This is a genomic window from Rhizobium sp. BK399, from assembly GCF_014194695.1.
GTDB lineage: Bacteria > Pseudomonadota > Alphaproteobacteria > Rhizobiales > Rhizobiaceae > Rhizobium.
The window spans coordinates 1-57,671 of record NZ_JACIAH010000022.1; the positions used below are offsets into that span (position 1 = coordinate 1).

The window sequence follows — 57,671 nt, forward strand, 5'->3', positions numbered from 1 at the left end:
ACGATATCCCCACCACCACCGGCAAGGATCGTATCGGCACCAGCCGCGCCAATCAGAACATCCCCAGCAACAGTCCCGATCAACGTCCGTGCCGCAACAGGAAGCGGATCCGTGCCGCCGTCACCGGAGCCATCGTCATCGCCGCCGCCCTGGTTTTGGCCATCATCGTCACCGCCACCGTTGCCGCCACCGTCGCCACCACCGGTCTGGCCATCATCGCCACCACCGGTCTGGCCATCATCGCCCCCGCCGGTCTGGCCATCGTCGCCACCGCCGGTCTGGCCATCATCGCCACCACCGGTCTGGCCATCATCGCCACCACCGGTCTGGCCATCGTCGCCACCGCCGGTCTGGCCATCATCGCCACCACCGGTCTGGCCATCATCGCCACCACCAGTCTGGCCATCATCGCCCCCACCGGTTTGACCATCATCGCCACCACCCTGATTATCCTGCTGGTTGGTTCCGAAGATGTCTTCGGGCAGGCCAGTCAGCCCGGTGTTGCGTGCAATGATCGCGGCAAAGCCCTGTTCTTCAACGATGTCGTAGAAGTCGAGGTTTTCCACGCGGTCGAGGTAGTAGAGGCGATCGCCTTCCTGAATGCGGTCCAGTTGTTCGTGCAGGATGACCCAGAATGTCTGCCCGACGACACCGCCGTTGATGTGCTTCTCGGCAAGGCCGCCGACGAATAAGTCGACACGGTCTATGCCCTTGACGACGCCAGTGCCATCCGGCTGCATCGCGACGTCAATATTGGGATTGATCTGCTTGAATTTCGCAATGTCGCCCGCCTGCAGTACGAGGTCCGGATAGGCTTGGCGGAACTGGTTGATGACAGTGTCCGACAGGCCGTTGCGGGTCTGGAAGTCCTCCCAGGACGTATAAGGGTTGAGGTCGCCGGCGAAGCCGACAGCCTCGTGCACATAGGGATCGGTCGATGCCAGGAGATCCGCGCGGATCTGGTTCATCGAGCCGAGGCCCACATCCCATTCGCGGGCAACGTCGAAGGCGAACACGTCAGCGCTGCTGCGGACAAGATCGTTGCGCACAGCATCAACGAGGTTGACATCGACTTCTTCTGCCGGCTGCACGACGCCACCGGCAAGGATGCCGTTGATTCCGAGCTGTTCATAACCCGGTTGTGGCACGTAGCCGGGAGGCAACGGGGCAGTGAACGCGCTGACGTCATTCGTCGGATTGAGGAAGGCGTCGAACAGTGCAACCTGGGTCGGATGGCCTTGCGCATCCATAACGGTCAGGTTCTGGCCGATCAGCGAGTGGCCGAAGCGATAGGCCGCCGTCGCGAATTCGTGCGACACGCGGGCATCGACGTCGGGGTTGTACTCGTTGAAGCCATGCTCGCCGTCACCCTTCATCCCACCGAGCAGCTTGTCGGCAAACTCGGTATAGACGACACGCTGGTATTCGGCCTCGTTGATCACCTTGGCGGCCTGGAAGAGTTCCTCGGCCGTACCGGCGAAACCAGCCTCCAGCAACCCGGCCACATGGAAGTTATGGTTGCGTGCCCAGATGGTATGGATCGCCGTCAGGGCAACGTTCTCGTTGGCCCGTCCATCGCCGGCCACATAGTGATCGAGCAGGCTGATGAAGGGGTTTGTGTCGAGCAGCAGTGCAAAACCGCTGCCCATGAAGTTCTTCGTCATCTGCGGCAGCATCGTCTCATCGATGTGTCCGGTAGCATCCACCAGACCGGCGAAGTAGTCGCGGAAGGCAATATGGCCACCCGGCAACGAAGCTGCCGCAAAGACCGTGTTGTTGGCCCAGTGATGCATGATCAGTTCACGCAGGTTGGGCAGCAGGTTGAAGTCCGGGTTGGATGGATCGGGTGCACCGGCCAAGAGCCGACCGCTGAACCCACCATGACCGTCGCCTTCCCTGAGGAACTGACCGACGAGCTCATCGGAGCCGTAAGCCTGGTTCTGGTCGGCAAAGGGCGAGGTCTTGTTGAGGTTCTCCGGAATGCCGTTGGCATCGAAGCCGGAGACCGTTCCGCGGGTCAGATCCGCCGGATTGTCGGTACCAGGCGTATGTCCGGCACCTGCTGCACCGATCTGGATCGTGCCGTTGCCACCCTTCGGCAGGAAGTCGAGTCCATGGTCGAAATACTGGCCAAACGCCATGAACAGGCTGTTGGCGTGTTCGGCACTGGTCGGCAGGTTTGGTTCCTGGGTGCCGAGCGCATTGCTGATCGCACGCGGATCCAGCCCGTTGAAAAGCGGGTTGATATCCCGGTTGTGGATGGTGTCGTTGTAATCCCCGAAATGCGCACCCGTGAGACGGATGAAGGGCTGATCGGCAGATCCATAGTCGGCATGCGCGCGATTGTTGCCGGTGCCTTCGAGGTCACGAATGCCGACCGCGTCATTGTCTTCGCCGCCCGGAAGGCCGTTCACCAGGTTCTTCAGGGCCGTGAGATCGCTGGCCGTCAGATGGAAGGCGCCACTGCCTCCGGGATTGTCGTTGCCGCCGCCTCCACCATTGCCGCCGCCACCGTTTCCACCGGTGTCGCCGCCGCTGCCGGAGCCGGAACCGGAGCCGGCCTCAAAGGTCGGCGTGCCGGCGCTGGCAAAGGTGACCGAGTGCGTGCCGTTCGACATCGTGGTCATGCCATTGGCCGTCGTCGATGTGTAATCAGCCAGGGTCGAACCTGGTGCAAGCTTAATCACGTCCTGCGGACGCAGAGTGCCGACGATGGTGTCATGGCCGCCGTTCGAGGTGAACACGATCCGGTGTGCTGACGTCAGCGAACTGATGTCCACTGTATCGTCACCGGCCGAGCCGTCGATTGTGATGGTGCTGGTAAGCAATGTGGTCGGAGCGAAATTGCCGATGACCTGGAACGTATCGCCACCACCACCGCCGGTGATCTGGATCTCCTCGATATTCGCAAGTTCCGCGACGACCACATCATTGCGCGTGATCACGATCTGGGTCGCTGCCGCAATCGTGATGCCGGCCGCGATTGCATCGGCGCTGGCATAGACCTTGAAGTTCTCGGTAGTCGCGTCGCCCACGATCTGGACGGTATCGGTGTCGCGACCGCCGTCGATAATGTCACGTCCGTCGGTGGAGCCAACGATGATCAGGTCATTTCCGCGATCCCCAAGGATCGTGTCATTGCCCGGACCGCCATTGATGATGTCGTCACCACGGCCGCCGTCGATCGTGTCGTCCCCAGCACCGCCATTGAGAATGTCGTTGTCGCGATCGCCGAGGATGGTATCGTCGCCGTCGCCTCCGTCGACAGTATCGGCCCCGCGGCCTGCGTCGATCGTATCACTGCCGCCAAGGCCAAGGATGATATCATCGCCTCGGTCGCCGGTGATCGTGTCTGCAAACGCTGTGCCTGTGAGTGTGTCAGCAGCACGCGTGCCGACCAGGGTCACGCCAACACCAGGTATTGGCGGCAGCGCCGAATAGATCTGCTCCAACGTCCCATGGCCGTCCTGGTAGAGGGCACGCACACGCAGGTTAAGCCCTGCCTCCCCGTCAGTCACCGTGAAGCTCGTGCCATGGGCACGCTCCACCTCGCCGGCACCGAAGGTAAGGATGTCCTCGTAGACGCCGGATCCGGGAACCGTCTCGACCTGCCAGAAATAGTCGACTGGTCCGGTGATTGTCCCGGTCGGATTGGTGGCGCTCACATTGTCGGCATCCGTGATTCCAGCAAACGACACCGTCAATACCGTACCGGCAGCAGCCGTCTCGACAGGTGTTACACCGTCGAGGATCGACATCACGCCGGAAGGCGCAGCATTCGTAACGCCGGGAGCCGCATTCGGGAGCAAGACCGAGCCATCGGAGAACTGCAGCCGCTCGATGTTCGTCAACCGGTCGGTGCCGTCGGTGCCGACATTGTCCGTCACCGTCGTCAGACCACCGACCGTCGTGATCGTGTAGTTCGCCTGCCTGCCCGAGAAAACCGCCGTGTCAAAGGCGGCCGTGCCGGTCTTGATCTCACGCACGATGTTCAACTGGCCAGGGCTCCACGTGCCATCCAGCATCCTCGCCTGGAATTCCAGATCGGCCATGCTGTCGAAGGAGGCAATTTCCGGGCCGGTGTGGTTGGTGTCGCCTGCCGCGTAGACGGCGATGCGGACGTTCAGCCACTTGTCGCCGTCGATGACGTCGTCGCCGCCGCGACCCTCGATGATGTCACTTCCGTCACCGCCAAGGATGATATTGCCGCCGTCGTAGAAAGTCTTGTGTGCCCCGGGCGCGAGATCGGCCGCGTAGGCTGTATCGAGCAGCTCCTGCAAACCGTTGATCAGCGCGATGTTGGTCAGCACGCTGCCCGTTGCGCCTTCTGTGGGCAGGGCTGCAGCGTCGACGTCGTTGCCGTGCAGCACGTCGCCAAAATGCGAGCCGGAGATGCCTTCGACTATATCGAAACGGATCAGCGGCGTTTGCGAACCCGGCATCTGGGGCGAGTCGAAGAAGCGATCCGAGATGTCGATGTAGACGCCGCGTTCGTTGTCCTTGAAGTCGGCCCAGTCGTAGCCGGAGCCGCCGATGTAGCGGTCACCGAAGCCGGTCTTGCCGACCATGATGTCGTCGCCGCCTTCGGCATTGAACTTGTCGTTTTCACCGTCGCCGATGAAGACGTCGTTGCCGATGATCGGGTCGTTGCCAAGCGGGTCGAAATTGTCGCCAGGCGCTCCGTCCGACGTTCCTTTCTCGATCCAGTCATCACCCTCATTGCCCATATCCTGTTCGTTGGCCTTGCTGCCCAGGATGAAGTCGTTGCCCTGGCCGCCAATTGCTTCCGAGGCGTCCTCTCCGGTGATGATGAAGTCGCTGCCGAAGCCGCCGATGATCAGGTTGACGCCGTTGCCGCCCTGGATCACGTCGTCGCCGTCGCCACCCTGGATGTTGTCGTCGCCGCCGATGTCGGTGATGATGTCGTTCCCGTCACCGCCGCGAAGCTGGTCGTTGCCGTAGCCGCCTTCAATGCGGTCGTTACCTCCGTCGCCATAAACGGTGTCGTCGCCGGCACCCGAGATCAGTATGTCGTTGCCACTCGGATTGGCGAGGCTGCCAGGGTTGGTGCCGCCAAGCACGATGTGGTCTTCGCCGGTATACTTGATGTAGTTGCTGTCAGGCCCGGCAGTGTCGGGATTGTCGCGAACGACCAGCGGATTGAGATCCGTGCCTCCTTCTGTCGGGTCAGCGCGACCGTCCGCGCCAAGCCCGGTGAACTGTTTGGTCGGATCGACCTCGAGTGTCCAGGTCGGCGTCGAAAAGACAAGTGCCGACAGGTGCGTCGCGCTTGTGTTAGCCATGATGAGCTTGGCGAACGAATTCCCCTCCAGCTCGGCGTTGAAGGCCAGGCCCGCGGTGCGTTCCAGATAATAGAAGCGGTCGCCGTCCTGCAGCTTTTCGAGCTGGTTCTCGAAGATGAAGTTGAAGGTCGAACCGAGCATGCCCCCGAACGGGTTCTTCTCCTCGGCAAGGCCGCCGATCCACAGATCGATGGCGTCGAGACCTGTGGTGGTCACGCCGCTAGCGAGGCTCGCCCAGGTACCGGTGGAGTTGAGGAAGTCGAGCCGGTCGGCAGGTTCGCCAGCTCCGCCGAGCACGAGGAGTGTAGCTGCCGCGCGCTTGGCCGCCGTTGTCGTGGCAGTGGTGATCGAGTCGTGCGTGCCGTAGGCGGCAATGAAATTGATCACCGATTCCGCGTGCTTCAGGTGCTGCACCAGGTCGGCCCAGCTCGTGTACGGCTTAAGGTCGGAGTTTCCGGTCTGCCGGTAGATGTCGCGGCGAACGGCATTCAGCGAGGGAATGCCGACATCGCGGCCACGCGCGATGTTGATCGCCGGCAAGTCGAGGGGCAAACCAAGCAGATTGTTGCGAAGCGCTTCGGTCACGAACTCGTCGATCTCGTTGCCGACCTGGCGGGTGACGCCGCGTACGATAGCGCTGGTTGCATCCTCCGGAGTGGTCCCGCTCGCGGCGAAAGCCAGCGGGTTCAGGAAGGCTGCGATCAGGCCGGTCTGCTGATTGCCGGCTTCGGTCGGGTTTCCATCGCCCACAACGTTGAAATTCTCATCGTAGCGGTCGACCGTCTCGGTCAGCATCGAATGGCCGAAACGATAGACGGTATGGGCGAACTCGGCCACGATCGACGGGTCGAGGTCGGCGTCATAGACCTGCGTCGGGGCGAAGAACAGGTCGACATTCGGCTGAATGGTGCGCGCGAACTCCTCGAACACCAGATGCTGGTACTGCATCTCGGTGCCGAATTTGGCTGCCTGGAACAGGCGTTCGCCGTCCCACTGCAGGGCCGCTATCTCTGTAGGTGTCGTCGGGAAGGCAGCTGGTCCGGTACCTTCAACCAGCCATTCCTTGAGGAAGTCGAGGTTGTTGGCCGCGAGGACCGTTTCCTTGGTCTGGTCGACCAGCCGGTTGTGTTCGTGGTGGAAGATCGAGTGCACGGCGGTGAGGCCGATGTTCTCGTTCACGCGTCCGTCGCCGGCGATGTAATGGGCGTCGAGCAGTTCGTTGTCGTAAGCAAGGTTGTTGCCTCCCGGTCCGACGGGAACGGCATTTCCGGTATCCGTATCGGCATCGGGCGCGAGAACACCGGCATTGAACACCGGCACGGCGTTATGCGCGATATCGTTGAGGAAGGCGTGGCCGGTGCGCACGGCATTGGCAAGCGAGATCGGCGCAAGAGGATTACCCTCGACAAGGACGTCGTCACTCGTCCCGCCGATGCCGTCAGCCCCCTTCATCACGACCTGCGGGAAGCCATTCGGCCCGCGAATGAAATTGCCGTAGGCGTCGGTGGCCAGCAGAGGCACGTTGTCGAAGTCTGCATCGGTGAGATTGATGCCAAGGATGTCGTTCGCCTGTGCCTTGACAACCTTCCAGGTCGCCATGCCGCCGATCTCGCGATCATCACCGCCGCCGAAGTGACCATCCGCGCCGAGATCCCAGTTGGTGATCAGCTTGCCGGTGGCGTGCGCCCCGGTACCGTCCAGACTGTAGGCACGCAGGAATACCTGGTGCGATGGATGCGAGGAATAGGTCTGGTTCTGGTCGACAAATGGCGTCGTAGTGTTGGTGCCAGCGTGGGTATTGTCGGCGGATTCGTCAACGGCGGTCGCCGGGTTGTCGAGCAGGATGCCGTCTGGGCCTGCTTGCGTCGCCCGCGTCACCACCATGAAGTTCGAATTGCCGCCGGGGACATAAAGCGGATCGTCCGGCTGCAGGGGAATGTAGATGGTGCCGTTCCCCCCCTTGGTGACGAGGTCAAGTCCGTGGTCGAAGAACTGACCAAAGAACGTGAACCAGGAATTGAAAGGTGCCGAGAGGCCTACGTCAGGCGCGACCGCGTCGATCTTGAATACGTCTTTGTCATCAGCCGTGCCGAAGAGACCGTCGATTCCCGGGCTTTTGACGATCGAGACGCCGTCTTTCAGGACGTCGTCATTACCCGGTGCGCCGAAGTCAAGTTGGCCGTTGAGGCCCGGATCGAACGCGGCAGCGTAGGCCGCCGGGTTGTTGGCGGTCTGGTCAACGACGAGATTGCTGATCGTGCGCGGATCCGAATCGACGACACTGATCGATGAATTGTAGTTGGTGTTGGTGACGGGCGGCGGCCCGCCTGGTCCCAGGCTGAATGGACTTTCATCCTGCTCGTCCAGGAAGTTCGGTGGTACCACCCGCGGGAACGTGTTGTCGGCCGCCCCGAATTCGCTCTGGTCGATACCGTTGAGGTGCACGAGGTTGTTGTTTGAGCCGTCGACAGCACGCAGCCCAAGCGGCGAGCGAACGTTCGGGATCAGTGACAGGAGGCTCGCACCGTGCGCGTGGGCTTCGGCAATCTTGATCTGATCAAGAATGAACTGCAGGTCGGAGACCGCCATATGAATGCCGGCGCCGCCGGCGGTGACTTCGTTGAGCGGAGCTGCGACGGTCGGCGGGACGACAGGTGCAGCGGCGATCGCTGCAGTCGGTGCCGAGAAGACCGTTTCCGTCACACCATGGGCGTCCTGGTAGTAGGCCTTGACACGGATAGGCAAGCCAACAAGGTCTGGCGTCACGCGGAAGTTGACGCCATCCGCGCTCAGGAAAGCAAGGTCGCCCGCTGGCAGGAGGATGATGTCTTCAAAGACGCCATCGCCATTGCGATCGACTTGCCAGTAGTAGGAGACGGACTCGGTGATTGCCCCAGAATCGGGATTGTCTCCATCGGTCACGCCGGCAATCGACACCTCAAGCAACTGGCCGGCTGTCGGTGTGCCGTCTGCGGCATGCGTTGTAGCATCGCGAATCTCAAGCAATCCAACCGGTTCCGCGTTGAGGCCGGGCACGACGACCTGGGCCTCATCCGCGAATTGCAGCCGCTCGATATGGGTCAGCGTATCCGTGCCATCGCGGGCAACCACACTGTCGGCGACCGTTACGATGTCGTCGCTGAAGTCTGCCGTTCCCCTGTCGTCGATGGTGACGGTATAGTCGGCCCTGTTGCCCGAGAAGACGGCCGTGTCGAAGGCGTTTCCGCCGGTCGAGCTGCCATCCATGATCTCGCGGATCGCATGCAATTGGCCCGGATTGTAGGTGCCCGCCAGCATGAACGGCATCAACTGGACCATGTTGTCGAATGAGGCAATCGGCGTGCCGGTGTGATTTATGTCATCGGCCGCATAGACGCCGATACGCACGTTCAGCCACTTGTCGCCATCGATCAGATCGTCGCCGCCGCGGCCCTCGATGATGTCGCTGCCGTCACCACCGAGGATGATGTTGCCGGTCGCAAATCCCGTCGTCGACAGCCCGGCACCCCCGAGCAGCGCGTCGAGTTGGTCGATGAGTGCAACGTTGGTCAGTGCGCCTCCGGTGGCGCCTCCATGGTTGACGATCGTGACGGCGTCAACGTCGTCGCCGCGCAGTACGTCGGCATACCTCGAACCTGACAGGCCTTCCACCTCCGCGAAACGGTCGAGGATCGAAGCAGGCGAAGCGCCGATGGGCTGGAAAGCGCCGATGTTGGTCGCCGGTGCGCCGTGTGGTTGCGCCAACGCAGCCAGCGTCAGGTCAACGGTCACGCCGAAGCGGTCATTCAGATAGGTGACCCAGTCGAAGCCCGACATCCCGTCCATCTTGTCCTGGGCGTCGCTGCCGGTGAAGATATCGTCGCCGCCTTCGCCGATCATTTCGTCGAAGCCGCCGCCACCGATGAAGATGTCGTTGCCGATCACGTCGTCGGCCAGCACAGGCGAGAAGTTGTCGCCGGGCGCTCCGTCCTGAGTACCCATTTCGATCCAGTCGTCGCCTTCATTGCCGGTCGGCGGCAGATTGGTCTTGGCACCGAGGATGAAGTCGTCGCCGGTGCCGCCGAACGTCGTCGAGATGTCTTCCGTGGTGATGATGAAGTCCTGGCCGTCACCGCCGAGGATCAGGTTGCCAAGAACCGACATGCTGCCGACGACAATGACGTCGTTGCCGGCGCCGCCTTCAATGCGATTGTCGCCAAACGAGTCGGACAGGATGTCGTCGCCGTCGCCGCCGAGAATTGTGTCGTTACCCGCGCCCCCCTCGAGCCTGTCATTGCCGCCATCGCCATAAAGAGTGTCGTCGCCTTCGCTCGAGATGATGATGTCATCGCCAGCCGTACCACCGAGAACGACATGGTCCTCGCCCGTGTAGTGGAGATAGTTCGTGTCCACTCCACCCGTCGCCGGATTGTCGCGAATAACAAGAGGAACAACTTCGATGCCATTGATCTCGAGACCGCCGGTCGGATCCGCGCGGCCATCGGCACCGAGCCCGGTGTGCTGCCGTGTTTGGTCGACTTCGAGCGTGAAGGCAGGTGTTGTGAAGATCGCGTTCGGCAGATGCGTCGCGTCGCTATTCAGCATCACCAGCTTGGCAAAGGAGTTGTTTTCCAGCTCAGTGCCGAAATGCATGCCAGCCGTGCGCGACAGATAGTAGAAGCGGTCCCCGTTCTGCAGCGATTCAAGCTGGGTCTCGAAGACGAAGTTGAAGGTCGAGCCGAGCATGCCGCCAAACGGCATTTTTTCTTCCGCAAGGCCGCCGATCCAGAAATCGACGTCGTTGAGGCCGCCAAGCGAGCCACCGGCATAGGCGCCGGTGGCGTTCAGGAAATCTAAGCGGTCGCCCGGAGCTCCGGCTCCGCCAAGGACGATCGCGGTCGCAATCGCGCGCTTGTCGACCAATGTCGTCGCGCTGGTGATCAACGGATGCGTGCCATAGGCCGCGATGAAGTTGATCAGCGACTCCGCGTGCTTGAGATGATCGGCAAAGTCGGCCCAGCTGATATAAGGCTTGAGCTGGCTGTCGCCGGTCATGGCGAAGAATTCGGCCCGCGCGTTGTTGAACGAGGGAATGCCGGTGTCACGGCCGCGCGCGATATTCAGCGCCGGCAGGTCGAGCGGCAGGCCAAGCAGGTTGTTGCGCAATGCCTCGGTGACGAATTCGTCGATCTCGTTGCCAACCTGGCGGGTTACACCGCGAACGATCGCGCCGGTCGCCTGTTCGGGCGTCAGGCCACTATTGGCATAGGCAAGCGGATTGAGGAACGCCGCGATCAGGCCGAGTTGCGGGTCGCCACCGACGGTATTGAAGTTTGGATCCAGGCGATCGACCGTCTCGGTCAGCATAGAATGGCCAAAGCGGTAGACCGTATGTGCGAACTCGGCAAGAATCGCCGGGTTGATCGTGGTATCGTAGCCGTTCGGCGCTAGAAATTCATCGACCTGAGGCTGGACTGTGCGAGCGAACTCCTCGAACACAAGATGTTGATACTGCATCTCCGTGCCGAATCTCGCAGCCTGGAATAGGCGTTCGCCATTCCACTGCAGGGCGGCGATCTCTTCCGATGTAGTCGGGAAGGTGTCTGGCCCTGTATCGGGAATCAGCCATTGCTTGAGAAACGCAAGATCGCCGGATGTCAGCACCGTGTCCTTGGTCTGCTCGACCAGCCGGTTATGCTCGGAGTGGAACACAGCGTGCACGGCGGTAAGGCCAATGTTCTCGTTCACACGGCCGTCGCCGGCGATGTAGTGCGCGTCGAGAAGCTCATTGTCGTATTGGCCGGCAGCAAGCGGGCCGGTGTTGACGATGTTGTCCGCATCCGGGGTCTTGCCGGTGGGATCGGCATTGTGCGCGATGTCGTTCAGGAAGGCATGGCCGGTGCGGGCCGCGCCGGCGAGGCTGATCGGCGCGGCCAGGTTGCCCTCGGTGAAGGAACCGTCGGTCATCATGACCAGCGGCATCCCGTTCGGCCCCTTGATGAAATTCCCATAGGCATCGACAGCCAGAACCGGCACATTGCCGACATCAGCATCGGTGAGATTGATGCCGAGGATGTCGCGAGCCTGTGCCTTCACCACGGCCCAGGTTGCCATGCCACCGATCTCGACATCGTCGCCGGTCCCGAACAGGCCGTCCGCCCCGAGATTGCGGTTGGTAATAAGTTCGCCAGTCGCCACGGGATCGCCATTGGCATTCAGCTCATAGGCGCGCAGGAATACCTGGTGCGAGGGGTTCGAGGCGTAGGTCTGGCTCTGATCGACGAAGGGTGAAGTCGTGTTGGTCGCGTCCAGTCCGCCCGCAGCTCGTTGCAGGACCATGAAATTAAGAGCGCCAGGCGCCGTGCTGAAAAGAGGATCATCCGGTTTCAACGGGATGAAGACAACTTCGGTCTGGCTCTGGCTCTTGGTCACCAGATCGAGTCCATGGTCGAAGAACTGGCCGAAGAAGGTCATCCAGGCGTTGAACGGCGCCGACAGGCCTGCATCAGCGGTGACGTTCGGGATGAAGTTGACTGGAGTGTCGTCAGCTGTACCGAACAGACCGTCCAGCCCGGGGCTCATGACGACGCTTGATCCGGGCGTCTGGGCGGCTGCGGCCTGAGCTGCCGGGTTGTTGTCCGTCTGATCGACGATCAGGTTGCTGATCGTGCGCGGCTCGGAATCCACAACCGTCGTTCCCGGTGTCGCATAGCTCGTGCCGCTCTCCGCGGCCTGAAAGGATGGGTCGGTAAGGCGCGGGAAAGCCAGATCTGCGGCGCCGAATTCGGGATGAACCAGATTGTTGAAAGATCCGTCGACGGTCCGGAGGCCCAGGGGCACCTCGGCGTTTGGCAGGATGTCGGTGAGGCTCTCGCCGTTAGCATTGCGCTCCGCAATAATGATTTGCTGCAGGATGAAATCCAGATCTGAACGAATGAATTGTACCATAACACCCTCCCCAAAGTTGCCCTTAGCCCTGGACAAAGCTTCGCCCTTCGCACAAACGAAGTGCGCTGCGGGCTGCTTACGTCGCCGAAGCTATGGCCGAGACAGTTGGTCGGTCCTCAAGGACCACCCTTCGATGATTATGCAGTTCCAGGGGTCAGTGCACGAGGGGACTAGGTCGCATAATCATCTGGACAACCGTCCAGCCATCGACGGCACTATGGTCGCTCTTTGTCGAGACTTTGGTCTGAGACCAAGGCCGCTTTTTCGGCGATAGTGACTATCCGCCAGAAGCCGCACTCCTATTGAGAGGGAAGCGATTTGGCACTGAGGTCGGAGACCGTCCGGTTCAGATCAACGACACACACTGGCCTAGCGAACAGGGTTTGGGAGAGGGAGGCGGCTGTCGTGACCGCAATTCGGGCCCCTCTTGTTGCAGCTTTCGGGCCTACGCTTTGGCAACCCCGCGCCAGTGATTGCCTTCCCTCAACCAAGGCGAGCGGGGACTGCCAATGACATTGACGAGCTACATTCGAATGGGAGTGCCGTCGGAAGGTACAGTTAGCAAAATGGTGATCGAAACGCCGACGTCGTGGCCAATGAGGCAGAATCAATGCGGCAACGACACGGGACCGCGTCTCAACGTCCTCGAAAACAAGGCCACGGCTTCCCGCGCAGTCGCGCTATGGCCTGGCGGACGGTGCCGAAGACCGCGAACTGGCCCGAGGGTCGCTGCAAGGCTCGACACGCTCGCAGCAGCGAGGATGGATCCCCCTACACTGCACGCCTTTTTTGACCGAAGGTGTTTAACTTCTTCGTCGTCGACTTCGCCTCTATGGATTCCGCACCGGTCTAGTAGCCGTATTGTTCCTGGCTATAGGCACTCTTGTTTAACACAACACCGAGCACGTTTGTCTTTTCACGCAGGCTCTGCTCGCAGATATCGACTTCACTGACCGTGCTCTGTTCGGATGCGGCAACAAGAATGACCCCGTCCACGTTCGGAAGAAAGGCGAGCACATCGTCGGTAGAGAGCATCGGGGGCAAATCATACAGGATGACGTCTGGTTTCATTTCCTGACGCATCTCTTCGAGGGACTTTGCGGCCGCGGCGCTTTGAAGGAGCTCGGCCGAAAATTGCACTGGATGCCGGTTTGGTCCGATTGCCAGGTTGTCTCCGTAACGGAAGAATGTCTCTCGCAAACCCGCATCGCCCTTCAAGAAGCTCTCGATAGAGCCTGAACTTCTGATCGAGAGCGTTTTGCCGATCTGCGGGCGCCTGAGGTCAAGGTCAATCAGGACCGTCCGGCAATCCTTTTGATTGGCGAGGCTGAAGGCAAGATTCAGCCCAATGCAGGTCTTGCCACAGGCCGGCGTGGGAGATGTTATCGCAACCGAGGTCCAGTTGTTTTGTTTGAGGATACGCAACAGCTTCGTGCGCATCATGTCGAAAGCGGCGTGGGCCGAAGACGATCGATTCAAGGTGATGATGCGATTATTGGCGGCTGCCTCATGGTCAACGACCAGCGGAGAAAGCCCTTCCCATGCCCCCCTTACAATTCCGAGCGGCTCGGACATGACAAGACTGCGATCGTCCATCTCGGAAATTCCTCTACTACGCGACGATCTGCCAACAGATTCCATTACCTGTCCTCGATCCCTACGTCGAACCATGACGTTACTCGGTTTTTAATTTGACATTAACGCACGTCATCCGTGCCTCATTCTCTGTCAGCGGAACATTCGCGTGACGCTGTTGAGCTTTCGTTTCAAGGGCGGCGTTCGATTTTCGTAAGGTGTGGGGATGAATGGGATCACCGCTAACGGCTGTGCCTCAAGCATCTGGACGAGTTCACTTGGCCGGCGGATCGTCTTGTTCAAAAATTCAAGCAGCGCAATGATTGCAAAACTCAATGCGAGCCCCGCAGCAAAACCACCAAATACGATAAAGCGACGCTTCGATCGCATCGGTTCCAGCGGTGCCGTGGCTTCCTCTAGAAGCGAGAAGCGTCCACCATCCGACCGTGTCTCGATCTGCTTGCCGAGCGATGCCTCCGCCCGCTTGGCGATCGCCGTGTTGTACAGGGTTTGCGTGTTCGCGAGTGTGCGTTCCAGGGCATTCAATCGGATATCAGTTGCCGGCGTAGCAACGATGGATTGATTGAGGGCCGCTATCCTTGCTGTAATTTGCACTTTTTCCTTATCGATGGCGTCTATGCGCCTGTCGACGTCGGACAGCTGAAGGTCCAACCCAGATTGAGCCTTTGAATCCCCGTTCCCTTGCTTCTCTGGAACGACCTTCGCTCGCAAGGCGGCGATACGAGCTCTCAATGAAATGATGTTGGGGCTTGTCTCTGCAAATACCGTCAGCTGATCGGAGAGCGCCTTGTTAAGATCGAGCAACATCTGTTGTTCGGCAGTCAGCGGTTCCCCGGTCGGGTACTTCCCGGTCACCATGTAGGTTTCGACCAGAAGACTGCGCCTGGTGCGCAAGTCCGATTGCTCCCTATCAAGAGATATCAACCGCTCCTGCAATCCACTCTGCTCGGTACGGCGAAATGTGAGGCTTTCAGGCAGCGTGTCCCTGTTGTCATTCTTGAATTTCAGGAGATCCGCCTCGATGTGATTGAGTTCACCGTCGAGCCTCTTCACTTCCTCATCGAAAAACTGCAGCGTGTTGCCGGCACTGTCGTTTCTTTGCTTCTGATTGCTGGTCAGGATGGACGTTGCGAGTTCATTTGCGACATTTGCCGCCAGGGTCGCGCTGCCGGCCTCGAAGCCGATCGTGAAGACAGATGCTCCATCGGCGCTGCTGACCTCGCCTTGCTCAAAAATGATCCTCGAGCGAAGATTCTTAACAAGAGAATCGACCGGAGGCTGTTCCTTTTCACCGGCATAGATATTCAGTTTGGCCGCCAGTTTTACGAGATTGTCACGTGTTGTCAGTTGCTGCTTGATGATCTGCAATTGGCCAAGTGAACTTATGGGAACGGTCGATTGGACCAGAGCCACTGGAATCTGCGGTGCCTCGACAAGGATCTTCGCAGCCGACATGTAGCTGCGTGGCATGAGGGTAGCGATTGACAGAGCGATCAGCGTGGTCGCAGTCACGCATACGAGGATATAGGGCAGCCTCCGTCGCAGAATGGAAAGATAGAAACCAACATCAATGTCACCCATTGCGAATTCATCCGAACTTGAGAACCAGAGCGGCGTAGTTTGACCGACATCTTCATTCAGTTTTCGGGGCGACGATAGTTCATCTATAGTGGAGACGTTGCCTGGTGCCCGCTAGTCCATTTGGGTGATGCCATATGAAAACCAAGTCGATTGCGTCAAACCTTGCGAACAACCTTTCGTCTTGGTTCCTCCCCGAACGGGGTTAAACTGTAAGCATTATTGGTTATACGTGCGCACTTGCACATTGAATGCTGGGAAAACTAATATAACGCCAGATCATGTTGCTTTACATCGACCCGTTTGATGTCCGGCGAGTATCTTGAGTATTGTAGACAATCCGGAACCTAGCTGATGCAAGAACAGCAACGTCGGGTACGCAGCAGCAAGTTTCTCAGCGGGATCTCGCGGGCCATCACGTTCGCCGTGGCCGCTTCTTTTCTGACCGGGGTCTGCTCAGCTGTTGCGAGCCCTCTTTTTCCAAATACGAAAATCCGTCTAACGCTCGTGCAGTGGATGCCGACCAAGGGCAGTTACGAGCAATGGGCAACCGTCGGTGGCGAGTATACCGTGTCGGAGGAAGGGACCATTTCTGTTCCACTCCTCGGTCCGATTTCGGTTGACCAGCTGGACGAGGTGAGCCTGGCATCTTTCATAGCAAAGCGGCTAAAGGAAAAGATCGGACTGGTAGATGAACCCGCCGCCACCGTCGAAGTCTTGAAGTACCCACCCATCTATGTCGTTGGCGATGTCGAGAAGCCTGGCGAGTATGATTTCCACGGCGGGATCACCGTCCTTCAGGCCTTGGCAATGGGCGGGGGCCAGCGTCGCGCTGCCAGCAACTTACAGAGCTCCACCGATGTTACAAAAATGGTTGGAGACCTGAAGGAGATCGATAATTCGATCGTCCGAAGTACAGTGAAGATCGCCCGCCTCAAGGCCGAATTGGCCGGGGAGAAGTCTTTTCAAGCTCCAAAGGAGAACTCTGACGCAACGGCCTATCCGGATGCCATCTACACGCAGGAGCAAACGATTTTTTCCGCCAGAGCCAACGAACTTTCCAGACAGTCCAAATCTCTTGGTGCCCTGCGCGACCTCCTGTCAGAGGAGATAAAAGTTCTCGAGGAAAAGACCAAAAGCACGGATCTCAATATTGCGTCGATACAACAACAACTTGAAAGCACGATCGCCCTCATCGAGAAAGGTGCCATTGTCGCAACCCGTCAAGCAGACGTCGAGCGTGTCATGAGAGGTTATCAGAACGATCGCCTCGATCTGACCGTTGCAATCATGCGTGCGCGCCAAAGCATAAGCCAGACGACGCGGGATCTGGAAGGACTCTACGACAAGAGACAAACGCAAATCGCGTCCGATTTGCAGTCGGAGCAGGCAACGATAAGTCAGCTCCGATTGAAGAAAGAGACCACGCAGAAATTGTTGACGGAGGCCTTGTCGTCAAGCAGCGCCATTCAATCAAGCGAACCACCGAGGCTTCAGTTCACGATTGTCCGACCTGCCAAGAGTGAAAAGAGCGCTGAGATAGACGCATCTGAGACGTCAACGATGGCGCCCGGCGACGTGCTAAAGGTGACCTTGCGCGCGGAGTTGCAACCATTAGCGTCAAATTCGTCAGACGAAGGTGAGGTCACTGCGCCGACCCCGGGTCAATAATCCATCTGCGGTAACAACGAAATCCTGGCGAACTCGATCAAATCTGGACGAATGTTTATGACCCTCCCTGTTGGCGACGGTAACAGAAGTTACATCCAGATCATCAGATCAACCGTCCTCATTGGCGGATCATCCGTTATAAATGTGGTGTTCTCGATCCTTCGTAACAAAGCGATGGCGCTGCTCCTTGGGCCTGAAGGCATCGGCGTGATGGCACTCTACAACTCGATCGTGGACATGTCCCAGACCGTTGCTGGAATGGGGATCAATGCAAGCGGCGTTCGCCAGATCGCCGCTATCAATAAGCAAGACACTCTCCGAGTAGCAGAGGTCGTAACCGTTTTAAGACGCGTCTCGCTGCTTCTCGGGCTCCTAGGAGCGGTGTTGCTGCTGCCATTTTCCGGACTCGTGGCACAATTGACCTTTGGGGACCGACAACACACCGCCGGCGTGATGATCCTCTCGCTCGCCATCTTCTTCCAGGTAGCAGCCGGTGGCCGCACGGCACTCATGCAGGGGACACGTGATATCCCCGGTCTCGCCTGGATGAGCGTTCTTGGAGGTCTGTTCAGCCTGGTGATCGGAGTGCCATTTGTCTATTTTCTCGGAAAGCCAGGCATTGCGATTTCGCTGGCGGCAGCGGCCTGCGCAAGTTTTGTCGCTTCCTGGTGGTTCAGCCGCCGGATCGATATCCCGAGCATTTCTCTTACGGCGCGTCGGGCGTACCAGGAAACAGCGGCGTTGTTCAAGCTGGGCATCGTCTTCATGGCAAGCGGTTTCCTGACGATGGGCAGCGCATACGCGATCCGGTTAATCGTGGCGTCAGAGGACGGATTGCACGCAGCCGGCCTGTATCAAGCGGCATGGTCTCTGGGCGGCCTCTACGCAGGCTTCATCTTGCAGGCCATGGGAACGGACTTCTACCCCCGGCTGACGGCGGTCTCCAGTGATAACGTTGAGTGTAACCGCCTCGTCAACGAGCAAACTGAAATCAGCATCATGTTGGCTGGCCCAGGTCTCATCGCAACACTGACCCTTGCCCCGGCGGTGATGGCATTGTTCTATTCCTCCGAATTTCGGGATGCGGTCGACATTCTCCGTTGGATCTGCCTCGGAATGATGCTTCGAATTGTCGCTTGGCCGATTGGATTCATCATCCTGGCGAAAGGTGCCAAAGGGATATTTTTCTGGTCGGAAGTTGCTGCCACCGTTGTCCACGTCGGCATCGCATGGCTGTGCGTGCCGGTACTGGGACCTGCGGGCGCCGGCCTCGCATTCTTCTGCCTTTATGTCTGGCACACCGGTCTGGTGTATTACGTCGCGCGACGGTATACCGAGTTTCGCTGGTCACTCGCCAATCGTAGACTAATACTTGCCTATCTTCCTATCGCGACAACGGTTTTCGGGGCTTTTCAGCTTCTGCCGCTCTGGGAAGCGACGGCCGTAGGACTGGCCATCACGACGGTTGTGGGTTTCTTTTCCCTGAGGACACTCGCCAGCCTGCTGCCAGAACACGTCTTTCCGAGAATGATCCGTCCCCTCCTCGTTCCTCGCGGCGGCTAATGCACCACACTCCTCTTGTTCCGTCGGCGACAGGCGATTGGTACCTGTTGACCGTGCCATGCGGCACAAACCGGCCACGTGTGAGGCTAACACGTTGGGAGGAGCAGAAGCTGCATTCAGGCGACGGACAAGTGCGTTTCATGCCTCGGCAGGGTTCCCAAGGCTGGTATACACAATTTTCGTTGGTGAAGTGGTGCGCTACTTAGACAGCAATGGGGTGACCAGTTGGCAAGAGAGGCCAAGGGAAGAACCTTCGACGAAATCCGATCCACGCAGCCCCTCGGCGAACGAGCCACGACGCTGCTTCCCCAGATGTCCCTTGGCAGGGATTGAGGGAATTTCTGGGTTGTCTACCGTCGCTGTGACGTAAATCCGCGGTGGAAGTCAACGACAAGAAGCTTGTCGCAGCGCCGATCCCACCACGTCTCCAAGCTCGCGGCGAGGTGCCTGCAATATTGGTCGATGATGTCGTGGTTCGCTTTCGACGAAGGTCTTAGCGCTCGTCGCCTGCCGCGCATGACACTGCAGGAATTGGCGCGCAGAGTGCGCAAGGGACGTCACAAGCCGCTACGCACCGGTTTCGTGGACGCGTGCTCTCAGCTGCGACCAATGCCTGCCCGTTCTCTTCTAAGGGATGGCCGGCGGATCAACCCGCCCGTTCAACCATCTGGAACGAATAAAGCGACGCCTTGATAGCATCGACGACAGACGTCAACTCGATGTCCGTCATCTGCGCGTACAGGGGAAGTATGATGCAATGTTCCTGCGCTGCGGTGCTCTCTTTCAGGCTCGCGGCAACGCGAGACAGCCCAGGCTCGGCATAGGCTTCTTCCAGATGGATATTCATGATCCCGCGCCTGGTCGATACGCCGCGATCAAGCAGTTCCTGCATGATATCCCGCTGATCGAGATATCCAGACAGACTGACGCAGAAGCTCTGCCAGTTGCTCCGCGCCCAGGCTGGTTCAACTGGCGGCATGACATTGGCTGTTGAGCGAAGTTGTTCGGTATACTGGCGCGCAATTTCGCGCCGTCGTGCGACGATGCCCGGAAGGCGTTTGAGTTGTTCGCGACCGACCGCGGCCTGCATATCGGTCATCCGGTAGTTGTACCCCAACTCAGGGTAGGATTCGAAAATAACCTGTCTGGACCCATGCCGTACCGCGTCCGTGACACTCATCCCATGCTGACGCCAGAGACGAAATTTCCGGTCGTACTCCGGGTTGGCGGTCGTCAGCATGCCGCCATCGCCCGTGGTCACGACCTTTCGGGGATGGAAGGAAAAACAGGCAATGTCGCCGTGCGGCTTCCCAATCTTTTCCCAGCGTCCCTTCCAGAGAATCTCACTGCCTGTTGCGCAAGCGGCGTCCTCGATCACAGGGATTCCATGCCTCGATGCAATGGCAACGATGCGATGTAGGTCGCAGGGCATTCCAAGCTGGTGGACGCAGATGATGGCTCTTGTACGAGGCGTTATGGCAGCCTCGATAAGATCCGGATCGATATTATAGCCGTCCTTTTCGATATCGACAAAGACAGGCATAGCGCCACAGTAGCGGATTGCATTTGCGGTGGCGATGAATGTGTGGCTGACGGTGATGACTTCGTCACCGGCCTCAACGCCGACAGCCCTTAGGGCAAGATGGAGTGCCGTCGTACAATTGGAAACCGCGCATGCGTGTTGCGCGCCAACATAGTCTGCGAACTCCTGCTCGAACGCTGCCACTTCTGGGCCTTGCGTTACCCACCCCGACAAAATGACACGGCGGACAGCTTCAACCTCCTGCTCGTCCAGGACAGGCTTGGCAACCGGGATCTGGCTCATGCAGCTTCTCCTGCAGTCAGGGTTTTCTCCTGGCGCCACCATTCAACGAGATCCCGCAGGCCCTCTTCCATGGTCACCTCAGATCGGAAGCCGAGCATCGTCTCCGCCTTCTCGGTGGAAGCCAGACGCCGCGGCACGGCGTTGACCTTGCGCGCCGGCCCGAACTGCGGCTCCAGGGACGAGCCCATGACCTTGGTCAGCAGAGCCGCAAGCTCTCGAAGGCTCGTCTCGGTGCCACTCGCCACGTTGAACACCTCATCGCTTACGTCGGACTTTGCGGCAAGGAGGTTGGCCCGTGCGATGTCATGCACATGCACGAAATCCATTGTCTGTGTACCATCGCCAAGGATGATCGGCGGCAAACCGCCAGCAATGCGTTCCATCCAACGGATCAGGACTTCGGTATAGGCGCCGTAGACGTCCATGCGCGGACCGTAGACGTTGAAGTAGCGAAGCGCGACGTAACGCAGGCCATACATGTCCGTAAAGCTGCGCAGCAGCCCTTCGTTGAAAGCCTTCGCAGCCCCGTAGATCGTCCTGTTATTATAGGGGTGATGTGTCTCGGTGGTGGGGAAGATGTCCGCCAACCCGAGCACGGAGGCGGATGAGGCCGCGACCACTTTCGAAACTCCTGCCTGCACCGCCGCTTCGAGCACATCAAATGTCCCGCCTGCAAGGACATCGAATGCTAGTCGGGGCTCCTCCGCGCACTGTGTAATTCGGATAGCTGCCTGGTGAAAGACAACGTCGATGCCCTGGCTGACCTCTTTGAGAAGCGCCCGGTCCCGGATGTCACCCTCGACTATGGTTACAGGAGCCATCGCGATGGCATCAGCGAGATTTTCACGCCGGCCGCGAACGAAATTGTCCAGGATCAGGATTTCCCGCGGCTCCTCGCGAGCGACGAGATCTGCAATGTGCGAGCCGATAAGACCCGCGCCGCCGGTGATCAATATTCTCTTGTCTTTCATACTCAACACTCCGAATTTGTTTCGCTCGAATCCTGTTCCGCTCGCCAGCGGAGAAATTTCGCGGGAACGCCGGCCACCACAGAAAAGGGAGCGACATCATCGACAACGACCGCGCCCGCGCCAACAATCGCACCCTTGCCGATGGTCACGCCGGGAAGAATGGTCGCATTCGTGCCAATGTCTGCCCATGCGCCGACACGGACCGGCTTTATCTCGAGATCGGTCCGAATGATCGGCATGTCGACCGGTATCGCCGTATGGCTTGAGCCGAGTACCTTCGCGCCGGGTCCCCATCCGACGTGATCTTCAAGGACGAGATCACGCGCATCGAAGTAGGCTTGGGGCCCGATCCAGACGTTGTTGCCAATCCGGCAAGTGCCGTCAAAGCGTCCCTGGATGTAGGCCTGTGCGCCAACAAACACGCCGTCGCCAATTTCGAAGGTTTCGGGATGCTTGAAACCGGCACCACTTCCGACTTGCAAACCGCTGCCGCATTCGCGCGCAAGGCTCTTCCAGATTGCCCTGCGCATGAAACTGTCGACAAAACCGTCACCAGTCGCAAAGCGCGCGTAGAGTTCCACAAGCCCTGCCCTACCATAGGACTGCTTCAGTTCCTCGGCCAATTGGACGACATAGTCGGGATCTAATGCCGTTTTCTGACGGCCGTGAACGGCAAGGACAAGGCGCGCACCGGTGATGGAATCAACTGACATAGGCATCCTGCTCCACGACGGCAGCAATTCGTTCGACCTGCTTCAATGTCAGCTCCGGATAGATTGGCAGCGAAAGGACTTCGCGGGCTGCAGCTTCCGATACAGGAAGATCTCCCGGCTGATACCCAAGGTCCAGATGAGCTTTCTGCAGGTGCACCGGGATTGGATAGTGAAGGCCCGAATGGATGCCCTCTGACCGGAGTGTTTGTTGAAGCTGCTCGCGATTACCGGTGCGTACGGCGTAAACGTGGTACACGTGACGACGGTCGATTGCCGCAACTGGGGTCCGCACCGACCGCGATTGAGCCAGAAGAGCGGAGTAATGCTCGGCGCGCACGCGGCGTGCTTCTGTCCATGCCTCGAGATGCCGGAGCTTAATGCGAAGTATCGCTCCCTGTATTTCATCCATGCGATAATTGAAGCCCTTGAGGGTGTGATGATATCGCTGTTCCTGGCCCCAGTCCCTCAGCATTCTGATTTTCCTGGCATGCGCGTCGTTGTTGGTGACGACGATGCCCCCTTCGCCACAGGCCCCAAGGTTCTTGCCTGGGTAAAAACTGAAGCAGCCCGAGGCACCGATGCTTCCGGCGCGCCGTCCCTTGTATTCGGCACCGTGAGCCTGGCACGCGTCCTCAATGACCGGAATTCCGTATCTGTCAGCAATCTCCTTGATTGCGTCCATGTCGGCCATCTGTCCATAAAGATGGACAGGCATGATAGCTTTCGTTCGCGAGGTAATAGCGGCTTCCAGCTTGGCCGGGTCCATGGTGAGTGTGACTGGATCGACGTCCACAAAGACCGGACGAGCGCCGGTATAGCAGACTGCGGACGCCGTCGCGACGAATGTGAAGGCGACGGTGATGACTTCGTCTCCTGGACCAACGTCAGCGGCGAGCAGCGCGAGATGCAATGCGCTTGTACCGGTGTTCACAGCGATGGCATGACTGGCATCGCAATAGGTCGCGAATTCCTCTTCGAAACGAGCGACTTCCACGCCGAGAACGTAGTGACCCGATGCGAGAACGCGCAGCACGGCGGGTTCAACCTCATCCTTGATCGATGCGTACTGGGCCTGTAGATCGAGAAGCGGAATCATGCAATTAGCCTCGCCTGTTCGAGCTCGATAACGCGCCCACGTTGAGCGAGCGACTGTGTGGCGGCTTCGAGGATGCGGACAACCCGAAGTCCTGCGTGGCCATCCGCGATTGGTTGGCTGTTGGTGACAACGCAGTCCACAAACTGCTTGAGCTCGCGGCCGAGCGCCTCTGTCATATCGAGTTGGGGCGCATACATGTCGCCGGTCCGATATCCGACGCGCATGTCATAGACCTTTTCACCGTCAGTCTGCGGGTTACCGTTGAGAGTAATGCCCTTGTCGTAGACCTTGATCTTCTCGCTCGGCTCAAGGTCGTCATAGACGATCATCTTGCTACTGCCCCCGATCAGCGTGCGACGCACTTTGACCGGCGCCAACCAGTTGACATGGATATGCGCGATTAGCTTGCTCTCGAAGAAGAGCGTCAGGTAGGCAATGTTCTCAGGCTCGCCCGCAACATGTCCCATGCCCGTCGCTGAGACCGCCACCGGTTTTTCAGGCAGGACGTAATCCATGATAGACAGGTCGTGGACGGCGAGATCCCAGATGACGCTGACATCATGCTGGAAAAGGCCGAGGTTCACGCGCACCGAGTCATAGTAATAAATGTCTCCGAGACCATTCTCGATGATTTCACGCATCTTGCGAACTGCACCCGTATGAATAAACGTGTGGTCCACTGCGAGAATAAGCCGTCTTCGCGCGGCCTCTTCAACCATCCGCCGAGCTTCCTCGGAAGTCGAAGCCATCGGCTTTTCAACAAAGACATGCTTGCCTGCCATCAGGGCTTTCATAGCCAGCATGTAGTGAGCCGATACCGGCGTCGCGATCGCGACCGCGTCCACGCGGGGATCGCGCAACACCTCGTCAAAATCGTCTGTAATCTGGACCGTTGGGTAGCGCAGCTGGACGCCGGCGAGGCGATCCTTCTTGAGATCGCACACCCAGATAAGCTTTGCGCCGGGTGTCTCTGCAAGATTTCGAACCAGGTTCGGTCCCCAATACCCGTAACCGACGACGGCAACCCCAATCATCTTGCTCTCCCGGATGAAATGACTTCGACTGGCGCATCTTTTGCGCGACCGATGATTCTCGCTGGCACTCCAGCAACAATTGCGTAGGCAGGCACATCCTTGGTAACGACGGCGCCAGCGCCAATCTGCGCGCCTTCACCAATGGTTATGCCGGCAACGATAGTCGCGTTGCTACCGATTGAGGCGTAACGCTTCACAACCGTCGGCACGACCGACCAATCCGCATCGGACTGAAGAGAGCCATCCACGTTCACTGCGCGTGGATGCAGATCGTTGGTGAACATCACGCCGTGACCAACGAAGACTCCGTCCTCGATGGTCACGCCTTCGCAAATGAAAGAGTGGCTGGAGATTTTGCAGTTCTCCGCGATTGTTGCATTCTTCTGGATCTCGACGAAGGTTCCGATGCGTGAACCGCGCCCGATCGTGCAGCCGTACAAATTGACGAGATCTGGATGATGAATAACGACGCCGTCACCCAACGTAACGCTTGGTGCAATCATGTCGTGACGCTTCCCCTTGCTTCCTACTCAGTACGTGGAGGGAGGAGGTGACTGCGATCGCGCCGGAACCGTGCCCTCTCTTTTTTCAGAGAACAACTTTGTCGCTTGTCAGTAAATGGAACAAAAATCGGTAATTATGCTACCAAAAAGTCGTAGCACTTAGCCGGCGGATCATTCCTATAACTACTACAGTGCAAGACGTAATTGCATAGATGAAATATATCTGAGTATAATATGTTTCCATTCTTAAATATCGTGTTTTCTGAAGTGCGGAAGTGGAGTCAAACTTGCGTCTAATCGTGTATCCGCATGATCTTTCCATTGGGGGCAGTCAGATCAACGCAATTGACCTGGCAGCTGGTGTGGCAGAGCGGGGCCACGAAGTACTGGTCTACGGCGTGCCTGGCCCACTTGTGGATTACATTCGCGAGAAAGGACTACGGTTTTTACCGGCTCACGGCCTGCGATATCGGCCAGCTCCAACTCGCATTGTTGAACTAGCTACGATAGCGCGTCGAGAACGCGTAGACCTTATTCATACCTACGAATGGTCAACCTGTCTCGACGGCTATTTTGGCGCGTCGCTGGCACTAAATGTCCCGCTTTTGTGCACCGTCTTAAGCATGCAGGTCATGCCATATGTGCCCCCGTCTGTTCCGCTAATCATGGGTACTGCGGAACTTGGCGAAGAGGCGCGTAGAGGACATCGCGCTGATGTGTGGGTCCTCGAGCCACCCATCGACGTTGTTCGTGACAACCCGACGATCAATGGTGACGGCTTTCGACGCAAGCACAATGTGAAAGACGACGAGTTCCTTGTGGTAAGCGTTTCACGACTAGCGTTGGATCTCAAGTTGGACGCATTGGTCAGGGGTATCGATGCAGTGGACACAATCGCCGATTCCCAGCCAATTAAGCTGATCCTCGTCGGCGACGGCCCGGCCCGCAATGCTCTGCAAAAGCGGGCGGACGATGTCAATCGCCGTCACGGACGCACAGTGATTATCCTCACAGGAGCAGATTTGGATCCGCGACAAGCCTATGCGGCGGCAGACCTTGTCATCGGGATGGGAAGTTCTGCCTTACGGGCACTTGCTATCGGACGCCCGCTCGTTGTTCAGGGAGAACAGGCGTTCTCGGAGTTGTTCAGTCCCGAGACTTCCGAACTGTTCATGAGGCAGGGGTTCTACGGTTTGGCCGACAATGCCCGTGGAACGGATCGTCTTGCAGCGCAAATTCGATGTGTCATGGATCAGCCCAGCAGACGAGCGGATCTTGGTCGGTTTGGTCGACATTTTGTAGATGAGCGATTTTCCTTAGAGCGGGCTGTGGCCTTCCAGCTTGAAATCTACAGACGCGTCTTAGAACGCCGCGCCTCCCCGAAGCTACGAGAGGCTGTGCGCGCGGCTTATCTGGCCGCCGCATTGGAAGTAGCCAATCACAATCCGCTGCGTAAGCGCCGCAATCGTAGGCGCGAAAAGGGCCTGCTTGCCGCCGCCACGACCGGCAATTGGCCTCCCATTTTGCAAGACTAACGTTGCCGCGGCACGGGCGGTGGTTGCCGACATTGCGTCATCGATTCTTTCGGTCGGATATGCGTCGATGGGGAATGGAAACCTTGTTCACGCGCGCAATCTCAATACCGTCCTACATGACCTAAATCGCAGACCAATTGTTTCTCCGCCTAACATCGCGGCAGCGAGCGAATTTGATTGAACTTTGACTGGCTCCGATGATCAGGGAAAGTGAGCACGGAAACTCGTCGGGAGAGTTTCCTTTCCGCCCATACGAATGAGCGGGGAAGAAGACCGATCAGCACGATACATGGCGCGCTCAACGCCCTGACAAAGTAACTGCGCGTCTAAGGGCGGCTTGACGTTTCGCTGCGTTAAACAGCCTCCCTCGCGCCCTATGTATCCGCTTCTCTGTTCCACCCCTCAACAAGTGGGGAGGCTTTTCCGGACAGTGTTAGAGCCAGCATCTTTCTGGCTCGATAGAGGCGCACCCGCGTCAGCCAGGCGAAAGCGATAACCCGGCTTCTGACCCCGGCGATCCGCCCGGAGGTCAATACGTTTCGAACTTCCACAAGGGGTGAAGCCGCGACCAAAATCGTCAACGCTAGCCAGCGCATCAACGAGGACTTGCCGCTGCGCACATCGCCGAAGGCATGGGCAACGTGACGGTCCCACCGGCGCGCCAGCTCGGAGAACGACGTGCAGGAGGGAGTGAGAACCCGTGCCTCCTCCAGAAAGGCGATGCGGTAGCCCTTTGCTGCCGCCCTTTTCCCCCACTCGGTATCCTCCATCGTCATGATGCCCCCGAAAGGACCGACCGCGTGGAACACACTCCTTCGAACTGCCATGTTTCCGGTGGCGGTGTAACTATGCTTCTCGACGTAAAGGCGTGCGCGATAGCTGAATAACTCCTCATACGCTTCTATGCCCGTGGGCGACGATGCATCCTTCCGCAAAATGCCAATATCCCCCCCGACAATATCCACGCCAGGCGTCGCCTCCATAAACGAGACAATCGCCTTTGCCCAACCCGGCTGCACGACGCAATCTGCGTCGATAAATGCGATCAGATCGGAGGTCGCAAGTGACGCGCCGAGATTGCGGGCCGGTCCTGGGCCGGGGATACGTTCACGCACCAGGCGGACGTCGCTTACTCCGCTACAAGCATTAAAGGGCATTTCGTGCGAGCCGTTGTCGACGACAATGATCTCTATTCGGCCGGCAGACGCTCGCTGGAGATCCAGCGCTGCAAGACAAGCTCTGAGATTCTCCGGCTCATTAAGATGAGGGATCACCACACTTAGTTGGAAATTATAACCCATGACGGCTCCCGTCAGCATGGCAGTCTCGCTGGCGGCCAAGCCTATGCGACGACGCGCCTCTAAATCAGTACCGAGAGTCTGGCATCGGAGGCTGTGGATTAGGAAGCCTTGCCTGCCGCCAACTTTGGAGGAAACCTGCCTACGCCTTTCGATGATCGGTCGACCAGTCCACCCTCATCTGATCGTGCGGGTAGCCGGCGCGACGGATCGCTAAACCGCTCTCGGTTACAGGCACATGACTGCGCTGCTCGTTCCGCGTTGGGGCGATCCGACGGGCGCGCGTGCATCATTTTCCTACCGAATAGGACCTTATCCATAGGTGGCAGATGGTCGCCGAAGGGATTATCCGAACCTGCCGCGCGGACCGGGTGCAACGCCCATTGGGGAACTATACACCCGCCCGCGATCGCCTGATCATGTGCCAATACGACCGAGAGCGGGCGGGCCTCAGAAAGACGCTGCGACCTGCTCACTTTTCACGAAAAGAAGGAAAAGTTTATGCGGAAAATTTTGATCGTGTATGGCACACGCCCTGAAGCCATTAAAATGGCGCCGCTAATAGATGCCCTTGGCCGCTCTGCCTTCTGCCGCCCCATCGTGGCCGTAACCGGTCAGCATCGCGAGATGCTTGATCAGGTGAACCGTCTTTTCGGAATCGAGCCTCACCACGACCTCAACATCATTACCCAATCCCAGACGCTCGAAACGATCACCTCCCGTGTACTTACGGGTGTATCCGCGGTGATCGATGCGGAGCGGCCGGACGCACTTCTGGTTCAGGGTGACACGACTTCCTGTTTTGCAGCAGGCCTTGCTTCCTTCTATCAAAGAATTCCGCTCATCCATCTCGAGGCAGGCTTGCGGTCTGGGGATGACACCAATCCCTTCCCGGAAGAGATTAACCGTCGCCTGACCACTCGGCTTGCCACGCTTCACCTCGCGCCGACCAGGGTGTCGAAGCAAAACCTCCTCAACGATGGCGTGCCCGAAAACGAGATTGTGGTCACCGGCAACACCGTGATCGATGCTCTCCTTCAGGTGTCGGGACGAAACACCCCCATCGAAAACGGCGACTTTGGACTCAAGCGAACCGTTCTCATCACTACCCATCGACGCGAATCCTGGGGCGAGCCCATGAAACGCACTGCAGGCGCCATCGCCCGCCTTGCCCGAATGTTTCCAACCGTCAACTTCCTCCTGCCTGCACACCTTAACCCGGCCGTGCGATCTGTCCTTCTGCCACCGCTCGAAGGCCTCGGCAACGTCACGGTCACGCAGCCTCTCGACTACTCCGACTTTGTTCGGGCGATGCGCGATTGCTCTATCGTTTTGACTGACAGCGGTGGCGTGCAGGAGGAAGCGCCTTCTCTCGGCAAGCCGGTACTGGTGATGCGCGACACGACGGAGCGGCCAGAAGCCGTCGAGGCTGGCACGGTTCGTCTGGTAGGGACGGACGAAGACGCAATCGTTACCAATGTCGCGACCCTGCTGACGAACCGGAGCGCGTATCAATCAATGTCCCGGGCGGTCAACCCCTATGGCGACGGACGCGCATCAGAGCGTGCGGTGTGCGCCATCGAACATTTCTTTGGCCACGCCGAGCGGCCAGTGGAATTCGGCGCGATGCTGCCCGCTCTACGCTCCCGCAGGCGAAGAACGCCAGCCGCAGCACAGCAAATCCCTGCTAATCGGCCTTTTGGAGAACCGCTAACCGCCTAGCCATTTACAAAAGACAGCAGACTCCGACACACTGTCGCTGTGACCAATTAAGTTTCAACGCCTTGACGTCCACACAGCCATGGCTGGCTTCGACGGCGTTGGATCAACCCGAACTCCGCCACGTGTCCATGGAAGTCGATCGGATCGCCGCGTGTTTTGTCGACTGGCGTGATCCGCACGCTTGTTTGGCAGAGCGTACCGTGATGGAGGATGTCGATCATCGGGACAAGCTACGCACGACCCAATGCTATGCTTCTGTCGAAAAATTGTTCGCGTTGTTTGCAGGCAAGTCCACGTTGAATAGTCTGCACATGCGCCCGCTGGCGAGCCGATGTGCCACCTTAGCATCGGGCCCCAAGAGGCTAGCAATTGTAGGCCTTCACCTGTTCCCTGGGGGCCCAATACCAAACCGCCTGGCGACATCGTCCGCGACCTCGACAACCCGCATAGCTCATTGCACGGCGATCAGGACTAAAGATCTTGTTACTGCTATTTGCTGCTCTGCCCGCCAAGCTGCTGCTCCACCATCGATTCCAGCGCCGGCGCGGTCAAGAATCGTCGGGCAGATCCGCGAGGCTTGCCCGACGTGCGACGCGATGGCAAGCTCAACTGGTTCGCATGCTGAAGCAGGTCCGTATTTGGGAGATGGTCATTCGCGGGCGGTCACGCCACGTCGAGACACGATTGCTTGCCATATACGCCGGCGGCGGCATGGAAGCCCGCAGCATCACATTTACTCCGACCGCAAGCGCCAGATGATGCGCGCGATCAGCTGAGGCTGTGGTTTGCCTTGCTGGGCTGCTGTCAGGATCTCTTCGTCCGCATCGGTTGGCGGCACTCGCCCCTATTGGCGCCATGCGCCACGCGTGTCGTAGACGACTTTGCCTCCAAGCCGAGTATGGCGGATCGTTTTGAATGGATCGTGCTCGACCAGGAGCACCACGATGTCCGCGTTTTCGACAGCCGAATGTGCTCCCTCGAGACGCAAGTTGTCACGGCCGGACAACTCCTTGGGAAGCTTGTCAACATAGGGATCAGCCACAATCACCTCCACCTCGGGAAGAGACTTTGCGATAAGATCGACCACCTCGATGGCGGGGCTCTCTCGGACATCGTCCACATTGGCCTTGAAGGTAAGGCCCAGACAGGCGATCTTCGGTGAACGGAACCTTTGGGCTTTTTCTACAACCTGACCCGCTACATGATGCGGCCGCTGGTCGTTCACTTCTCGCGCTGTCCGTATAAGTCGGGCCTGCTCGGGCGCTGCACCAACAATGAACCAGGGATCGACTGGAATGCAATGTCCACCGACGCCGGGCCCCGGATTAAGGATGTTGACCCTCGGGTGCCTGTTGGCGAGCCGGATAACCTCCCAGGCATCGATATGCAATGTTTCGCAAACAAGCGAAATCTCGTTTGCAAATGCAAGGTTCACGTCCCTGTAGGCGTTCTCGACCAGCTTCGCCATTTCGGCGCTTGCGGCATCCGTCAGCAGGATTTCGCCCTGCGCGAACAGACGGTATATCGAAGCCGCCTTTTCGGCGCATTTGGGCGTGAGACCACCAACGACCCGATCGTTCGTGACAATCTCAATCATGATGCGGCCCGGCAGCACACGCTCGGGGCAATGTGCGATGTAGACGTCCGCGCCGTTCTCGCCGTCAAGCGGCATCCTTAGATCCGGCCGGAGCGCCGAAATCCATCTGCATACCTGCTCGGTCGTCCCGGGGGGTGAGGTAGACTCCAGCACGACGATGTTTCCGACTTTGAGCCGAGAGGCGATCTGTTCCGCCGCCGCTTTGACGAAAGACAAGTTTGCCGAGCGATCCTCGTTGAAGGGAGTGGGTACGGCAATGATAAAGGCGTCGGCCTCTGGGAGTTCAGAGGTGGCGGTCAGTCGACCCATCGCCACGGCGCCGCTCACAGCCACGGCGAGATCGGGTTCGGTGAATGGCACCTCTCCCCGCGATACGGCCGCGACGATCGCCGGGTTTATGTCCACGCCGACGACATCGACGCCCCGGGTGGCGATTGCCACAGCAGTCGGCAGGCCGATGTAGCCCAATCCCAGGATTGCCAGCCGGCCCTTGAAAACTTCGCTCATAAACCCCTACCCCTTTAAAACACCAATGTCGCTAGAGTCCGTATTAGCTGTGCCGAAAGGCGCGGGCCGGACGAATGGCCTCCACGGCCGTCAATTGAATGAAGCGTGTATTTGTCGACAGATAACGCCACCAGAGGCGCCGTGGCTCCAGCAACACGCGATAGGCCCATTCCATGCCGACCTTCTGCCACCCGAGCGGTGCGCGACGCGTGAGGCCCGCCATCACGTCAAAGGAACCGCCCACGCCATGCAGAATCGGGACACCGAGAGAGGCGGCATGAGTGGCAAGAAAGATCTCCTTCAGCGGCGAAGTCATGCCGATAAACAATATGTCAGCGGCGGAGTCGCGAATTCCCGCGGCGATTTCGGCCGACTCGCCCGCTCCGAAATACCCGTTACGGCTGAATACGATTCTCGCTTCAGGGAAACGTTCGGCGATGACCTTTTCCAACTTGCTGAGTACTTCGGGCCGCGCGCCGAGAAGCGCGATGGAGCGTTCCTCATCGTTGGCCAGCCGGAGCAACCGCTGGAATATGTCGATCCCGGCCACCCGCTCGGGAAGCGGGCGCCGAAAGAGCTTGCTCGCCCAAACCACTGACTGGCCGTCAGCAAGCAGAAGGTCACATTCAATCAGGGAATCCCTCAGTTGCGTGTCCTTGCGAAGATTGACGATCTTGGCTGCGTTAACGACGCCGAGCATCAGTCGACTGCGCGTGTTGAGTGCCGCGCGGCACTTGTCGATGACCTCGTCCATGCGCATTGCGTCTAGATACATTCCGAATAAGAGTTGCCGACTGCCCGACATTCAGCCCTCCCGAGCCTTTTGGTTGTTTTCGGTGCTTGCTTCCAACGCAAGCTGGGTGATGACATCGCTTGAAAGCCAAGCGTAGAGCAGCCAGCCCAACTCGTAGGGGCGGCACTCGTGGTCGACACGGATCGGCGGAAAGATGTAATTGACGAGTTTCGGAGACCATAAGGCCGGGAAAACGGCAGTCGTCATCGCGGCCGCCCCGCGAACGGCCTTGCCCGGCTCGCGCCGTGCCACTTTCCGCCAGATCACCCCTCGTTCGGCATCTATCAGCTCCGCAGACGTTTCCGGATGTTCATAGATCCAGTGGAGACCCTTGACGATCGCCGAGAGACGGTCCTTGCCGCCGGCTTGATGGAGTTCATGCAGGACCATGGGCGCCATCGCATGCTGGTGCACGCTGTAGACGGGATAGCCTTCCGTGACCTGGCCCGTCCGCGCATCATAATGCCACCACCACTGTCCTTGCGGGCCTTGATGAGCGCATATTGTCTCCGCACAGGTTTCCGCGATCGTGAGCGCTTCCCTATTGTTCGTCACGACGTGAAAGCGCGCCAGCGCCTGGATCGGATAAACCTGGTCGGCGAAGGACCCGATATGACCGCGCAGCCAACCGGCTGAGGTGGACGGCAGCACGTGCGGAAAGATCCCCGAGCCCGACCAACCCGAGAGAAGCTTCCTGCGGGCCAGATGCGCCACCTCAATTGCCGGTCCCCATCCCCACGCCGCGACAGCGGCTGTTAAGGCCCAGGAGCACGCGACCGTCGCGATGGGAACGTCGGCCGCGAGGTAGTCCCGGAGCTTGAGAAAGAGAGCGGAGGGCCGGTCGCCGGAGATCTCGACTGTTGCCCATGTCGCGACCGCCAACGCACCGATGTCCTGCGACGACTCGGCACGCTGCGCGGTCATCTTGGCGAGATCTGCAGCATTGCCGAAACCGAGCACTTGCCGCTGAACCTCGTCGCTCACGCGCGAAAGGCCGAGTGCGACCATCGCTGCATAGCGAATGCTTTCCCCTTCCAGCCGCGTGTTCCACCCTGATGTCGAATGCTGACCGCGCAATGTGTGCCCGAAAATGCCGTTGCGGTGCATGGCCGGCAAACCAGCTAAAGCAAGCTGCAGAAGCGGATCCAGCCTGCTGCTGGCTGATAAGGATGTGGCGGCGAGCGCCTGCAAGCGCATGTCCGCGGCATTGATGCCGCCGGCTGCATGGCGCTCTGCGAACCCTCCGGGCATTCCCCCGTTCGACCCTCGGCTATCATGAACATCATTGGCCATAGAAAACCCTGAACGATAGAAGTGGACAACCGAACGGTTTCTCCGCCTCAATGCGCGAAACGCCAGCTGCAATAAAATCATATTAGAAAATTCGATCGCCCTAACCACCGCTCTCAAAGACTTACGGAATGCCGCAAGTGAGTAGGGTCGAAACCGATGAATGCACCAATTGGAGGTGCTATACTAAACGGGTATGCGACCTAATCCTCATGGCAAAGGCTTAAAGCCGTAGTCCCGATCGGGTGAGGACTATCTTCTCATTCGCCAATAGGATGATCTTTTCTAAAGCCCGACTAGCCTTTCAGGATGACGGCGCCTGTCTGCGTCTCGTATCCCTACCTCTCTCGACAGTCTTTCATCAGAGGCCATCTTTGGACAATGTGGCGGCATCCTACCCGCAGCCAAATCGCAACGAAAGTGAGAAAAGGCAAATGGATGCGATGTCGAAAAAGGTCCCGCTTGGTGCTGAACCATGCTTCAGCACCAATGCGGGGATTGCTCTCGTAGTCGTCACCTACAACAGCGCCGGAGTTCTACCGGGAATGCTCGATTCTCTTGCGAGCGGCCTTGAAGGCACAGATCGATATGAGATTATTATCGTCGACAATGCTTCTCACGACGATTCCGTCGCCTTGGCGCAGGCGCATCCAATCGGCGCGACGGTGATAGAAACGGGTAAAAATGCCGGCTATGCAGGTGGGATCAACGTTGCTGTCGCGACAATTGCCCCAGAGATCGATGTCCTGGTCCTCAATCCGGATATTCGGTTGCAGGCGGGCTGTGTTCGCACTCTCTCCCGGCGGCTTTCGGATGATGCGATCGGCGTAGTTGCCCCGAAACTCCTCAACGATGATGGAACAGTTGCCCATTCAGTGAGGCGCGAGCCGTCTCTCCTCACGATCTGGTCGGACGCACTCCTCGGAACGAAGCTGGCAGCCAAACTCGGTCTCGGCGAAATCGTTGCTTCACCCGATCTTTACAGACGCGGCGGCGCAGTCGACTGGGCGACCGGTGCAGCCCTGGCGATTTCAGCCAAGGCGCGCAAAACAGTCGGCTCCTGGGACGAAACCTTCTTTCTCTACAGCGAGGAGGTCGACTACATGGAAAGGGTGCGGAGTGCCGGAATGGAGGTCGCGTATGTGGCCGATGCCTGCGTAGCACATTCCGGCGGCGAGTATCACCAGAACGCCTATCTTTCAGGGCTTATGACGTCCAATCGCATACGCTACTTCCGTCGGCATCACAGTGCCTTCGCCACCTTGTTTTTCCGCCTCGGCATCATCGTCGGCGAGACGATGCGCATGACGCTTGGCCCCGGACATCGGGCAGCCTTATACGCCGCACTCTTCTCGGCCGCGGGGCCTCAAAGCGCGCCGGCGCGTTGAGACGCGTTGATAAGATCGGCGTAAATTGCGTCCATCCGGTCGAGCTTTGCCGACCAGAGTGCAGTCTGGCCCACATGCGCGTAGGCAGCCGCCCCCATCCTGTTTCGCAGATCTTGATCCACGGTCAGTTTTCGGATGGCCGCAGCGATATCAATAGCCAGAGCATCCGGTGTCGTGACCTGAAGCTTAATCGCACAGCCGGAAGACACGGCACTTCCCGGCCCGCCGCGATCGACGACGATCAACGGCAATGAGAACGCCATAGCCTCCAACGCCACGTTCCCGCCCGGTTCTCGATAGCTCGGAAAGACGAAGATATCGGCCTTACGGTAAAGCTCCGGCAACTCTTCCTTCCGCCGCCAGCCGTGCAACCGCACACGGTCGCCTAGATGGAGTTCGGCGATGAGCCGTTCGCACTCAGACCGCTCCGGACCTTCTCCGACGATATCGAGCTCAACAGGCAAATCGCGAATCAAGTTCATGGAGCGAATGATGTCGCGCGCGCCCTTGGTTCGCACGAGGCGGCCGACATAGATCAGCTTTATCGGATTAGGTCGCGCTGATCTGTCGATGGGCGCCGGGATGCCGTCAAGGCCGGTCTCGCTCATCACCTCGAAACGTTGCAACGGAATCCCGGCAAGTTGTTCACGTACATAGCTGGCGATGCCGAGGACACAATCGGCGCTTTGGAAGCTGGCGCGCAACATTGGGTCCCAGCGTAACCGCATACGGTCCAGATGCCGAAGCTTCATGAACCAAGGGCTGGACGCCTCGTCCGCAGCAAAGCCCGCTGGCGTTGACAAACCGCCACCAACCGGACCGATGATCAGCGGCAGCCCCAGCTTCGCCGCAGGTGACGGGTAGCGCATGGCAACCGGGACTGGTTGATGAACGATGTCGAAGCGTTCTCCCCTCTCTAGCGCTGAGATCAGCCATCGGCGGGCCCTGATGTAGAAGGGCACGTAGCCTGGTTTCATGAGACTGTTCAATCGCTCCGCTCGGCCAAGCAATGGCGGCTCCTGCCACTCGATGACCCTTATGCCGGTCATTTGCTCGCTGGCGGGCCTGGCTCCGCGTTTGAAATACGTCAGCAGTGTTACATCGTGACGCTCGGAAAGCCTTCGCGCCCATTGAGACGCCACCCATGCCTCGCCAACATCTTCCCCGTTGCACGTTGGCGCTACAAGCACAATCTTCGCCACGTCATTTATTCCCTTGCTTAACCGTCGAGATCCCTTCAACGAGGATTTAGTAAAGCAGTATGGATGCGGGCTTGATCAGAGACAATGCCACCTTTGGTGTGGTCTATGTACGCCCTCTTTCCATCACCCTGTGCCGAGACAGCAGTTCCTCTAAAGGATAGGGCATAGTCCGCTTTGGTCTGTCTTTTCGACAGATTCGAGATTGTATAATCATGACACTATCGAAGCGATGAAAGAGTATGCGCCCGGAGGGCCACGATGACTGCTGAGGTTTCCGTCATACTACCTACCTACAATCGGACGCACAGCCTCCCAGCAGCTATCGCAAGTGTTCTTTCACAATCCTATACCAACTTCGAGCTGATCATCGTTGACGATGGTTCGCGAGAAGATGTGGAAGGGGTCATCAAGGCGATCGACGACCCCCGGCTGCGCTATGTACGCCGGTCGATCAATGGGGGGGCAGCGGCCGCCCGCAACACCGGGCTTATGGAAGCCAAAGGACGTTTCATTGCCTTCCAGGACAGTGACGATCTCTGGCTGCCCGGAAAGCTCATGAAACAGGTAACACTGCTCTCGGGTATGCCGCATCATGTTGGCGCCCTCACGGGCGCAAAGATCGTTTACGGCCGGGACGCCCGCTTCAACTATGGCCCAGGACGCGTCGCATACGCACCGCAACCAGAAACATGCCTGCGCGTGGACGAAGATCAACTGAGCCATCTCCTGACGGAAAACCGAATTAGTGTGCAGAACGCACTTTTTCGGCGTGACTGCCTGCCGTACACCGCTTGGTTTGATAGCTGCGCTCGCGCCAACGAGGATTGGGAATTCGCGATCAGGCTCGTCCAACACACGACGGTTTACGAGGATATCGAGCCGGTCGTTCTTGGCTTTGCTTCAGCAGACAGCATTTCCTCCAATCCGCGCAAGCAGATGATCGGTATGCTCCGTATCTTGCGAAAGCATAGGGCGGTCCTGTCGCTTCGGAAAAACCAGCGGTCGTGGATGCTCATCGATCTTGCCATCACGTTCTACAAAGTCGGCAAGCCCAGGTGGGCCATGAAGTTCCTGCTGGCCGGTCTCAAGGATCATCCGGCTCATAGCCTTTTACTCGGAACAGGTTTCTTGAGAAGGGCTTGCAGGACGACAACGCGGCGGGTCCAATCCTTGCTAGTGTGGTCGTAGGTCACAACGCGACGCGGGATCAGGCAAAGGAGATTCCATGTCAACGCACAGTCCTTTTTCGGGGGTGGGAAACTCGCTCGACGTGGTTCTGATAAACGCGGTGGCGATTGGATCGCGGACCTGGCGCTCCAAGTGCCCTCCTAATCCTTAGTGTGTAGTGCGCTAGAGATCTGCGACCGTGATATCAAAGTGAAATATCAGCAATCCAGACTGCGGTTTATTATGAGGGCTTCAGCCAGAACAAGGGTAAATACGGACACCGCCATCCTTGAGGACGGCCCTGCCCCCCTTTCGCGCCAAACGCTTCGCCGGCGAGAGACTGCCGCTGCGCCCACCACCCGGCTGGCATTGGCCGTTAAGGCTTTCATCATTTGTGCATTCCTTCCTTGGCTATGGCAGATCGGCTCCGTCTGGATTTCTCCGTACCGGCTTGTGTTGATTCTTGCTGCGGTGCCCTGCATCTTCATGTGGTTGACCGGTCGAGCAGGCACCATTCGCGCCGCCGACATTTCCATATGCTTTTATTGTCTGTGGTGTTTCATCAGCCTGTCCGTCGTGCATGGCGTAGATGCTGCCCTTCAGCCCGCCGGAACGATGACCGTCGAAACCGCCGGAGCCTATTTTTTGGGACGGTGCTTCATCCGTACGCCCGAGCAGTTCCATGCGATGTCCCGCCTGCTATTCTGGATCATCGTCATGATCTTTCCCCTCGCGATCATTGAGTCCGTGTCGAACACGAACATATCGCTGGATGTCTTTTCGAAACTTTTCCCGACTCACGTCGTTGCGGAAAACATTCCGCGCTGGGGGTTGCGGCGCGTGCAAAGCGTCTTCGAACACCCGATACTGTTCGGCGTAACCTGCGGCGCCATCCTCGCCCTCGTCCACCTCGTTGTATGCGAGAAAGCGTCACCCGTGCAGCGCTGGGGTGCGACCGCAGTTGTGCTCGTGACCGCAGCTCTTTCGCTATCTTCAGGCCCGATAACCGCCCTTATGGTTCAGATTCTCATCTTGTTCTGGGACCGGGTTTTCAACGCTTATCCGAAGCGCTGGCGCGTGCTCTGGATCCTTCTCCTTGCAATGTACGGGATGATCTCGCTGGTCTCCAACCAGTCGGTCCCAGAATTTCTAATGACCCATTTCACCTTTGATGCGGCCTCGGCTAACTATCGTACCCTGATATGGCACTTCGGATCCGGTTCAGCCCTCAATCATCCGCTCTTCGGGGTGGGCTTCAACAGATGGGACCGACCGGAATGGATGCCAAACAGCATCGACATGTTCTGGCTTTATCATGCCGTCCTGTTCGGCATCCCTGCCGGTCTGCTGATGATATTGGCCTTCTTCATGATGGTCATTCCGGTTGCTTTCAAGCGCGGTCTCGAGCCACAGCTCGTCCAGTATCGCACGGCCTATCTGGCTGTCATGAGCGGTTATTTCCTCGTTGGTTGGACTGTGCATTTCTGGAACGCCACCTACGTGCTTTTCTTGTTTTTCCTGGGAAGCGGCAGCTGGCTTCTCGATGCCGGCAACCAGCATCGCAAAGCAAGCCGCGACGGGCCTGGCGCCATTCCGAACCGTCGACCTTCCGGCCGCCTGTCATCACGCCCGTACGCAACCGAGTCGGGCGGCCTTTTGTAGGCACCGTCGACTGGCGTTGACTTTACCTATCGAAACGGAACAGGGAGGAATGGGACGGCTTGAGCTTGTCGATAGCGGCCGGTGGCGACGGTTCGGCAACGAGATGAAGTACAGATTGTCGCGGCGATCTCTTCGGAACTTGGCTCGCGTGTGACACAGGCACAGTCACAGGGATTTTGCGTTCGCGGTCATGAATGGCGGCGGCATAGGGTCATTGCCGAATGCCGGCCATTGAGGCTGTCAGCACGGATGGGTCCTGTGCCCGTGGACCGCGATGTCGACATGGCCGCCGCCCTCTATACACTCCGTCCCCAGGTTGCGCAGCGTTGCCTACTCGGCGCGGCGTGCGAGCATGCGGCCGAGTTTGACTGAGGTCAGCTGTCGAATTTTCCGAATCGCCCGATTCGGAGATGCCATTGCGTTACGCGCTATCCTCGCCCTGTCGCGCCAATCGCCATAGCGATTTATTGGAAGCGATAGCAATTCCGGCCACGTTTGTTGGATCCCCTGCACTATGAGGCCGTTGTTGCGTCTGAGGGATGGTGTCACAGACAGCATCGCCATATAGATATCTCTTGAAACAAGCGGGTTCACCTCGACTATCCGCGGCGCAGCGTACGACTGCGAGAAAGCCCAGCAACTCATACGGAGTTCCATATAGGCAAGATCTAACAGGAAGAGGCTGTCATAGTGCCTGAGCGGTTCGAGCCAACGCTGCACCTCCTTAAGTAACAAAGGATGCTGCGGAAGCTTCAGCCTCGACACGATGCCAGGCGCATCAATGGCTATTCCTTGTTCTGAATTCAACCAAAGGAAGCCGCGGCCTATCTCGCCGCCGAGGCCTCCGATGAATATCCTGCCGTTCAGTGGCTCTACGCTTGGATGCATCGTCATATTGGAGCCGGTGATGCAATGGCCGACGCGCAACTGCCAAGCTCTCGCTCCATTCGCGTCCGCTTCTACATATTCGAGCAGGCGATGCTTCAAGTCGAAGCGCCTTGCTAGTTCCCTCGAGCGCGTGACGTCCAGTTCCGCACCCGGGGCCTTGACTGTGACGAAGTCAATATCTCCGGCAAAACTACGGCAACAGCCGAGAAGAAGCCGCGTCTCGTTGCCCGCTGTAAGAGCCATTGTCCCAAGTCCGGTCCGCTGGATTGCCCGTATTGTGCGTTCGACTTTATCCACTATCAAGGCGACCGGTTCTGAGAGATTCTTGGCTTCCTCAATCTTGCCGGCAGGCCAATGCCGCACCGTCTGCATAGTTTCCATATCAAGATAGTGGTTGCACATTAGGCGTCTGATGCCGGTATGTGCAGTCAGTCCTGCTGGAAACCAGCCATCCTCATCAACGGTCAATCCTCGATACAGCTCGTTATCGAACCGTTGGCGGTAGGCTGCTGGGTCGAGAAGCAAAGCGGTCGTGGCGGCTGCAGTTTTGGTTTGAGGGTCGTAAACCAGGGAATTGCTGCCGTTCGCATCGAGATAGATACGTTGCGCAGAGGTTGTATCGAGTACGAAGACAAAACTGCCCGCTAGCCGGTAGATCTGTTCCTCAACCCACTGGTCGATATCGTTGATCTGATCCAGTGAATCGTCCAACCGTATGGAGGACGTGAGAATTTCCTCCGCGTCGGTATCGATGACGGTTCCTAGAAAAAGTCCTATTGAGCGGCCGGAAGCATCCAGCACCTCAACCCTGTTCAGTGGTTCAAAGACGTCAACGCATAGCGTTTCTAGACAGTGGCGCGTGGCACTCGCAGCCGTCGGGCAGTCGCCCCGCGAAACAATGAACTGTCCTTGGAAATCAGGGAGGGGAAACATGTGGCTGGTTCCAATCATCATTTTGCTAGTCAGCTTGACTTCCTATTTTGCTTTGGACTGGGAACTACTCGCCGCTCAAGGGGCGAAGATCCTCGTCCCAGGCATTGCCGGCCCAGTCACTGCGGTTGGTTGGAGCGAACGTCGCGATCTGACCGTAAATTCCGCAATGGCCATTGTGGCCGTAGATTTTTGAAAAACGGTTGCCAATGATCCGGATGTGGCCACTACTGGGCGCGAATGCCCCGGATTCGCCACCGTACACGCAGTAGGAACCGCCCGAAACAAGATTGCGTGTAATCGTCACGTTGCGCGCCGGGGCGAAATCCGAATAGACAACGATCGGAGCTGAAACGCCCTCCTGAGAAAGCAGAACCGTATTGTGGTCGAAGATAACATCGGTCGCTCCGCCATGATTGGAGATGCCCGAATGATGGTCGCCCGCCTTGTGGCCAAGATCGCGCACGAAATTTCCCTGTACTAGGCCCTCGCGCTCGATCGTAATACCGTTGGACACGTTCCAGATATTGTTTCCGCGAACGATCAGGCCCCTTGCACTGCCATAAACATCGCTTACGCCGCGGCTAGCCCGCTGATCTGCCGCGCCATCGCATCCCAGGAGATTATTCTCGATACGCGCGTCGTCGGCGTCATAGCCATCTGCGGGGCGACCGGCACGGACGGCAACGATGGAATCTGTGTCGCACGCGACTATCTTACTGTCACGCAGTGTGACATTCGGTGCGTCGATGACGACCTGTCCATGCACTTCGACGGCTTCGATCGTTGCTCCCGGCCCCGTGACGCGTAGCCTGCCCATGTTCGGCTCCCACGCCCATCCTGGGCCTGACGACACATCTTGCGGCACCCGTCGGAGGACGGTTCCGCGTGCAGGCCCGGTATTAGTCTCATCGGGATAGCCGCATACAGATGGGCGCTCGGCGCAATGCGTCTGTTCGGGGGCGGGCAGGCATGGTGACGAGCCGCCGCACACGTCATCTTTGCCCTCGGCAAGGGAGGCGCCAGACGCTGATAAAGTGGCCGACATAAGCATGGCAATGCTCCCCCACGCAGCATTGCGCAGCCTGACCGGTCGGAAGATGTTCCATGACGATCGGCTCAACCTCGGTCTGTTCGTCGGACAGCTGCCAATGGCATCGGCTCTACGCGATTTGCGCGCCAGAAATCCGATGACGCGATGGCCGAATCTGACTGCCTTCATTGCCCGGTTCTCCGCTCTATTAACCTTGCGACGGCTCGGTCACTGCCTTCGCAATTGTTGCTGTAGGGTCCTCCCCAATCAACCTCTACCAAGGACTCTAGGTGACGACTTTTGTGATAGTCACCGGCGCATCGACATGCTCTCTAGCGAACCGTTGTTTTTAGAGATCGCACCCATCACTGTCCTTAAAAAGGAGATGAAAGCTTTCTCCAGTGGCAATTCTGTTTGAGAGGCGGCGCCTAGTTCCTCTTCGTAAAATAGATCAATTTATATTGTTTTGTTCAATATATCCGCTGCTACGCAATTTGACCTAGAGTACGTCTGCAAGATGAACAAAAGTAAAACGCGTACGCAGGCGCGCCATTATAAAGTCTCGTCGTAACCGGAACCAATTTGTCATGCCGGATAGGCACACCGACGCCTGGTCGGGCAAAGACCCGACGCGCGGCCGAGAAGGCGCTTACTGCAACGCGAACAAGCAGCGACCATCGACGGTCGAGGCCATCGGCGACAAGCCAGTTATGTTGCCCGTCTGCGCCTCCGAACAGTTCAGGAGCTAGCCGGCCATATCACAAACACGCTACACCGGATTTGTGTTTGCGACGACGCGAGCTATATCCGTTTCGAGCCCCTTTCAAATTGCCGCATTGAGATCTATTGCTTTGCTCCCTATAAGCATTCGCGTCAGCGAAGGAGAGGCGGTTGCAGGCACGAAAGGCGATGATCATGCTATGGATGTTGCGCATGACCTGCGCAATCGCCCTGCTGCTTGTCAGCTTCGCCCATCAAACGCCATCCCTTGCAAAAGAGGCGTTCGCTCCTGCCGAGTTTGCAGAATATATCCTTCCTGACGGCACGCTTCCCGTTATCTGCATAGCGCACAAGGCAACCGGGATGGACAAGCATACGGCGCAGCAATTGCATGGCTGTGAAGCTTGCTGGATTGCCGCCTCGGTTCTATTGCCGGTTCCTGACAATGATCGCAGCAAACATCTTCCTGCCGCGACCCTTGCTTTGTGGCATTATGACGTTGAAGTGTCTTTCAGACGGATCATATCGCCAAACACTGGGCCCAGGGCACCACCCGGTCCGCCCGCATTTGCTTGAACCGGCAAATCGGCTCATCCGCAATGCCTGGCACAATAGGCGCCGATTTGCGCTGCGGATATCCGTTCGGCCATTGGTAGATCGAACCGCATCCAATTTCCATCTCACAAGGGGCGTTTTTCTTCCGACCGTCGCTTTCCGTCGTTGCGAGGAATCCCTCTGCTAGGAACACATTTTGAAAAAGCTGATCATTCTCATAACAAGCCTGTCTTTTGCCGGCCTGTTTGCTGCAGTCGCTACCGCCAATGACGTCAAGGTGGGCGCCATCGATATCGGACACCCCCGTGCGCGGGCCATGGTGCCCGGTGCAAAGGTGGGTGGCGGTTACCTTGAGCTTACCAACACCGGTTCTATCGATGACAGGCTTGTCAGCATTACATCCGAACGCGCGGCAACGGCGGAGGTCCACCAGATGAGCGTCGCCAATGGAGTGATGACAATGCGGCCGGTTGTTGACGGATTGACGATACCAGCCGGCAAAACGGTAGAACTCAAGCCGGGCGGTTTTCACGTCATGTTCATGGATGTTGCTAAGCCTTTCAAGGAGGGCGAAACGATCAAGGCGACCCTGACCTTCGAAAAGGCCGGTTCCGTCGACGTAGAATTCACTGTCGGAAACGCTGGAGGTGTAAAGTCGACTTCTCCGGACGGTCATCACGATATGGGCGGAATGGATATGTCAAAGCCGCAATAGCGTGCTTGTCGGCGAGTTTCAAAATGTCTCAGCAAGGGGAATTTCAATGACCCATTCTCGTTTCACAGCCCTGTTGCTCGTAGCGCTTCTCTTCACTGCAGGCCGCGCTTTGGCACACGCCCATTTGACTGACAGCCTCCCCGCCGACAAGGCAACCGTCGCGGCAGCGCCCGCGGAAATCGATTTGCATTTTTCCGAGGAACTCAACATCAATTTCTCGGGCGCAAAGGTCACCGGCCCCGGCAAGGCATCTGTCAAAACAGGCGATCCTGTTCTCGTCGACGAAGGCAAGACGCTAAAGGTCCCACTTTCGGAGCGGCTAGGTCCAGGGGCCTACTCGGTGGACTGGCATGTTCTTTCGACGGACGGACACAAATCAAACGGCAATTATAGCTTCACGGTCAAGCCGTGACTCCCGACTCTGCGCTCATCCTGTGCCGCTTTTCCCTTTATGGCTCTGCCATGTTCTTGTGGGGAGCGTCCGCGTACCTCGGCTGGTTCGTTCCATCGGGATTGTCTGCACAGGTGGGCCAGCAGTTGCACACCTGGTATCGGCTCGCACTGTTCCTGGTCATCATCACGACCGCCCTGACGCTTCCGCTGCAGGCTGCCACGATTGGCGAGGGGTGGGCCGACGCGTTTCAGCCGGAGATGCTTAAGTCTATCCTAGGCGAGACCAACGTTGGCCAGGCCTGGATTGGCCAGGCCTGCGCGACCGTCTTTCTGCTCCTGTCGTTCGTGGTGCCATTTGTCGGGCGACGCGCGGTAGCCGTCGGTGCAGCACTGCTTTTGATCAGCACGACGATGACCGGTCACGCCGCCATGAACAGTGGCTGGCTACGACCCCTGCACCGCATCAACGACGGTCTTCATCTCCTGTCGGGAGGCGCCTGGATCGGTGCGCTTCCCGCCATCGTGGTTATCCTTCCTAAACTTCGTGAATCAATGTGGCAGCAGGACGCTCGTCTTGCATTGACACGGTTTTCGACAGCGGGACATGTGGCCGTCGGGCTGGTGATCACAACAGGTATCGCCAACACCATCCTTGTCGTCAAAGCCCCTCCATTGGACTGGCAGATAGACTATCAACGTCTCCTCGGTATCAAGATCTTTATCGTCTGCCTTCTGGTCGGGATCGCGATCAACAATCGCTATATCCTTGTTCCGAGGCTCGGCCGGAGCGCGACGCTGGGATGGTTGACGTGGGCCACCATTGCGGAAATCGCTTTCGGCTTCCTTGTCCTTGGCCTTGTTGCCGTCTTCGGCACGTTGCAACCGACGTGAGCTTCTCGAGAGACCTACGTCAAATGACGGTGGCAGCACTTTTTTTTAGCTTTATCCTTGCCGTTCACCGTGCCATTTTTCCCGGCAAAGCTGCATTGATAGGGGACACAATGTTTTCAAAAACGAAAAGATTCAGCATTGCACTCGCGGCTTGCGTTCTTGTTCCCTCGCTTGCCCTCGCCCATCCAGGCGACGGCCAAACGATCGGTTTTTTTCATGGCTTCGTTCATCCGGTGACGGGACTTGACCATGTGCTCGCGATGGTCCTGGTCGGCATCCTCGCATGGCAGCTCGGCGGTCGTGCGCTATTCACCGTCCCGACCGGTTTTGTGTCGTTGATGGCTCTCGGCGGCGCACTTGGAGCAGCGAAGATCTCCGTGCCCTTTGTTGAAACCGGCATCGCCCTGTCCGTCATCGTGCTTGGTGCCGCTATTGCAATCGGAGTACGGACGCCGGTTGCCGTCGCGACGGGCGTCGTTGGTCTATTTGCAGTCTTTCATGGACATGCGCATGGCCTTGAGATGCCCGAAGCGGATGGCAGGATCGCCTATGCAGCCGGGTTTTTGGTGGCAACCGCAACACTGCACGGCCTTGGGATCCTGGTGGGCTGGCTAGTAGGCAAGGCAACCGAGCGCCACGGGAAGATTGTCACCCGCGCGGGCGGAAGTATTGCAGCACTGGCCGGTTTCGGCCTGCTCACCGGAATTATCTGACAATTTGGCGACAATGATCCCGGCCAATCCGAGCTCTATACCACGCGGCGCGCCTCGAGTGCCTCCTGTAGGGACCTCTGCACGATTGACGGTGTCGCCGGTTTTTTGACGACTCCGAGCGCGCCGCGGACACGACCCTCGACCATCTCGGGATTTCCCGTCATGAACACAACCGTAACGCCATACTCGTCGACAAGACGCTGACCAATATCAGGCCCCGTCGCGCCGTCTGCAAGATTAACGTCCACAAACGCAATGTCGGCCTTAGGCGCAAGCGATAGAGCCTGCTCGGTGTCTCGCGCGAGACCAACCACATCGAGGCCCATTTCCGTAACGGTCGCTTCCAGATCAAGCGCGATCAGGAACTCGTCTTCCACGATCATGACTTTGCGTGCGCCGTCTTCGGTGAACTTGTTTTCCACACGGCCGAACATAAGTGCCCCTTTAAACTCAAAACATCCACATCCACTTGACCGCCTTGGGCAGGCCTTTCGGAAACGGGACGAGGGCGAAATGGTTCCGGAATGCAGAGCTGTTGGTGCAAAACCGGTCGGAATTGACGAATTCCGGCTATGCATGCTCGCGGTCCGTGGGGTGTCTCTCAGACAGCGTTTTGCCAGTGTTGACAACTGGATAGAGAGTGCCGAGAGTGCAGGCCTGATCAGCGCCAGCATCTTGGGGGACCTATGTTTGTACGCGCGTTTTTTGCCGTCGCCGCGACCCTTATCTCGGTCAGCTCACCGGCAGCAGCTGCCGAGACCACACGTACCATACAGACGATACAGGATGCCGATTACTTCGGCTTCGACCTGCGCACGGAACAGAACCTCACCCTGGATCAGTGCAAGTCGTCCTGCATAGGCGACAAGTCCTGCAAAGCCTTCACCTACAATCCGAAGGTGAAATGGTGCTTCCTGAAATCCGACTTCAAGACGATGAACCCCTTCCCCGGCGCCATCGCTGGCAAGATCGTCGAGACTTCGGCCGCTAAGAAGGAACCGGATATTGGTGCCGCTCCCCGCCTCACCTTCCTGTCCGGCGACGTTATCCAGCAGGCCCGCGACGACAAGTCCAATCTTGAAGTGGCTGACGATCAGCAGAGCCAGAGTGCCGACAGCCTGATCGCCAATGGTCGCCTCGACCTGACATCAGGCAACGCCATCGACGCCGTGAAATCCTTTCGAAGTGCGCTCGCTCTCTCCGCTGATGATGCCGCCCTGTGGCTGGAGACGGCCCGCGCGGCTGACAGCTTCGTCAAGACCGACGACAACAATGGCAGCGACCTCTACGGACAGGCCGTCCTTGCCGCCGTCAACGGCTATGAGCTGACGCGGACGACGACGAGCCGTGCGGAGGCGCTGGCCGTCCTTGCCGCCGCCCTCGACAAGAACGCAAATTATCGCGCCGCACTCAACGCCTACAAGGCGAGCCTGGCACTGGTCGGCTCGAAGGATGTCCAGGCGGCGTTCCTGCAGCTGAAGGCGGCTCAAGGGTTTCGCATGACCGAGCACACTGTCGATGCCGACGGTGCAAACCCTCGCGCCTGTGCGACATTCTCCGAAACGCTGGTCAAGACGATCGACTACACCGCCTTCGTGACCTTGAACGGCGCCGCGCCCAAGGCTCTCGAGACCAATGACAAGCAGATCTGCATCGAGGGGCTGGCACACGGAGAGAACTACAAGATCGCCTTTCGTACTGGCCTTCCGTCTTCCGTGGACGAGGTCCTGGAGGCGCCGGTCAGCCTCGATATCTATGTCAAGGATCGCACGGCAAGCGTGCGCTTCACGGGGGACAGTTTCGTCCTGCCTTCGACCGTTCGTCGCGGGATCCCGATCGTTTCGGTCAACATGGCTTCCGCCAATCTCAAGCTCTATCGCATTGGCGATCGCGGTATCGCGCCGCTTTTGACGAGCTCGCAGTTCCTGACACAGCTTGATGGCTATAGCGCGCAGCGGATCGAGGACGAAAGCGGCGAACTGGTCTGGCAAGGCTCGATCGACGTCGCCAATGATCTCAACAAGGATGTCGTCACCAGCTTCCCGGTGGACGAGGCGCTGCCAGAGCGCAAACCGGGCGTCTATGTTCTGACGGCAACGGCGCCAAATGCCCCGAACCAGGACTGGAATGCCCAGGCGACGCAATGGTTTGTCGTTTCCGATATCGGCATCACGACTTATGCAGGTACGGATGGCCTCAATGTTTTCACCCGCTCGCTGGCCTCGGCAAAACCGATCGCTGGGGTCCAGCTGCAGCTTCTGGCGAAGAACAATGAGGTGCTCGGCACCGCGACCACGGACGAGAACGGCCGCGCAAAGTTCACCGCGGGTCTGATGCGTGCGACAGCTGCCCTGACGCCTGCTGTTATCACCGCCAGAAAAAATGATGCAGATTACGTCTTCCTCGACATGACCCGAGCGGGATTTGACCTCTCCGATCGGGGCGTCACAGGGCGCGCGTCTCCTGGCGCAATCGACGTCTTGAGTTGGACCGAGCGCGGCATCTACCGCGCCGGCGAGACGGTCCATGCCGCTGCTCTTGCCCGCGATACCGATGGCAAGGCGATCGAGAATCTGCCACTGACCTTCATCTTCCTGCGCCCCGATGGTGTCGAGGACCGCCGGATCGTCAGCCAGACCAGCAACGTCGGCGGCTATGCCATTGACCTGCCCGTTCAGGAAAGCGCCATGCGCGGTACCTGGACGATGAACATTCATACCGACCCAAAGGGCTCGCCGATCGCGACAAGAACCTTCCTTGTCGATGATTTCGTGCCCGATCGCACCGACATGGAGATCAGGACCGATGCAAAAATAATCGGTCCGGAGACCTCCGCGACAATCAACATCAGCGGCAAGTATCTCTACGGCGCGCCAGCGGCGGGTCTGTCGCTCGAAGGCGATGTCGTGATCAAGCCGACCCGCCAGGCGAAGGCCTTCCCCGGCTACTTCTTTGGCCTCGCCGACGAGGAAGCAGCCGAAGACACACGCCAGACCATAGAAGGTCTGCCCGACCTCGACGACAACGGCGAAGCCATCACCGAGTTGACTGTCGGCGATCTGCCGGGGACGACGCAACTTCTGAGCGCCACCGTCTACATCAGGATGCAGGAAGCCGGTGGTCGCGCCATCGAGCGGTCGCTTGTTCTTCCCGTCAAGAACCAGGGCCCAATGATCGGCATCAAGCCGGAATTCTCGGGCGACCTTGGCGAAAATTCGATCGCGAACTTCACGGTTATCGGCCTCGATGCGGATGGTCAGAAGCAGGCGATGAGTGGGCTGCGCTGGAAGCTCTATAGGCTGAACCGGGACTATCAATGGTACCGCGACGGTACAGCCTGGAAGTACGAGCCGATCTATACTGCCGAGCAGGTTTCCAACGGCAATGTCGATGCGTCTCTTGATGGTGCGAAAATATCGTCTGCAGTCGCCTGGGGGCGCTACCGCCTTGAGGTCGAAAGCACCGAGACCGATGGCCCTGTGACGAGCGTGGAATTCGACGCAGGCTGGTTCGTCCAGGCGACATCGACGGAAACGCCCGACGGCCTTGAGATCGCACTCGACAAGGACAGCTACAAGATTGGTGAGACGGCCAAGCTGAAGGTCTCGTCGCGCTACGCCGGCGAATTGATGATCGCCGCAGGAACGGAAAATCTCGTGGCCGTGCAGAACGCTTCAATCGGCGAGAAGGGCGGCGAAGTCGATATCCCCATCACCTCCGACTGGGGTGCCGGTGCCTACGTGACCGCCACGCTTTTTCGCCCGGGTGATGCGCAGGAAAGCCACATGCCGATGCGCTCGATCGGCGTGAAATGGCTAAAGGTTGATCCGGCGGAGCGTGCGCTTCAGGTCGCGATCAATGCGCCTGAAAAGATGCTGCCGCGCTCGTCCTTGCCAATCACCCTTGCCGTTGCCGGTGCCAAGGCCAGCGAGGACACTTATGTGACCGTTGCCGCGGTCGATGTCGGTATTCTCAATCTGACCCGCTACGAACCGCCCAACCCAGAAGACTGGTATTTTGGCCAGCGGCAGCTTGGGCTTGAGATCCGTGATCTCTACGGACGGCTGATCGACGGTTCGCTCGGCGCTACCGGCAAGCTGAGGACAGGCGGGGACGGAGGTGCTGTGGCACTTCAGGGAAGCCCGCCGACGCAAAAGCTTGTCGCCTTCTTCTCCGGCCCCGTGAAACTCGATGCCGATGGCAAGGCAACCGTCAACTTCGAAATTCCGCAGTTCAACGGCACGGCCCGCGTCATGGCGGTCGCCTGGTCGAAAGCCGGCGTTGGCCACGCAACGAAGGACGTCGTCATCCGCGATCCGGTCGTGGTGACGGCGAGCCTCCCGCGCTTCCTGGCGCCTGGAGATACGTCCGAACTTCGGCTCGATATTGCCAATACGGATGCGCCAGCAGGCGATTTCAAGCTGACTGTTGCCGGTAATGAGGCTGTGGGGGTCAATCAGCCCGCCCAGACGATCCATCTGGAGGCGGGAGCCAAATCAGCCGTCACGCTGGCTGTCGTCGGCAAGCAGCCGGGCAATGGCAGCGTTTCGATCAATCTTGTTGACATGGCCGGGCTGCCGCTGGATCAGACGGTCGACGTCCCTGTCCGACCGGCCGTCCTGCCGATCACCGAACGCCGTGTGCTCGCGCTCAATCCCGCCACCAAGCTGACCGTCGACAAGGCATTGCTGGCAGACAGCGTATTGCCGGGCGCCTCCGTCAGCGTCAGCGTCACACGTTCTGCCGCCTTCGACATTCCGGCTTTGCTGATGTCCCTCGACCGCTATCCGTTCGGTTGCGCCGAGCAGACGACCAGCCGGGCCTTGCCACTCCTATATCTGAGCGAGCTGGCAGGACAGGCTGGCCTGGACGATGATGCGGATGTCAAGAAACGGGTACAGGATGCGATCTACCGCGTGCTTTCCTATCAGGCTTCGGCGGGAAGTTTTGGCTTGTGGGGACCGGATAGCGGCGACCTCTGGCTCGATTCCTATGTCACCGACTTCCTGACCCGCGCACGCGAGCAGAGATATGATGTCCCCGAGCGTGCTTTCGCACAGGCACTTGAGAACCTTCAGAACGCGCTGAGCTACGACGTCAATGTCAAGGATCAGGGCGACCAGATCGCCTATGCGCTCTATGTTCTTGCCCGCAACAAGAAAGCCGCGATCAGCGACCTGCGCTACTATGCCGACACTGCCATCAACGACTTCCCGACGCCACTAGCCAAGGCTCATATTGCTGCGGCACTGGCCCTCTACGGCGATGCGATCCGTTCGAAAAACATCTTCGTCGACGCCCTGCAGATGTCTGAGCAGTCGATGGTAACGCGCGTCAACCTTTCGAGGACGGATTACGGCTCGATCCTGCGGGATGGGGCTGCAATCCTGGCGCTTGCCGCCGAGAGCCGTCCTGTTCCACCCGTGGTTCCGGAACTGGCGAAAGCAGTCGCCAAGGAATGGAACCGCAGCAAGTACACAAGCACGCAGGAACAAGCCTGGATGCTGCTTGCCGCGCGGGCCATCCAGGGCGGTGATGATTCGATCAAGATCGATGTCAACGGCGCGTTGCACAATGGCGCCTACATGGCAAAGATGACAGGCGACGCCTTGCTCGGCAACAGCCTTGCGCTCATCAACCAAACCGGCGAACCCCTATCGGCTGTCGTGACGACGGTTGCAGCCCCCGTCGTGCCGCCGCCCGCGGGTGGTGATGGCTTTGCCATCGAACGTAACTACTACACGATGGATGGCGAGGAGGCGAATGTCACCGGGGCCACGCAGAACGAACGCTATGTCGTTGTCCTGCACATCACGGAAAGCAACAACTGGCCGTCGCGGATCGTCGTGACGGACCTGCTGCCTGCCGGCTTCCAGATCGACAATCCGAGCCTGGTCGACAGCGCCCAACTGACGAACTTCGACTGGATCGGCGAGGTGACGGCTGCCCATACCGAATTCCGCAATGACCGCTTCGTGGCCGCATTCAATCGGTCGGCGGACGACAATCGTGAGATCAATGTCGCCTATGTCGTGCGTGCCGTGACCCCCGGCACCTACGATCATCCGGCGGCCGTGGTCGAGGACATGTATCGGCCGCAGCTGTCTGCGCGTACAGCAACCGGCAAGATGGAGGTCACCGCAGCGTCGAAATGAGGCTTGGAAGAAAGCTTGCGATCGGAAGCGCTGCCGGCATCGTCCTTGCCGGTGCCGGACTGGTTTTGCTCGATGCCGCCGACCGGACCTATCCGCCGCCTCTCACGACGGCGGACATGGTCTCGGCCGAAGTGCTCGACCAGGACGGTCAGCTGCTGCGCGCCTTCGCAATTCCCGGGGGCCTCTGGCGTCTGAAGACGACCGTGGCCGACGTCGATCCGCGGTTTCTCAAGATGCTGGTCGCCTATGAGGACCGGCGGTTCTACACCCATGCGGGCATCGACCTGCAGGCCATCGGACGTGCCGCTCTCCAACTCGTCACCCATGGCCGCATCGTCTCAGGTGCATCGACGCTGTCAATGCAGGTCGCCCGGCTCATCGAGCCGCGGCAGGGCCGCTCGCTGTCGGCGAAACTCCTGCAAATGGCGCGCGCCATCCAGATTGAGCGGCGGCTTTCCAAGGAACAGATCCTCAATCTCTATCTGACGCATGCGCCTTATGGCGGGAATCTCGAGGGAGTGCGCGCCGCAAGCCTTGCTTACTTTGGCAAGGAGCCGCGACGGCTGACTGTTGCGCAGGCCGCTCTCCTTGTCGCGCTGCCACAGCTGCCGGAAGGGCGCCGGCCGGACCGCAATCTGGTGGCAGCCGAAACGGCTCGCAAACGGGTGCTGGAGCGCGTCGCCGTTGCCGACGTTGTCGGCGAAGGTGAGACGGCGCGTGCGGACGTCGTCCCCGTGCCATCGGGACGCATGCAGCTCCCGGCGCTTGCGGCCCATGTTGGCGAAGCAGCACGACGCACGGATCCAATGGCGCTGCGATACCAGACAACCCTGAAGAAACAGGTGCAGGCCGGATTGGAAGCCGTCGCCCGCGCCTCCGCCCCGAGACTCGGCCCGAAACTGTCGATTGCCATGGTCATGGCCGATGCGCAGACCGGCGACATCGTCGGTGAGGTTGGCTCGGCCGACTATTTCGACGCCAGTCGGTCTGGCTGGATCGACATGACGCGCTTCAGCCGTTCGCCGGGCTCCACCCTGAAGCCATTCATCTACGGCCTCGCCTTCGAGGAAGGTCTTGTCAGCCAGGAGACGATCATCGAGGATCGCCCCGCCGATTTTTTCGGCTACCGGCCGCGCAATTTCGACATGAGCTATCAGGGCGATGTCACGGTGCGCGAAGCGCTGCAATTGTCGCTGAACGTTCCGACGGTCAAGTTGCTCGATTCCATCAATCCGGCCAAGCTGCTGATCCGCTTTCGCCGTGCCGAGGTGCGGCCACTGTTGCCACCGAACGAAACACCTGGCCTCGCAATCGGGCTCGGGGGCCTCGGCATCACGCTGAAGGATCTGGTGCAGCTTTACACCGCCCTCGCAAACCGCGGCCAGCCAGTCCGCATCGGCGATGGCGTCAACGACCAGCCGGGCAAGATCGATGGCGAGGGCATGCTGGATCCGGTGGCCACCTGGAATGTCGCCGACGTCCTCTCGGGCGTCATTCCGCCGGCTGGCGCTCACAAACGCGGCATCGCGTACAAGACGGGCACCAGCTACGGCTATCGTGATGCCTGGTCCGTCGGATATGATGGCCGTTACGTGCTCGGCGTCTGGGTCGGTCGACCCGACAATGGTGCCGTGCCGGGCTTGACGGGCTACGGAACTGCTGCCCCCATCCTGTTTGAAGCCTTTGCAAAATCAGGAATTGCGACGACGCCCCTTCCCCGCCCGCCCTCGGGAGCGGTTCGCATTGCCCAGGCCGACCTGCCGATCAGCCAACGGCGCTTTGCCATCAATCCGGGTGGCCTCCTTGCGATATCGGGCCGCGAGCAGGCACCGCAGATCGTGTATCCGCCCGAGGGGGCGCACGTTGATCTTGGGGCACGGCGCGGAGATGGCTCGCCGCTGATGCTGAAGCTGCAGGGCGGGCGGGCACCCTTCCGGTGGTTAGCCAATGGCAAGCCGCTGCCGGATGTGTCGAAGCGGCGGACCAACCAGTGGATCCCGGACGGTGCCGGCTATTCAAAACTCACCGTGATCGACTCCATGGGTCGGGCAGCAAGTGTCGGCGTCTATATCGAGTGAGAAGGGTCGCCCCTGGATCAACCAGGGGCCAGATTTCGGTGTCGGAGGCAGGATGAAATCCCCTGCTCTGGACGTGACACCTCCAACTAGCGACTGAACGGGTGAAGTCGGCGTAGACGGTTGGCTGCATAGCCAAAAGCGACACCGATCGTTGCACCGAGAGCCTTCACGGCAGCATCGTCGAGCCTGGCATGACGGCTGGCGGACAAATATTGCAGCAGTTCCATTGCCGCTGCCCCTGCTATCACGAGGATCGCGCAGGTTAGAAATTGGCGAGGATAAGCCATGACGAAAAGCCCGGCCATCAGCGTGAAGGCAAGGGCCCGATCATAATTGACCGGCATCACGTCATGCGGTCTCATCCCGATCGGTGAAACGGTCACGAACACAATAGCGCCAAGCCACAGCCACGCTGCTGTCTTTATCAGTCGATCCATCGGCGCACGATAACCGACAGGACCTGCGGCCTCCAGTCAGTCGAATTGCTGAAACCATTTTTGGGCGAGAATGACCGATATTTCACCGCTCCGTCTGATTTTCTATTTTTATTCAATACCTTGGCCGCGCTGTCGCCGCGGTAAGCCGAAGGAGGTACGTGTCACGAAAAAGTGTTCTGGCTATATTAGACCGACCTTAATCGGTTGATTGTTGGAATCGTCTGGGTCCCCTTGTTTGCGTTCTGTTTCCACCTGCGTCATGACCGGCACACGGCCCCCAAAGAGGTGAGCATGAACGAAAACGACGAACCGCTGTGGGAGCTTGATGAAGAGCTCTCGACATTGACGATCAGCTTTCCGACGGATCCACCGGTCGCACTCGTTCTCGACGCGGCAGCTGTTTCGGAACTCATCGAGGGTGCCGGCCAGGTCAGGGCGAAGATGGCGACGCCCCATTCCGAGGATTGGCAGGCAGGTCAAATGGTCGACGCCGTCCTCGATCCACGGTGGTATTCGGAGCCCGACGCCTTGCTGGAAGAATCGCTCCTCCACATTCGCGATCCCCGCTATGGCTGGTTGCACTATGCCCTTCCCCGCGAGTCTGCCAAGGCCCTGGGAAAGCTTCTTCTCCGCCAGGCAAAAGGCGGCCTTGAGGACGACGGACGACAGCGGTCGAACTGAACTTTTTCACGCGCAAAGGTGAGGCATGCTACCGCTTTTGCCTGACGTGCAATCAACGCCTGGTCGTGCTTTTATACTCTGGCAAGAGGGATATTTGTTTCGGGTATCATTTCAGTACCTGCTAAATTGTTTTGACGACGGACTGTGGCCTGCCTCCGGCGGGCCACTTATTTTTTCTGAAGCGTTCCTGCTGTGATTTTTGCTCGACATGCCCCTTGACCTTCCAATGGCTGAAAGGTCTATAAAACCTGTCTGGGCAAACCTCGACCTCACCCCTGTCGCCCCCTTTCGCGCGCTCCATGAGCGAAGCCTTCTTTTTTTTCTGGCTGCGGGAATAAATCGGCGCGGGCATCCGTATACTCAATCATGGAACGGAAAGAACGCTCATTCGATGTCATTGGCCAGCTCGCAGCGCTTCGCCGCTACGCGCGCTCGCTCGTGCGCAATTCGGATGACGCCGAAGATCTTGTTCATGACGCACTGGTGCGGGCCTATGAAAAAAAGCAGAGCTTCCGTCGCGGCGGCAATCTCCGCACCTGGCTGCTTTCGATCATGCATAACGCCCATATCGACCGGGTGCGCCAGAACCGCTCGCTTGCCCGCAGGCACGACGAGGCAGCGGTTGAAGCGGACCAGTCGATAGAAGCCGGCCAGGAACACGCCGTGCGCCTGCAGCAAGTGCGAGACGCCTTCTTCAAGCTTCAGGAGGAACAGCGCGAGGCCCTTCACCTGGTGGCCATCGAGGACCTGTCCTACCAGGAAGCGGCCGCTGCCCTCGGAATTCCGATCGGCACGTTGATGTCGCGTATTTCGCGCGCCCGTGCCCAGCTGCGGGAATTCGAGGAAAAGACACCCCGTGCGCCCCATTTGAGACTGATCGGAGGGAACGGCAATGAAGGCAATTGATCCTATCATCGACGCTGATCTCGACGCCTATGTCGACGGACAACTCGATGTGGCAAGACGCATCCAGGTCGAGACGTTCCTCTCCGAAAACCCCGCCATCGCGGCAAAGGTCATGGCAGATCTCAGCATGCGCGGGGAATTGCGCCTGGCACTTGCCAGCGGAAGCGCCTTTGGCCGTCCGGAGACGCGCGACGCGGCGAGACGCCTGGAGCGTGGACTTGCCTATGGCCGGATCCTGCACTCGGTGCAGCGGATCGCAGCCGTTGGTATCCTGGTGGCGGCCGGGTGGATCGCCCACACCTCCTTCGGTGCCTTCACCGCAACCGAGGTCGCCGCCTCGGTTCCCGCGCCCGCCTATGTCGAGGATGCGGTGCGCGCCTATCAGACCGCCCTGCTTCGCCAGTCCGTCCCGTCACAGACGGTGGCAAGCTACAGGCCGGAGGACATTCGCGCCGCAACGGCGATCGTCATGCCGCAACTGCCTGATGATTGGGCGATCGCCGACGTGCAGATATTCCCGTCCGAGTTCGGGCCGAGCGTCGAGATGGCCATCAAGACTGCCCAAGGCAAACCGCTCTCGCTGTTTGCCGTTCGGCCCGGTGGATTTGCCGTACAGCCTGTCCACCATGTCGCACTTCATCGCGCGGAAGCCGCCTACTGGCAGATCGGCGACGTCGCCTATGCGCTCGTTGCCGGCGACCGTGACATCAATCTGGATGCGGCAGCCGACAAGCTCGCCCGCACCCTCTACTAGCTAGTTCAACCGAGGAGATCAGTATGAACCCGACCAATCCGCGTTTTGGCTACGGCTCGGCCGCTGGCTCGCAGGCGCTGTTCGATGAGGGACTGCGCCAGCATATGCTGCGCGTCTACAACTACATGGGCCTTGGCCTCGTCATCACAGGTATCGTCGCACTCGTCGTTGGTAGCACGCCGGCGCTCTACGTGCCGATCTTCCAGTCCCCGCTGAAGTGGGTCGTGATGCTTGCGCCGCTCGCATTTGTCTTCTTCTTCTCCTTCAAGATCCAGACGATGTCGGCGAGCGCCGCACAGATGACCTTCTGGGCGTTCTGTGCAGTCATGGGCCTGTCGCTCGCATCGGTCTTCCTGGTATTCACCGGCACCAGCATCGCACGGACATTCTTCATCGCTGCAACCATGTTTGGTGCGACGAGCCTCTATGGATACGCAACCAAGAAGGATCTGTCCCGCTTTGGCTCGTTCCTGATGATGGGCCTGATCGGCGTGATCATCGCGAGCATCGTGAACATCTTCCTCGGCTCGAGCGCCCTCCAGTTCGCGATCTCCGTCATCGGCATCCTCGTCTTCGTCGGCCTGACGGCTTACGACACGCAGAACATCAAGGAACAGTACTCCGAAAACTACGATCAGGAATCGAACCAGAAGCTTGCCGTCTTCGGCGCGCTCTCGCTCTACCTGAACTTCGTCAACATCTTCCAGCTCCTCCTCAATTTCACGGGCGAGCGGGAATAAAGGGACAAGCGCTTCTGGGGGCAATGGAAGCGCTTCTGCGCCCGGTTCGCACTTCTGTGACAGGATGCGCGGACCGGGTGCTCACCTGGAAAAACGGCCGGGCTTCAAACCTGGCCGTTTTTTTGTCTTTTGATCAGATGA

At 58.8% G+C, this 57,671-nt stretch carries 37 protein-coding genes (1 of these 37 running past the window's edge); 17 read left to right on the forward strand and 20 right to left on the reverse strand.

Features of this window, described 5'->3' with window-relative positions; genetic code table 11:
- The 3 genes from FHT97_RS27500 to FHT97_RS27510 form a co-directional block, all read right to left on the reverse strand.
- Positions 1–12,230: peroxidase family protein (locus FHT97_RS27500; protein WP_183864822.1), on the reverse strand; the 12,230-nt coding region annotated here is incomplete at its 3' end.
- Positions 12,231–13,079: 849 nt separating this feature from the next.
- Positions 13,080–13,826 (reverse strand): CpsD/CapB family tyrosine-protein kinase, encoded by a 747-nt coding sequence (locus FHT97_RS27505; RefSeq protein WP_183756515.1) that lies wholly within the window; start codon positions 13,824–13,826, stop codon positions 13,080–13,082.
- A gap of 132 nt (positions 13,827–13,958) precedes the next feature.
- Positions 13,959–15,407, reverse strand: coding sequence for a Wzz/FepE/Etk N-terminal domain-containing protein (locus tag FHT97_RS27510; RefSeq protein WP_183864823.1), 1,449 nt, complete (start codon positions 15,405–15,407; stop codon positions 13,959–13,961).
- Positions 15,408–15,758: 351 nt separating this feature from the next.
- On the opposite strand from FHT97_RS27510, the gene FHT97_RS27515 reads away from it, so the two are divergent.
- Together FHT97_RS27515 and FHT97_RS27520 are read left to right on the forward strand one after the other, a co-directional pair.
- On the forward strand, positions 15,759–17,075 hold the full coding sequence (locus FHT97_RS27515; RefSeq protein WP_183756517.1) for a polysaccharide biosynthesis/export family protein: 1,317 nt from the start codon (positions 15,759–15,761) through the stop codon (positions 17,073–17,075).
- A gap of 57 nt (positions 17,076–17,132) precedes the next feature.
- Positions 17,133–18,638, forward strand: a complete 1,506-nt coding sequence (locus FHT97_RS27520; RefSeq protein ID WP_183756518.1) for an O-antigen translocase — start codon at positions 17,133–17,135, stop codon at positions 18,636–18,638.
- Between the two features lie 646 nt (positions 18,639–19,284).
- Here FHT97_RS27520 and FHT97_RS27525 read toward each other — a convergent pair.
- From FHT97_RS27525 to FHT97_RS27550, 6 genes are read right to left on the reverse strand one after another with little or no spacing between them, the layout of a single operon-like run.
- Entirely contained in the window at positions 19,285–20,463 is a 1,179-nt protein-coding gene (locus FHT97_RS27525) for a DegT/DnrJ/EryC1/StrS family aminotransferase (RefSeq protein WP_183756519.1), read from the reverse strand.
- Positions 20,460–21,434, reverse strand: a complete 975-nt coding sequence (locus FHT97_RS27530) for an NAD-dependent epimerase/dehydratase family protein (RefSeq protein WP_183756520.1) — start codon at positions 21,432–21,434, stop codon at positions 20,460–20,462. Before FHT97_RS27530 ends, FHT97_RS27525 begins: the two co-directional genes overlap by 4 nt.
- Before the next feature lie 2 nt (positions 21,435–21,436).
- A complete protein-coding gene (locus tag FHT97_RS27535) occupies positions 21,437–22,147 on the reverse strand; it encodes an acyltransferase (protein WP_183756521.1) in 711 nt (236 codons plus the stop codon).
- Positions 22,137–23,243: a DegT/DnrJ/EryC1/StrS family aminotransferase gene (locus FHT97_RS27540; protein WP_183756522.1), complete on the reverse strand. Its 1,107-nt coding sequence runs from the start codon at positions 23,241–23,243 to the stop codon at positions 22,137–22,139. Before FHT97_RS27540 ends, FHT97_RS27535 begins: the two co-directional genes overlap by 11 nt.
- A complete protein-coding gene (locus FHT97_RS27545) occupies positions 23,240–24,277 on the reverse strand; it encodes a Gfo/Idh/MocA family oxidoreductase (protein WP_016557437.1) in 1,038 nt (345 codons plus the stop codon). The genes FHT97_RS27540 and FHT97_RS27545 overlap by 4 nt, the downstream gene beginning before the upstream one ends.
- A complete protein-coding gene (locus FHT97_RS27550) occupies positions 24,274–24,780 on the reverse strand; it encodes an acyltransferase (protein ID WP_183756523.1) in 507 nt (168 codons plus the stop codon). Before FHT97_RS27550 ends, FHT97_RS27545 begins: the two co-directional genes overlap by 4 nt.
- Before the next feature lie 287 nt (positions 24,781–25,067).
- On the opposite strand from FHT97_RS27550, the gene FHT97_RS27555 reads away from it, so the two are divergent.
- On the forward strand, positions 25,068–26,315 hold the full coding sequence (locus FHT97_RS27555; protein ID WP_183756524.1) for a glycosyltransferase family 4 protein: 1,248 nt from the start codon (positions 25,068–25,070) through the stop codon (positions 26,313–26,315).
- A gap of 374 nt (positions 26,316–26,689) precedes the next feature.
- On the opposite strand, the gene FHT97_RS27560 is transcribed toward FHT97_RS27555, so the two are convergent.
- A complete protein-coding gene (locus tag FHT97_RS27560; protein ID WP_246712809.1) occupies positions 26,690–27,616 on the reverse strand; it encodes a glycosyltransferase family 2 protein in 927 nt (308 codons plus the stop codon).
- 498 nt (positions 27,617–28,114) lie between these two features.
- On the opposite strand from FHT97_RS27560, the gene wecB reads away from it, so the two are divergent.
- On the forward strand, positions 28,115–29,335 hold the full coding sequence (wecB, locus tag FHT97_RS27565) for a UDP-N-acetylglucosamine 2-epimerase (non-hydrolyzing) (protein WP_183864824.1): 1,221 nt from the start codon (positions 28,115–28,117) through the stop codon (positions 29,333–29,335).
- Positions 29,336–30,179: 844 nt separating this feature from the next.
- Here the strand turns inward: wecB and wecC are convergent.
- Genes wecC through FHT97_RS27580 form a run of 3 tightly spaced genes read right to left on the reverse strand, consistent with a single transcriptional unit; the run spans position 30,180 to position 33,483 of the window.
- The gene (gene wecC / locus FHT97_RS27570; RefSeq protein ID WP_183756527.1) at positions 30,180–31,439 is read right to left on the reverse strand and encodes a UDP-N-acetyl-D-mannosamine dehydrogenase; all 1,260 of its coding nucleotides are present in this window, start codon (positions 31,437–31,439) and stop codon (positions 30,180–30,182) included.
- Positions 31,440–31,482: 43 nt separating this feature from the next.
- The gene (locus FHT97_RS27575; protein WP_210280964.1) at positions 31,483–32,244 is read right to left on the reverse strand and encodes a WecB/TagA/CpsF family glycosyltransferase; all 762 of its coding nucleotides are present in this window, start codon (positions 32,242–32,244) and stop codon (positions 31,483–31,485) included.
- Positions 32,245–33,483 carry a hypothetical protein gene (locus FHT97_RS27580; protein ID WP_246712810.1) on the reverse strand — a complete coding sequence of 413 codons (1,239 nt, stop codon included), beginning with the start codon at positions 33,481–33,483 and terminating at the stop codon, positions 32,245–32,247. It abuts the gene before it with no gap.
- 482 nt (positions 33,484–33,965) lie between these two features.
- Here FHT97_RS27580 and FHT97_RS27585 point away from each other — a divergent pair, with 482 nt between their 5' ends.
- Positions 33,966–34,910, forward strand: coding sequence for a glycosyltransferase family 2 protein (locus tag FHT97_RS27585; RefSeq protein WP_183756529.1), 945 nt, complete (start codon positions 33,966–33,968; stop codon positions 34,908–34,910).
- Here FHT97_RS27585 and FHT97_RS27590 read toward each other — a convergent pair.
- Positions 34,889–36,112, reverse strand: a complete 1,224-nt coding sequence (locus FHT97_RS27590; protein WP_183756530.1) for a glycosyltransferase family 4 protein — start codon at positions 36,110–36,112, stop codon at positions 34,889–34,891. The two genes, FHT97_RS27585 and FHT97_RS27590, sit on opposite strands and share 22 nt — an antisense overlap.
- A 258-nt stretch (positions 36,113–36,370) precedes the next feature.
- On the opposite strand from FHT97_RS27590, the gene FHT97_RS27595 reads away from it, so the two are divergent.
- The gene (locus FHT97_RS27595) at positions 36,371–37,300 is read left to right on the forward strand and encodes a glycosyltransferase family 2 protein (RefSeq protein WP_183756531.1); all 930 of its coding nucleotides are present in this window, start codon (positions 36,371–36,373) and stop codon (positions 37,298–37,300) included.
- A gap of 390 nt (positions 37,301–37,690) precedes the next feature.
- On the opposite strand, the gene FHT97_RS31180 is transcribed toward FHT97_RS27595, so the two are convergent.
- Positions 37,691–37,963: a hypothetical protein gene (locus FHT97_RS31180; protein WP_246712811.1), complete on the reverse strand. Its 273-nt coding sequence runs from the start codon at positions 37,961–37,963 to the stop codon at positions 37,691–37,693.
- 3 nt (positions 37,964–37,966) lie between these two features.
- Between FHT97_RS31180 and FHT97_RS27600 the strand changes: the two genes are divergently transcribed.
- Positions 37,967–38,941, forward strand: coding sequence for an O-antigen ligase family protein (locus FHT97_RS27600; RefSeq protein WP_246712812.1), 975 nt, complete (start codon positions 37,967–37,969; stop codon positions 38,939–38,941).
- Positions 38,942–39,271: 330 nt separating this feature from the next.
- On the opposite strand, the gene FHT97_RS27605 is transcribed toward FHT97_RS27600, so the two are convergent.
- Together FHT97_RS27605 and FHT97_RS27610 are read right to left on the reverse strand one after the other, a co-directional pair.
- Positions 39,272–40,783 (reverse strand): hypothetical protein, encoded by a 1,512-nt coding sequence (locus tag FHT97_RS27605; protein ID WP_246712813.1) that lies wholly within the window; start codon positions 40,781–40,783, stop codon positions 39,272–39,274.
- 43 nt (positions 40,784–40,826) lie between these two features.
- A complete protein-coding gene (locus tag FHT97_RS27610; protein ID WP_183756532.1) occupies positions 40,827–41,579 on the reverse strand; it encodes a hypothetical protein in 753 nt (250 codons plus the stop codon).
- Positions 41,580–43,263: 1,684 nt separating this feature from the next.
- Between FHT97_RS27610 and FHT97_RS27615 the strand changes: the two genes are divergently transcribed.
- From FHT97_RS27615 to FHT97_RS27630, 4 genes are all read left to right on the forward strand, one after another.
- On the forward strand, positions 43,264–43,782 hold the full coding sequence (locus tag FHT97_RS27615) for a copper chaperone PCu(A)C (protein WP_183756533.1): 519 nt from the start codon (positions 43,264–43,266) through the stop codon (positions 43,780–43,782).
- A gap of 46 nt (positions 43,783–43,828) precedes the next feature.
- Positions 43,829–44,194: a copper homeostasis periplasmic binding protein CopC gene (copC, locus tag FHT97_RS27620; RefSeq protein ID WP_183756534.1), complete on the forward strand. Its 366-nt coding sequence runs from the start codon at positions 43,829–43,831 to the stop codon at positions 44,192–44,194.
- On the forward strand, positions 44,191–45,066 hold the full coding sequence (copD, locus tag FHT97_RS27625; protein WP_183756535.1) for a copper homeostasis membrane protein CopD: 876 nt from the start codon (positions 44,191–44,193) through the stop codon (positions 45,064–45,066). The genes copC and copD overlap by 4 nt, the downstream gene beginning before the upstream one ends.
- A 110-nt stretch (positions 45,067–45,176) precedes the next feature.
- The gene (locus FHT97_RS27630) at positions 45,177–45,779 is read left to right on the forward strand and encodes a HupE/UreJ family protein (protein ID WP_183756536.1); all 603 of its coding nucleotides are present in this window, start codon (positions 45,177–45,179) and stop codon (positions 45,777–45,779) included.
- Between the two features lie 35 nt (positions 45,780–45,814).
- On the opposite strand, the gene FHT97_RS27635 is transcribed toward FHT97_RS27630, so the two are convergent.
- Positions 45,815–46,213 (reverse strand): response regulator, encoded by a 399-nt coding sequence (locus FHT97_RS27635; RefSeq protein ID WP_183756537.1) that lies wholly within the window; start codon positions 46,211–46,213, stop codon positions 45,815–45,817.
- Positions 46,214–46,465: 252 nt separating this feature from the next.
- Between FHT97_RS27635 and FHT97_RS27640 the strand changes: the two genes are divergently transcribed.
- Both FHT97_RS27640 and pbpC read left to right on the forward strand, forming a co-directional pair.
- Positions 46,466–51,934, forward strand: coding sequence for an alpha-2-macroglobulin family protein (locus tag FHT97_RS27640; protein ID WP_183756538.1), 5,469 nt, complete (start codon positions 46,466–46,468; stop codon positions 51,932–51,934).
- Entirely contained in the window at positions 51,931–54,012 is a 2,082-nt protein-coding gene (pbpC, locus tag FHT97_RS27645) for a penicillin-binding protein 1C (RefSeq protein ID WP_183864825.1), read from the forward strand. The genes FHT97_RS27640 and pbpC overlap by 4 nt, the downstream gene beginning before the upstream one ends.
- 86 nt (positions 54,013–54,098) lie before the next feature.
- On the opposite strand, the gene FHT97_RS27650 is transcribed toward pbpC, so the two are convergent.
- Complete coding sequence (locus FHT97_RS27650) at positions 54,099–54,449, reverse strand: VanZ family protein (protein WP_183756540.1); 351 nt, start codon at positions 54,447–54,449, stop codon at positions 54,099–54,101.
- Positions 54,450–54,740: 291 nt separating this feature from the next.
- On the opposite strand from FHT97_RS27650, the gene FHT97_RS27655 reads away from it, so the two are divergent.
- The 4 genes from FHT97_RS27655 to FHT97_RS27670 all read left to right on the forward strand — a co-directional run bounded on the left by FHT97_RS27655 (position 54,741) and on the right by FHT97_RS27670 (position 57,530).
- Positions 54,741–55,130 carry a hypothetical protein gene (locus FHT97_RS27655; protein WP_183756541.1) on the forward strand — a complete coding sequence of 130 codons (390 nt, stop codon included), beginning with the start codon at positions 54,741–54,743 and terminating at the stop codon, positions 55,128–55,130.
- A 366-nt stretch (positions 55,131–55,496) separates the two neighbouring features.
- Positions 55,497–56,036 (forward strand): sigma-70 family RNA polymerase sigma factor, encoded by a 540-nt coding sequence (locus tag FHT97_RS27660; protein ID WP_183756542.1) that lies wholly within the window; start codon positions 55,497–55,499, stop codon positions 56,034–56,036.
- Entirely contained in the window at positions 56,023–56,790 is a 768-nt protein-coding gene (locus tag FHT97_RS27665; protein WP_183864826.1) for an anti-sigma factor, read from the forward strand. Before FHT97_RS27660 ends, FHT97_RS27665 begins: the two co-directional genes overlap by 14 nt.
- 23 nt (positions 56,791–56,813) lie before the next feature.
- Positions 56,814–57,530, forward strand: coding sequence for a Bax inhibitor-1/YccA family protein (locus FHT97_RS27670; protein ID WP_183756544.1), 717 nt, complete (start codon positions 56,814–56,816; stop codon positions 57,528–57,530).
- A 133-nt stretch (positions 57,531–57,663) separates the two neighbouring features.
- Here FHT97_RS27670 and FHT97_RS27675 read toward each other — a convergent pair whose 3' ends face one another.
- Positions 57,664–57,671, reverse strand: the 3' end of a protein-coding gene (locus tag FHT97_RS27675; RefSeq protein WP_183864827.1) for an RHE_PE00001 family protein. It continues 1,126 nt past the right edge of the window; 8 of the gene's 1,134 nt are visible here — the last part of the coding sequence; its start codon lies beyond the right edge, outside the window; the stop codon is at positions 57,664–57,666.

What these genes read in the sequence shown, in the direction of transcription:
- FHT97_RS27505 (WP_183756515.1), bottom strand. Translation starts at nt 13,826, where the DNA reads ATGGACGATCGCAGTCTTGTCATGTCCGAGCCGCTCGGAATTGTAAGG.
- FHT97_RS27510 (WP_183864823.1), bottom strand. Translation starts at nt 15,407, where the DNA reads ATGGGTGACATTGATGTTGGTTTCTATCTTTCCATTCTGCGACGGAGG.
- FHT97_RS27515 (WP_183756517.1), top strand. Translation starts at nt 15,759, where the DNA reads ATGCAAGAACAGCAACGTCGGGTACGCAGCAGCAAGTTTCTCAGCGGG.
- FHT97_RS27520 (WP_183756518.1), top strand. Translation starts at nt 17,133, where the DNA reads ATGACCCTCCCTGTTGGCGACGGTAACAGAAGTTACATCCAGATCATC.
- FHT97_RS27525 (WP_183756519.1), bottom strand. Translation starts at nt 20,463, where the DNA reads ATGAGCCAGATCCCGGTTGCCAAGCCTGTCCTGGACGAGCAGGAGGTT.
- FHT97_RS27530 (WP_183756520.1), bottom strand. Translation starts at nt 21,434, where the DNA reads ATGAAAGACAAGAGAATATTGATCACCGGCGGCGCGGGTCTTATCGGC.
- FHT97_RS27535 (WP_183756521.1), bottom strand. Translation starts at nt 22,147, where the DNA reads ATGTCAGTTGATTCCATCACCGGTGCGCGCCTTGTCCTTGCCGTTCAC.
- FHT97_RS27540 (WP_183756522.1), bottom strand. Translation starts at nt 23,243, where the DNA reads ATGATTCCGCTTCTCGATCTACAGGCCCAGTACGCATCGATCAAGGAT.
- FHT97_RS27545 (WP_016557437.1), bottom strand. Translation starts at nt 24,277, where the DNA reads ATGATTGGGGTTGCCGTCGTCGGTTACGGGTATTGGGGACCGAACCTG.
- FHT97_RS27550 (WP_183756523.1), bottom strand. Translation starts at nt 24,780, where the DNA reads ATGATTGCACCAAGCGTTACGTTGGGTGACGGCGTCGTTATTCATCAT.
- FHT97_RS27560 (WP_246712809.1), bottom strand. Translation starts at nt 27,616, where the DNA reads ATGGGTTATAATTTCCAACTAAGTGTGGTGATCCCTCATCTTAATGAG.
- wecB (WP_183864824.1), top strand. Translation starts at nt 28,115, where the DNA reads ATGCGGAAAATTTTGATCGTGTATGGCACACGCCCTGAAGCCATTAAA.
- wecC (WP_183756527.1), bottom strand. Translation starts at nt 31,439, where the DNA reads ATGAGCGAAGTTTTCAAGGGCCGGCTGGCAATCCTGGGATTGGGCTAC.
- FHT97_RS27575 (WP_210280964.1), bottom strand. Translation starts at nt 32,244, where the DNA reads ATGTCGGGCAGTCGGCAACTCTTATTCGGAATGTATCTAGACGCAATG.
- FHT97_RS27580 (WP_246712810.1), bottom strand. Translation starts at nt 33,483, where the DNA reads ATGCCCGGAGGGTTCGCAGAGCGCCATGCAGCCGGCGGCATCAATGCC.
- FHT97_RS27585 (WP_183756529.1), top strand. Translation starts at nt 33,966, where the DNA reads ATGTCGAAAAAGGTCCCGCTTGGTGCTGAACCATGCTTCAGCACCAAT.
- FHT97_RS27595 (WP_183756531.1), top strand. Translation starts at nt 36,371, where the DNA reads ATGACTGCTGAGGTTTCCGTCATACTACCTACCTACAATCGGACGCAC.
- FHT97_RS31180 (WP_246712811.1), bottom strand. Translation starts at nt 37,963, where the DNA reads ATGGAACTGCTCGGGCGTACGGATGAAGCACCGTCCCAAAAAATAGGC.
- FHT97_RS27600 (WP_246712812.1), top strand. Translation starts at nt 37,967, where the DNA reads ATGTCCCGCCTGCTATTCTGGATCATCGTCATGATCTTTCCCCTCGCG.
- FHT97_RS27605 (WP_246712813.1), bottom strand. Translation starts at nt 40,783, where the DNA reads ATGATGATTGGAACCAGCCACATGTTTCCCCTCCCTGATTTCCAAGGA.
- FHT97_RS27610 (WP_183756532.1), bottom strand. Translation starts at nt 41,579, where the DNA reads ATGGGCAGGCTACGCGTCACGGGGCCGGGAGCAACGATCGAAGCCGTC.
- copC (WP_183756534.1), top strand. Translation starts at nt 43,829, where the DNA reads ATGACCCATTCTCGTTTCACAGCCCTGTTGCTCGTAGCGCTTCTCTTC.
- FHT97_RS27630 (WP_183756536.1), top strand. Translation starts at nt 45,177, where the DNA reads ATGTTTTCAAAAACGAAAAGATTCAGCATTGCACTCGCGGCTTGCGTT.
- FHT97_RS27635 (WP_183756537.1), bottom strand. Translation starts at nt 46,213, where the DNA reads ATGTTCGGCCGTGTGGAAAACAAGTTCACCGAAGACGGCGCACGCAAA.
- FHT97_RS27640 (WP_183756538.1), top strand. Translation starts at nt 46,466, where the DNA reads ATGTTTGTACGCGCGTTTTTTGCCGTCGCCGCGACCCTTATCTCGGTC.
- pbpC (WP_183864825.1), top strand. Translation starts at nt 51,931, where the DNA reads ATGAGGCTTGGAAGAAAGCTTGCGATCGGAAGCGCTGCCGGCATCGTC.
- FHT97_RS27650 (WP_183756540.1), bottom strand. Translation starts at nt 54,449, where the DNA reads ATGGATCGACTGATAAAGACAGCAGCGTGGCTGTGGCTTGGCGCTATT.
- FHT97_RS27655 (WP_183756541.1), top strand. Translation starts at nt 54,741, where the DNA reads ATGAACGAAAACGACGAACCGCTGTGGGAGCTTGATGAAGAGCTCTCG.
- FHT97_RS27660 (WP_183756542.1), top strand. Translation starts at nt 55,497, where the DNA reads ATGGAACGGAAAGAACGCTCATTCGATGTCATTGGCCAGCTCGCAGCG.
- FHT97_RS27665 (WP_183864826.1), top strand. Translation starts at nt 56,023, where the DNA reads ATGAAGGCAATTGATCCTATCATCGACGCTGATCTCGACGCCTATGTC.
- FHT97_RS27670 (WP_183756544.1), top strand. Translation starts at nt 56,814, where the DNA reads ATGAACCCGACCAATCCGCGTTTTGGCTACGGCTCGGCCGCTGGCTCG.